We start from the raw sequence: 57,671 nt of genomic DNA on the forward strand, positions 1-57,671 counted from the left end.
TCGTTGGGTGTGGTGGGTTCGGGTGGTGTGGTGGTGCCGACGTTGCGTCGGGGTGAGGGTGGTGTGGGTCGGGTGTTGTTGTCGTTGGGTGAGGCGTTTGTTGCGGGGGTGGAGGTTGATTGGCGTCGGGTGGTGGGTGCGGGTCGGTTGGTGGATGTGCCGACGTATGCGTTCCAGGGGGAGCGGTACTGGTTGGAGGCACCCCGCAACACCGGCGACGACACGACCGCCACCGGCCACGCGCTGCTCGGTGCCGCGGTGGAGTTGCCCGGCTCCGGCGGGGTGGTACTGACCGGCAGGGTGTCCCTGACCGACCAGCCGTGGCTGCGTGACCACGCGGTCGGCGACACGGTCGTCCTGCCCGGTACGGCCTTTCTCGACATGGCACTGCGCGCCGGTGACGAGGTCGGCTGTGGCCACGTCGACGAGTTGACCCTGCACCAACCGCTCGTCCTGACCACCGGTTCCGTGCAACTGCGCGCCGTGGTCGACGCCGCTGACGACGCCGGTCGCCGGCCGGTGTCCATCTTCGCCCGGAGCGGCTCCGGCGAGACGGACTGGACGACGTGCGCCGCCGGTGTCCTCTCCGACAGTGACGACCGGGCACCGGCCGAGGGCCTGGCCGACACCTGGCCGCCGGCCGACGCGGAACCCCTCGACTGCGTCGGGCTCTACTCCGACCTGGCTACCCGGGGCTACCACTACGGCCCGGCTTTCCAGGGCGTACAGGCCGCCTGGCGGCGCGGAAACCAGGTCTTCGCGGAGGTGGCGCTCGCCGCCGAGCAGCACGCCGAGGTGACCGCCTTCGCCATCCACCCGGCGCTGCTCGACGCGGCCCTGCACGCCGGCCTGACCGACCCGGAGGCACCCGCCGCGCCGGTGGAGCTGCCCTTCGCCTGGTCCGGCGTCGCGCTGCACCGCACGGCGGCGACCACGGCCCGGGTCCAGCTCACCCGGACCGCACCCGGTGTCCTGCACCTGGTCGTCACCGACCCGACCGGCGCGGCGCTGGCCACCGTGGACACGCTCGTGATGCGGCCCATCCCCGGTGGCCTGCGGGGGCCCGCCACCGACGGCGGCCTGTACGCCATCACCTGGTCACCCTCCGGTGACCGGGAGCCCGCCGCGGCGGACCCGTCGGACGCACCCGACCGGCAGGTGCTGGATCTGACCGACCGGGGGGTCGGCACCACCACCGACGGCGACGCCGCCGAGGCCGCCCGGTTGCTGGTGCACGAGGTCCACACCGAGGTCACCCACTGGCTGACCGGGGCCGGCACCGACGGGGCACCGGGCGGGGCCCAGCCGTCGAAGCTGGTCGTGGTGACCCGTGGCGGGGTCGCGGTCGGGCCCGACGAGGACGTCGATCCGGCTGCCGCCGCCGTGTGGGGGTTGCTGCGTACCGCCCAGATCGAGCACCCGGACCGGATCGTGCTGATCGACCTGGACGACGACGAGCGCTCCCGGGCCGCCGTCACCGTCGCCGGGTGCGGCACCGAGCCACAGCTCGCCATCCGCTGCGGCGTCGAGCACCGGGCCCGGCTCACCCGGCTCGCCCCACCCGGCGACGCCCTGCGGGCCGCCGCCGGGACGCGCAACGACGGCACCGTCCTGATCACCGGTGCCTCCGGGGTGCTCGGTGGGGTCTTCGCCCGTCACTTGGCCACCCGGTATCCCACCCAGCGGCTGCTGCTCGTCGCCCGGCGCGGTGCCGCCGCACCCGGGATGGACGAGTTGACCGCCGCACTGGGCGACCTCGACGCCCGGGTGGAGGTGGCGGCCTGCGACGTGACCGACCGGACGCAGCTCGCCCGGCTGCTCGACGCGATCCCCGCCGCGTACCCGCTCACCGCCGTGGTGCACGCCGCCGGGGTGCTGGACGACGGACTGCTCACCTCCCTGCGCCCCGAGCAGCTCGACGCCGTCCTGCGGCCGAAGACCGCGGCGTGGCACCTGCACGAGTTGACCCGCGACCTCGACCTGGCCGAGTTCGTGCTCTTCTCGTCGGTGACCGCGACCCTGGGCAACGCCGGTCAGGCCAACTACACGGCGGCGAACGGCTTCCTGGACGGCCTGGCCGCCCACCGACGCGCCCACGGCCTGCCGGCCACCAGCATCGCCTGGGGCCTGTGGGCCACGGCCTCCGGCATGACCGCCCACCTGAGCCGGACCGACCTGAACCGGCTGGGCCGCGACGGGATCGGCGCGTTGGACGAGGCGGCGGGTCTGGCGCTGTTCGAGGCGGTCCGGGCGGGCCACCCGACCGGCCCGGACCCGTTGCCGGCGACCGTGGTCGCCGCCCGGCTGGACGGGGCCGCGCTCCGCGCGAAGGCCACCGCCGGGCTGCTGCCCGCCCTGTTCGGGGACCTGGTCCGGGTCGCCCCACGCCGGGTGCGGGCGACCGCCGGTGTCGACGCCGGTCAGTCCTGGGAGCGGCGGATGGCGGCGCTCCCTGCGGCCCGGCGTCGGGAGGCGGTCACCGAGCTCCTGCGCGGCGCGGTGCTCACCGTCCTCGGACACGACCCGGCCGGGACGATGGAGGCCGACCGCACCTTCAAGGACTTCGGCTTCGACTCGCTCAGCGCGGTCGAGCTGCGCAACCGGATCGGGGCCGCCACCGGGATCACCCTGCCGGTCACCCTGGTCTTCGACCACCCCACCCCGGCCGCGCTCGCCGAACACCTCGACCAGCGGGTCTCCGGCGGCACCGGTCCCGCCCCGACGCCGGTCGCCCCGACGGTCGGGCCGGCCGACGAACCCATCGCGATCGTGGCGATGGGCTGCCGCTACCCGGGTGGTGTCGAGTCCCCGGAACAGCTGTGGCGGCTCGTCGCCGACGGCGTGGACGCGGTGGGCGGGTTCCCCCGCAACCGGGGCTGGGACATGTCCGGTCTGCTCGACTCCGGCTCGGACGGGCCCGGCACCAGCCACGCCGACCAGGGTGGTTTCCTCTACGACGCCGACCGGTTCGACGCCGACTTCTTCGGCATCAACCCCCGCGAGGCCGCCGCGATGGACCCCCAGCAACGGCTGCTGCTCCAGACCGCCTGGGAGACGTTCGAACGGGCCGGCCTGCCGTCGGCCACCCTGCGCGGCAGCCGTACCGGCGTGTTCGTCGGGGTGATGTACGGCGACTACGGGGCCCGGCTCGCCACCGCTCCCGGGTCCTCCGAGGGCTACCTCTACAACGGCAGTGCCGGCAGTGTCGCCTCGGGACGCATCGCGTACACCTTCGGGTTGGAGGGTCCGGCCGTCACCGTCGACACGGCCTGCTCCTCGTCGCTGGTGTCGGTGCACCTGGCGGCGCAGGCCCTGCGTCGGGGCGAGTGCACGATGGCCCTCGCCGGTGGTGTCACCGTGATGGCCACCCCCAAGACGTTCATCGAGTTCAGCAGGCAGGGCGCGCTCTCCACCGACGGCCGGTGCCGGGCCTTCTCGTCGTCGGCGACGGGCACCGGATGGGCCGAGGGGGTCGGTCTGCTGCTGCTCGAACGGCTCTCCGACGCCGAACGCAACGGGCACGAGGTGCTCGCCGTGTTGAGCGGCTCCGCCGTCAACCAGGACGGGGCCAGCAACGGGATGACCGCGCCGAACGGGGCGGCCCAGCGTGCGGTGATCCGGCAGGCGCTCGCCTCGGCCGGGCTCACCGGCGTCGACGTCGACGCGGTGGAGGCCCACGGCACCGGCACCCGGCTCGGCGACCCGATCGAAGCCGAGGCCCTCATCGCGACGTACGGCGTCGGACGCTCCCCGCAGACGCCGCTGTGGCTCGGCTCGCTCAAGTCCAACATCGGCCACGCGCAGGCCGCCGCCGGGGTGGGTGGTGTGATCAAGATGGTGCTCGCGATGCGCCACGGCACCCTCCCGCGCACCCTGCACGTGCAGGAGCCGACGCCGCACGTGGACTGGTCGGCCGGCGCGGTCCGCCTGCTCGACGAGGCCCGGGACTGGGTCGCGGTGGCCGACCGTCCCCGCCGGGCGGGCATCTCGTCGTTCGGCATCAGTGGCACCAACGCCCACGTCATCGTCGAAGCTCCCGCGCCGGCCGGACGCCCCGGCGACGACGTTTCGGACAGCCCGTCCGCCGACGCGGGGGAGGGACCGGCCGGGGTAGCGCCGGGCACGGACGACGGCGGTGCCGGGGCGCCGGCCCTCCCGGTCCTCGTTCCCCTCTCGGCGCGTACCGCCGAGGCACTGCGCGGTCAGGCCCGCCGGTTCGCCGCCGCCCTGGCCGACCTGCCGCCCGGCTCCGACGACCGGGACGGGCGGCGGGCGCTGGTCGCGGACACGGCGTACACCCTGGGTCGGCGGGCGGTGTTCGCGCACCGCGCGGTGCTGGTCTGCCGGGACCACGACGGCCTGCTCGCCGGCCTGTCCGCGCTCGCCGACGGCGGCGTGGCCGGCGGCGTCGTCACCGGGCGCGGCACACCCGGCGGGTTGGCCCTGATGTTCACCGGGCAGGGCAGCCAGCGTCCCGGCATGGGTGCCGAGTTGTACGCCACCGAACCCGTCTTCGCAGCGGCCTTCGACGCGGTCTGCGCCCACCTCGACCCCTACCTGGACCGTCCCCTGCGCGCAGTGGTCTTCGCCGCCCCCGACTCGGCCGACGCCGCGCTGCTGGACCGGACCCGCTACACCCAGGCGGCCCTGTTCGCGGTGCAGACGGCGCTCTACCGGCTGGTCGAGCGGGCCGGCATCGTCGCGGACCGGCTGATCGGCCACTCGATCGGTGAGGTCGTCGCCGCGCACGTGGCCGGGGTGCTCACCCTGCCCGACGCGTGCCGGCTGGTGGCGGCCCGCGGCCGGCTGATGGAGTCGGCCCCCGAGGGCGGCGCGATGATCTCGATCCGGGCCGACGAGGCCACCGTGACCGCCCTGCTCGGGCCGGACGCGCACCGGTTGAGCATCGCCGGGATCAACGGCCCGGAGTCGGTGGTCGTCTCCGGCGACGCCGACGCGGCGCAGCGGGTCGCCGAGCGGTGCCGGGCCGACGGCCTCGGCATCCGGCAGCTGCGCGTCAGCCACGCCTTCCACTCCGCACACATGGACGGTGTGCTGGCGGAGTTCGTCCGCCTCGCCGGCGAGTTGACCTTCCACGAACCCGAGATCCCGATCGTCTCCAACGTCACCGGTCGCACGGCCACCACCGAGGAACTGACCTCACCCGACTACTGGGCCCGTCACCTGCGCGGCACGGTCCGGTTCCACGACGGGGTCCGCACCCTGCACGCCGACGGGGTCCGGATCTTCGTCGAGCTGGGACCGGACCCGGTGCTCGCCGCGATGGTGCAGGGCAGCATCGGCGGTGCGGAGCCGGCACCGGTGACCGTGGCCGCGTTGCGGACCGCCCAGCCGGAGCAGGACACCTTCGCGGTGGCCGTGGCGACGGTACTGGCCAACGTCGAACACCCCGACCCGGTGGCGGTGCTGGCCGCGCGCAATCCGGCCGGCCGACTGGTCGCGTTGCCCACCTACCCGTTCCAGGCCACGCGGCACTGGCTCGACGCCCCGGCCCCGGTCGGGGACACCCGCGCCGCCGGCCAGGACACGGCGGGCCACCCCCTGCTCGGTGCCGTGGTCGAGCTGGCCGACGGGGCGGGTGAGCTGCTCACCGGTCGACTCTCGGTGGCCGACCAGCCGTGGCTGGCCGACCACGCGGTCGGCGGGGTGGTCACGCTGCCCGGCGCGGCGATCGCCGACCTGGCCGTCCGGGCTGGCGACCAGGTCGGGTGCGGGCGGGTCGACGAGCTCACCTTCCGGACGCCGATCGTGCTGCCGGCGCAGGAGGCCGTCCGGCTCCAGGTCACCGTCCGGCCGGCCGACGGGTCGGGGCGTCGGGCCTTCACCGTGCACACCCAACCGCAGGACCGCTCCACGCCGTGGCGGCTCAACGCCGACGGAGTGCTCGGCACCGAGGCGGCCACGCCCGCCGGGTGGCCCGAGGGCGACGCGCCGTGGCCGCCGCACGGGGCGTCGCCGGTGGACCCGGACGCCCTGCACGCCGACCTGGTGGCCGCCGGCCTGGCGATCGGCCCGGCCTTCGCGGGCGTACGGGCGCTCTGGCGGGCCGGTGACGTCCACTACGCCGAGGTGGCCCTGCCCGACGAGGTGTCGTCCGACGCCGCCGGTTTCGGCCTGCACCCGGCGCTGCTCGATGCGGCACTGCGCGCCGTCGCGTTCGGCGTCCCACCGACCGACCGGCTGCACCTGCCGTTCACCGTCGCCGGTTTCGCCCTGCACGCCGGCGGCGCGACCACCGCCCGGGTACGGCTCGCGCCGGGCTCCGGGGCCGGCACCGTCACCGTGTCGTTGGTCGACCCCGCCGGTGCGCCGATCGCCGACATCGACGAGTTGACCCTGCGGCCGTACCAGCCGGACAGCGGGCCGACGGGTGGCCTCTACCGTCTCGACTGGCACCCCGTGGCGCTGCCGGCCGTCGACCCGAGCCCGCACCCCCGGTGGGCGGTGCTCGACGACGGTCGCGTCCTGGCCGACTCGGCGGCGGAGCTGCTCGGCCCGGCCGCCCTCTTCGTCGACATGACGGCCGTCCACGAGGCGGTGACGAACGGGGCCCCGCCGCCGTCGGTGATCGTGGTCGACGCCGTCTCCTCGATCGCCACGAGCCGGGCGATGGCCGCGCTCGCACCGCCGTTGGCCGCCGAGCGGGCCGTCGCCGACACGCTGGAGTTGTTGCAGCAGTGGCTGGCCGACGACCTGCTCGCGGACGTCGGTCTGGTGGTGCTCACCGAGCTGGCGGTCGCCGCGCGCCCGGGTGAGACGCCCGATCCGGCGATGGCCGCGGTGTGGGCGATGCTCGGTAGCGCGCAGAGCGAGCACCCGGGCCGGATCACGGTGGTCGACGTGGACGGCACGCCGGCCTCGATCACCGCCCTGCCGATGGCGCTGGCCGCCCGGGATCCCCGGCTGGCCCTGCGTGACGGCGTCGCCCTCGCTCCCCGGCTCGCCCCGCTTCCCGCCCCGGCCCGGACCGCCGGGGACCGGCCGGACCCGACGGCCACGACGGGTGACCGGCTCGACGCCGACGGCCCCGTGCTGATCACGGGTGCGACCGGCGCGGTGGGGGCCGTGCTCGCCCGGCACCTCGTCGCCCAGGGTGTCCGTCGGCTGGTGTTGACCGCCCGGCGCGGCCCGCAGGCGCCCGGCGCGGCGGAACTGCTCGCCGACCTGACCGCCGCCGGTGCCACCGCCACCGTCGTCGCCTGCGACGTCGCCGACCGGGACCGGTTGGCCGAGGTGCTCGACGCGTACCAGCCGGGTGCGGTCTTCCACGCCGCCGGTGTGCTCGACGACGGGGTGCTCACCGGGCTGACCGCGCAACGCTGTGCCGCCGTGCTGCGCCCCAAGGCCCGGGGCGCGTGGAACCTGCACGAACTCACCCGGGGTCGACGCCTCTCGGCTTTCGTGCTGTTCTCGTCGGTGGCGGCCACCGTCGGGACCGCCGGTCAGGCCAACTACGCGGCGGCCAACGGTTTCCTGGAGGCGCTGGCCGGGCAGCGTCGCGCCGAGGGACTTCCCGGCCTGGCCGTCGGCTGGGGGCTGTGGGGCACCGGCGGTATGGCCGGCGAGCTGGGCGCGGCGGACCGGGCCCGGCTGGCCCGCATCGGCATCTCCCCGATGGCCGCGGCCGATGCGCTGGGCCTGCTCGACGAGGCGCTCGCCGGGGTCGACCCGTACCTCCCGCCGGTCGTGGTGGCTGCGGCGTTCGCGCCGTCGGCACTACGCGCGGCGGCCGGGGCCGGTGGGCTGCCGGACGTCCTCACCGCACTGGCTCCCGTGGTGCCCGTGCCGGCCCGCCGGGCGGCGGCCGTGAGCTCCGTCCCCGGGAACGACCCGGGCAGTCTCACCGACAGCCTGGCCGCCCTGTCGACCCAGCAGCGTGGCGAGCTGCTGCTGGACCTGGTCCGCACGGAGATCCGCGGCGTCCTGGGTTACACCGACGCGGAGGCCGTGGACGACGAGCGCAGCCTGCGCGACATGGGTTTCGACTCGCTCACGGCGGTGGAGCTGCGCAACCGGCTGAACACCGTCACGGGACTGCGGCTGCCGACCACGCTCGTCTTCGACTTTCCGACCGCGGTGGCGCTGTCGGAGCAGATCGGCACCCGTCTGGTGCCGGAGACCGGTGAACCCGCCGGAGCGGTGCTGGCCGTGCTGGACCGGCTGGACGCTCTGCTGGCCACCCGCGACATCCCCGACGGGGAGGAGGACGACATCGGTGAGCGACTGAGGAATCTGCTGTGGAACTGGCAGGGCCGGCAGGGCGGCGACGAAGCCGCCGGGGGCGCCGACGAACTCGACACGATCGACGACGACGACCTGTTTCACACATTGGACCGGGAGCTCAGCGGTCCGCATCCGGATCGGCTCCCCTGACCGGCACGCGACCGTGTGGTCGGCACCGGCAACCGCATCATGAGGCATGGAAGGGAAATATCTTGAATAGGCTGCGCGGAAACCCGTGGGCGGTGCTGGCGACACTGTCGATCGGTTTCTTCATGACCCTGTTGGATCTCACGATCGTCAACATCGCCATCCCGGACGTGATGTCCGACCTGGGCGCCTCGTTCAACCAGGTGCTCTGGGTGATCAGCGCGTACTCGCTGGTCCTCGCCGTCCTGTTGATCACGACCGGGCGGCTCGGTGACCTCAAGGGGCCACGGCTGCTGTTCCTCACCGGCACGGCGGTCTTCACCGTGGCGAGCATCGTCTGCGGCGCGGCGCAGAGCCCCGGCCAGCTCATCGGCGCGCGGGCCGTGCAGGGCATCGGCGCGGCGATGATGGTGCCGCAGACCCTCGCGATGATCATCGGCATCTTCCCGCCGCAGCGGCGGGGGACGGCCATGGGCGTGTGGGGTGCCGTCGCCGGTGTCGCCACCATCTCCGGCCCGACCCTCGGCGGCCTGCTGGTGTCGACCTTCGGCTGGCGGTCGATCTTCTTCGTCAACGTGCCGCTGGGCATCGCCGTGCTGGTGCTGACCCCGCTGCTCATCCCCAACATGAAGCCGGACCGCAAGCACAGCTTCGACATCGTCGGCGTGCTGATCGCCACCGCGGCACTGTTCTGCGTGGTGTTCGCCCTCAACGAGGGCGAGCGCTACGACTGGAGCGTGCAGATCTGGGCGTTGCTCGCCGCCGGCGTGGTGCTGATCGGCGTCTTCATCGCCCACCAGCGCACCAAGCAGGACGACGAGCCGCTGGTGCCGTTCGCGTTGTTCCGGGACCGCAACTACACGATCATGAGCATCAACGCGGCCGTCGTCTCGATGGCGATGCTCGGGCTGGTCCTGCCGATGAACCTCTACCTCCAGCAGGTCCTGGGGATGGACGCGCTGCACGCCGGTCTCACGCTGGCGCCCTCGCCGCTGGTCGCGATCATCGTGTCCCCGTTCGCGGGGCGGCTGTCGGACCGCATCGGCGGCAAGTTCGTCCTGCTGTTCGGCCTCACCATGTACGCCATCGGCATGGTGATCCTGGTCAGCCTGGCCCAGCTGGACAGCAAGTGGTACACCTTCGTGCCCGGTCTGCTCGTCGCCGGCCTCGGCACCGGGTCGCTGCTCGCGCCGATGGCGACCGAGGCCATGCGCGGGGTCAACCCGCGCCTGGCCGGGGCGGCGTCCGGGCTGAACAACACGGTGCGGCAGCTCGGTTCGGTGCTCGGCCTGGCGATCGTCGGCGCGCTGATCCAGAGCCGGCTCGCCACCACGGTCCGGGAGGAGGCGACCGCGCAGGCCGGGCAGTTGCCGGCGGACGTGCGAGACCGGTTCGTCGACGCCGGGGTGCAGGCCGGGGCCGGTGGTCCCGGTGGCATCTTCGGTCACCTGTCGGGCGACCTGCCGGACCAGCTCCGGGCCCAGATCGCGACGGTCTTCACCAACGTGTACGACCATGCCTTCCTGTCCATGTTGAAGACCAACTTCCTCTTCCCGATCGCCATCGTCGTGGTCGCGGCGGTGCTCACCACGTTCGTCCGGCGGCGGCCCCCGGCCCCGACCCCGCCGGGTACCGCGGTGCCCGCACCCGCGCCGGCCGCTGCGGCTGCGGTGGCCTCGACCGAGGCAAGCCGTACGTAGCACGGCTGACACCCGAGACGACGTGTCCCCGGTCCGCAGTCGCGGCCGGGGACACGTCGTCTCGGGTCGGGCGGGGTTCAGAAGACCAGCACCCGGTTGTCGTACTGGAGTAGCCGGTCGGCGCAGTGCCACTCGACGGCTCTGGCCAGGACGGTCCGTTCCACGTCCGCGCCGAGCCGGACCAGGGTGGCGGTGGTGTCCCGGTGCGAGGTGCGGATCACGTCCTGCTCGATGATCGGCCCCTCGTCCAGCGCGGCGGTGACGTAGTGCGCGGTGGCGCCGATGAGCTTCACGCCGCGCTGCCGGGCCCGCTCGTACGGGCCGGCGCCGGGGAACGCCGGTAGGAACGAGTGGTGGATGTTGATCACCGGGACGCCGACCTTCTCCAGGAACCCGCCGCTGAGGATCTGCATGTAGCGGGCCAGCACGATCAGGTCGCACTGCCCGGCCAGCAGGTCGGCGAGGGTGCCCTCGGCGGCGTCCCGGGCGTCGGGCCGGACCGGGACCTCGTGGAAGGGCACACCGAATCCGGTGACGGTGTCGCGCAGGACGGGGTGGTTCGAGGCGACCAGGGTGACGTCCGCGGCCAGCTCTCCGCGCCGCCACCGCCAGAGCAGGTCGACCAGGCAGTGGTCGGCCCGCGAGGCCAGGATCGCGATCCGCTTGACCTGTCGGGCGTCGCTGAACCGCCACCGCATGCCGAACGGCTCGGCGATGGCGGTGGCGAACTGGTCGCTCAGGCCCGCCCGTCGCTCGGGTGCGATGGTGAACTCGGTACGCAGGTAGAACTGACCGCCGCTGGGTTCGCTGGTGTACTGGTCCAGCTCCACGATGCTGGCTCCCCGCAGGTGCAGGAACCTGGCCACGGCGGCGATGATCCCCGGCTGGTCGGGGCTGGACACGATGAGACGAAGGGTGTCGACCGACATCTGCTCTCCTCGACGATCTCGGGGTGCCCGGGAAGGTGACACCCCGACGCCGAGCCTGCCCTGCGGACCTAACGCGGATCCTGCGTCGTGCCGTCGTGCCGCTGTGCCGCTGTGCCGTCGTTCACCCGTCCGTCGGGCTCATCCATCGCTCGCCTCGGTGCCACCGCGGAGCCGCAGGAGCGCCTGCGGGGTGAGGCTGCGGGCGAGGGTCTCCAGGGCGGCGGTGATCTCGGCGATCCGCTGCGGGTCGTCGGTGCCGAGTGCCGTGGCGAGCGCGCCGTCGATCGAGGCGGCCCTGATCTGGACGACCCGGTCGGAGACCTGCTGTGCGGTGTGCAGCAGCAGCCGTCGCCGGTCGTGGGGGTCGGCCACCGCGTCGATGGCACCGGCCTTGCGCAGGCGTGCGGCGCAGACCGACACCTTGCTCTGCGGGAAGCCCGTCCGCTCGGCGATCTCGCTGACCGAGGTGCCCGGGTGGGCCCGGATGTCGCTCGCCACGATGAGCACCGAGCGGTGCAGTGCCGGGTGGGGGTCTACCCCCTCGGTGGGGATCGCCTCTTCGCCGATCTTCATGAGGGTGCGCCCCAGGAGGAACAACTCGATGCCGTTCACCCGTTCAGAGTACATCAGAAACGATCCATCATTCGAGATGCATCTGATACGATGCTTTTATCGGCGCGGGGCCCGCCCGTCCGTCAAGCGCATGGAGATGCACATGTCCGCAACCGACACCCTCCGGACCGGTACGCTCGCCGTCGCCGGCGCCCGCCTCTACCACGAGGTCCGGGGCAGCGGCCCGGTCCTGCTGATCGGCCAGAGCGGTGAGGGTGACGCCCGCCGGACCGCCGACCTGGTCGCACAGCTCGCCGACGCGTACACCGTGGTGACCTACGACCGGCGCGGGCTGTCCCGCAGCGCGCTCACCGACCCCGACCGGCCGGTGACCCTGGCCGACCACGCGGACGACGCCGCCCGCCTGCTGGCCGCCCTCACCGACGAGCCGGCCGCGATGCTCGGGTGCAGCCTCGGTGCCTCGATCGGGCTCCGCCTGGCCGTCCACCATCCCGGTCGGCTGCACACGCTGGTCGCCCACGAACCGGTCTCGCCCCGGCTGCTGCCCACCGGCGAGCGGACCCGCCACGAACGCGAACTGCTCGACGTCCAACGCCTCTACGCCGCCCGTGGGCTGACCGAGGCCATGCGCGAGATCGCCCGGGTGCTCGGCATCGATCCGACCTGCCAGGAGGCCGAGCCCGACCTCACCCCGCAACCGTTCACGCCGCGCCGGGTCGCCAACTTCGACACGTTCATCCGCCGGGACTTCACCGCGATCGTCGGCGACGACCTGCGCCCGGCCGACCTGCCCGGCTGCGGCACCCGGATCGTCCCGGCGGTCGGTGCCCGCACCGCACCGGAGGTCTTCGACCGCCGGTGCGCCGACCGGCTGGCCGAGCTGCTCGGGACCGCACCGGTGGTCTTCCCCGGCGGCCACAACGGCAACACCACCCACCCCCGGGGGTACGCGGCCACGCTGCGCCGGGTCCTCACCGCCGCGCAGCGCTGACCGGCGGAGCCGACCGGCCACCGGCGCGTGGCACCGGGGCGCCGACCACCCGCGGTGCGGCGTGGTACCGGGGGCGCGACCACCCGCGGTGCGGTCCCGCGTGCCGGTGGCGCATCGGCGGCCGGTGCCGGGGTGGGACGGTTCAGCCGCGACTCCACCGCTGGCTGGTCGCGCCGTTGCAGTCCCAGATCTGGGTACGGGTGCCGTTGGCCGTGCCGTTGCCCACCAGGTCCAGGCACCGGCCCGAGCCGACGGCCGTGACGGTGCCGTCGGCGTTGAAACGCCACTTCTGGTTGGCCTGGCCGTTGCAGTCCCAGATGATCACCGAGGTGCCGTTGGCGGTGCCGGCGTTGTTGACGTCCAGGCACTTGGTGCCGTAGACCCGCAGTTCCTGGCTGCCGGTCGAGGTCCACGACTGGTTGGCCTGGCCGTGGCAGTCCCAGACGATGGCGGTCGCGCCGTTGGTCTGCGTCGCGCCGTTGACGTCGAGGCACCGGCCGGCGGAGACGCTGCGTACGGCCGACGTCGTGCCCGGCGGGGGCGTCGTCGGTGGGGGAGTGGTCGGGGGTGGCGTCGTCGGCGGCGGGGTGGTGGGCGGGGGTGTGCCGCCGCCGGTGACCAGGAACATCGCCGCGCCGTGCGCCGGCACCGAGGCGCTGATCGTGCCGGTCGACGTCGAGTTGCTGTGCGCCCACAGGTCCCGCACCGCGTAGGACGACGCGCTGCCGAGGCCGAGCGCGCTGGCCGTGGTGGTGACCGTGGCCGTGCCGCCGCCCCGGTTGAGCAGCACCGTGGCCACCGCTCCGGTGGACATCGGCTTGCGCCAGACCTCCAGGTCACCGCTGTCACTGATCTTGTAGCCCTGCCGGCCGCCCCAGTCCTGGTCGACCGCGATGACGTCGGTGTTGGTCAGGATGGTCCGGGTCGCCGCCGACATGGAGCGCAGGTCGTTGCCGGCCAGCAGCGGGGCGTTCAGCAGCGCCCACAGGCTGAAGTGGGCCCGCGACTCGGTCTCGGTGGGGCCGTTGCCGACCTCCAGCATGTCCGGGTCGTTCCACGCGCCGGGCCGGGCGTACGAGTCCTTGCCGACCTGCTGGTCGAGGATGCCCATGATGGAGTTCCAGTTGCCGCCGATGTCGCCGGTGTTGCGCCAGGAGTTGCCCACCGACGCGCCCCAGGTCCAGACGCTCTCCTGGCCCCAGTTGCACAGGCTGTAGAGGATCTTCCGGCCGGTCGCCGCCAGCGCGTCCCGCATCGCCGTGTAGCGCTGCTGCCCGCTGCGACCGAGGTGGTCGCCGCAGTTGTCGTACTTGAGGTAGTCGATGCCCCAGGACGCCCAGAGGTTGGCGTCGCGCTGCTCGTAGTTGATGCTCGCCGGGTAGCCGGCGCAGGTGGTCGTCCCGGCCGAGGAGTAGATGCCGAGCTTCAGCCCCTTGCCGTGGACGTAGTCGGCGAGCGCCTTCATGCCGCTGGGGAACTTCGCCGGGTCGGCGACCAGGTCGCCGCTGGCGTTGCGCTGTCTGGTCGACCAGCAGTCGTCGATGTTGACGTACTCGTAGCCGGCCGCCGCCATGCCGCTTGAGACCAGCGTGTCGGCGGTCTGCCGGATGAGCGTCTCGTTGACGTTGCACCCGAAGGAGTTCCAGTCGTTCCAGCCCATCTGCGGGGTGCGGGCCAGGCCGTTCTCCAGCGCCTGCGCGGGCGGGGCGCCGCCGAGCACCGCCGCGCCGGTGACCACCGCCGTGCCCAGGGTCGCCGCCAGCAGTACGGGGGACAGCAGGGCGACTCGTCGTCTGAACATGCGCACGCTCCTTGCCGGGGTGCAGGCCACGATTCGTAATGCATCGACGCTCGCCAACGTAATTCGTCTGACATGTGACGTCAATACGCGCCCGTCGGCCGTACCCGGGGCCGGCCTGCGCCGCCCTCGCCGGGCCGCACCGCCCGCCGTCCGGGGCCCGGTCACCGGACGTCCGGGCTGCACACCTTCCAGTCGCCGTCCTGCCGCTCGACGTTCAGCCCCACCGTCCGGGGTGCCTGATCCGAATAGGTGACCTCGGCGGTTACCCACCGCAGGGTCGGTCCCTCGCTCAGGCGCTCGACCGTCACGTCGGTGATCCGGAACCCGGTCACCCCGTACCCGCCCGCAGGACGGTCCAGCCAGTCCGCCCGCGACTCGCGGCGTCGGTCGGCCGCACACAACATGTCGTACGCGCCGTTGTCGTCATGCCTGACCACGGCGGACAGGTAGGCGTCGGCAGCGGCGCGGATGCCGGGCTCCTCCCTCGCGTCCTTGTGGGACAGGTAGAAGCCGGCGATGGGCGTGCCACAGCAGAGCAGCACGCCGATGCCGACGATGGCGATGACGAAACCCCGGTCGGAGAGGTCCTTCTCGGCGGCCACTGCACCGACGGTACGGGCCGGCGGCAAGGTGCCCGCCGGCCCGGTCGCGACGGGTGTCCACCGTGCACCACGGCGGACACCCGTCGACAGCCCTCGTCAGGAGATCGAGGCGGGGAACCGGTCCCAGACCCGGTGCGCGGCCAGCAGGGCCTGCGCGTCGGCGAGCACGCCGGTCGGCGAGTCACCGGCCACCACGCCCACCGCGCCGGCCACCCCGGCCAGCTCCAGCACCCGCACGCCCGCGCCCCATGCGCCGATCACCTTGGCGTGCCGCCAGCACTCCTGCACCAGCAGCAGCACCCGGGGGTCGACGACGCTGGCGTCCGCCGCGCCCGCCTTGGCGTCGCGGGCCGGCAGCGCGTCCGGTGCCGGCGCGGGTGCCCCGGCCAGCAGCAGCGCGTCCAGCTCGACCGAGCGGCCGGTGGCGAAGGTCCGCTGCACCGTCAGGTCGCCCACCGTGCCGCCGTGTGCGGCGATCACCAGCGGCACCATGCCGGCGGCGGACACCTCCCGGCGTACCTGCTCGACGCCGTCGGTGTCGGCGTCCGCGTCGACCACGATGCCGACCGTGCGGCCGTCGGCCGGCCAGGTGCGGCCGAGCTGGGACAGCGCCGGGCTGGGCGCGACGTCGGCCAGCGGCACGGTCGGCTCCGGCGTCGGCAGGCCCAGACCGGTGGCCACCTGCGCGCAGAGCACCGGGTCGATGTTGGCCAGGCACTGCAACTGCCGTTCCCGGATCGCCTGGTGGTAGCACTTGCCCAACTCGAAGGTGTAGGCCCGGACGATGTGCTCCCGCTCCACCGGCGACATGCTCAGCCAGAACAGCCGGGCCTGGCTGAAGTGGTCGTCGAAGGAGGCCGGGTTGGCCCGGACCTTCGGGGCCTCGGCCACGGTCACCGGCACGTCGACGAACGCGTTCTCGGCGTCCCCGGCCGGGAACGGGTTGCCCCCGTCGAGCGAGTTCGGCCGGTACGGCGCGACCCCGGCGTGCACGGCCTGCTGGTGGAACCCGTCGCGGAGCATGTCGTTGACCGGCGCGTGCGGCCGGTTGATCGGGAGCTGCGAGAAGTTCGGCCCGCCCAGCCGGGTGAGCTGGGTGTCGACGTACGAGAAGAGCCGGCCCTGCAACAGCGGGTCGTTGGTGACGTCGATGCCCGGCACCAGGTGGCCGAGGTGGAAGGCGACCTGCTCGCTCTCGGCGAAGAAGTTCGTCGGCGTCCGGTTGAGCACCAGCTTCCCGACCGGCTGCACCGGTGCCAGCTCCTCCGGCACGATCTTGGTGGGGTCGAGCAGGTCGATGCCGGCGAAGGTCTCCTCCGGGGTGTCCGGGAACACCTGGAGGCCGAGTTCCCACTCCGGGTACGCGCCGGCCTCGATGGCGTCGTAGAGGTCACGCCGGTGGAAGTCGGGGTCCATGCCGCTGAGCAGCTGCGCCTCCTCCCAGTCCAGCGAGTGCACGCCCAGCTTCGGCTTCCAGTGGAACTTCGCCAGCACCGTCGCCCCGGCGGCGTCGACCAGCCGGAAGGTGTGCACCCCGAAGCCCTCCATGGTCCGGTACGAGCGCGGGATGCCCCGGTCGGACATGTTCCACATGGTGTGGTGCTGCGCCTCGGTGTGCAGCGAGACGAAGTCCCAGAAGGTGTCGTGCGCGCTCTGCGCCTGCGGGATCTCCCGGTCCGGGTGCGGCTTGCCGGCGTGGATGATGTCGGGGAACTTGATCGCGTCCTGGATGAAGAAGACCGGCATGTTGTTGCCGACCAGGTCGAAGGTGCCCTCGTCGGTGTAGAACTTGGTGGCGAACCCCCGGGTGTCCCGCACGGTGTCGGCCGAGCCCCGGGACCCCAGGACGGTGGAGAACCGGACGAACACCGGCGTCTCCTTACCCTTGCGCAGGAAGCCGGCCCGGGTGATCTCCTCGGCGCCGTACCCGGTGAAGACGCCGTGCGCGCCCGCGCCCCGGGCGTGCACCACCCGCTCCGGGATGCGTTCGTGGTCGAAATGGGTGATCTTCTCGCGGAGGTGGTGGTCCTGGAGCAGCGTCGGCCCGCGCGGACCGGCCTTGAGTGAGTGGTCGGTGTCGCGCAGCCGGGCCCCCTGCGCGGTGGTGAGGAACTCGCCCTGCTGGCCGTTGGCGACGGCCGGTGCGCCGGTGGCCGCGCCGGTCGGGGTACGGGTCTGCGGTGCGCCCTGTTCCTTCTTGGGTGGCAGCGGACCGTGCGGGGTGGTGGGCTCCTCGACGGTCGGCGGGGCGCTGCCCGGTGCGCCGGGCACCTCGGGGGTGATCAGGTGGGACACCTTCTCGGCTGCGGCGTCCACCACGTCCTTGACGACTTCGGTCGGCTTGCGGGATTCCATCTGGGTGGCACCTCTTTGCGGAGCGGGGAACGGGTCTTCTTCCCCTACCCGGGCATCCCACCGCAAAACACGCAGGGCCGTCCGGTACGTTTCCGCCGCCCCCGCCCCCGCCCCCGCCCGCCGGTGGCCCGGGCACCGCGCCGCCGCCCTGGGGTCAGCGCAACGCGCGGAGGGTGACGGCGGTGACCGCGCCGTACGCCAGGTGCGGGACCAGGTCGGCGACCCAGTCGGTGGCCGACCAGGTCCGCGGGTCGGTGACCCGCAACAGGGTCAGCGGGCCGTTGGAACCGATCATCGCCAGGCCGGTCAGCGCGAGGGTGGACACGCCCAGCGGCAACCGGCGACCACCGGCCGCCACGTAGCCGACGGCGGCGGCCACCGAGGTGACGTAGCCGAGCAACGGCCCGAGCCCGGACCGCCGGTTGGTGGCGGTCCGGGCGTCACCGAGGTCGACGTGGGCCAGTTCGGCCAACCGGCCGGCGCTGTCCTCGGCGGTGCTGCTGGCCGGCCGGGCCCGGACCACCATGTCGAGGTAGGTGACGGCGTTGAGGGCGGACGCGCCGGCCGCACCGGCGATCAGGGCTCTGCTGGTCGGCATCATCCCTGCCGCGTACCCGCCTGAGCGGCGGTGACACCCCGGACCACCGCCCGCCAGCCGGGAAACCGGCCGCCGCCGGTCAGGAGACCGCTGCCGTCACCAGTTCCCGGACCCGCTTCTCCACGGTAGGGCTCCAGGTACGCAACGCGTACGACACCGGCCAGAGGTCACCGTCGTCGAGGTGCGCCGCCTCCTGGAAACCCAGGGTCGAGTACCGGTAGTTGAACTTGCCGGCGTCCTGGAAGAAGACGACGATCTTGCCGTCCTCGTTCGCGTACGCGGGCATCCCGTACCAGGTCTTCGGGGACAGCTGCGGAGCCGCCGTGACCACCGTCAGGTGCACCCGCTCGGCCAGCGCCCGGTCCGCCGGGGCCATCTGGGCGATCCGGTCCAGCACCGCCTGCATCCCGTCGGCCTTCTTGGCGCCCTTCTTGCCCTCGGCACGCAACTCGGCGGCGCGTTCCTGCATCGCGGCGCGCTCCTCGGCGCTGAACCCGCCGGCATCGGCCCCGGCGGCCTCTCCGGCGGTGCCGCCGCCGGACGCGGCGGTCGAACTCTTCGTGGACACGCTGTCTCCCTCACTGGGTGGACGAGGCGCGGCGTCCTGCCGGCCACCTGGGAAAAGGCTATGGTCCGGTGCCGCCGCCCGCTTCTCGATTCCTGACCAACGGCAGGCGGCCGGATGACCCCACCGTGGGGCAGGACCGGGGCTGCGCCGGTCCACCCGGGTTGGCGGCCGGCTGGCGGACCCGTCGTCGGGGGGCGCCGGTCGTGGACACGTCGCCGTCGATGCGTCTATGGTCACCGCATCCTCCGCCCGTGCCCGTCGTCCGAGGAGCGCCATGGGTTTCCCGGTATCCCTCGACGACCTGCTCGGCGACGAGGTACGCCGCGACCCGTACCCGTACTACGCCCGGCTGCACGAGCTGGGGGAGGCCGTCGCGCTCGCCCCGACGGCCCCGTACGCCGCGGTGGCCCACGGGTACGACGCCGCCCACCGGGTGCTGCGTGATCCGGTGTTCCGGGTGCTCGACGCGGACCACCTGGACCGGGCCGGCCTGCGCTGGCGGGACCACGCGGTGATCCGGACCCTGCAGGCCAGCATGTTCAACGCCCCGCCCGACGACCACGCCCGGATACGCCAGTTGTTCGGCCAGGCGCTGACCGCCCGCCGGGTCACCGCGTTGGAACCGGCGATCCTGCGCATCGCCGACCGGCTGCTCGACGGGCTCGCCCGGGAGGGCGCGGACGGCCGACCGGTGGACTTCATGGCCGCGTTCGCGTTGCCGCTGCCCAGTGCCGTCGTCGGCGAGCTGCTGGGGGTGCCCGAGCGGGACCGGGGGTGGTTCCCGTCGCGGGTGCGGGCGTTCGACGCGGTGCTGGAGATCGGACCGCGTTCGTTCCGGGAGATCCGGGCCGCCAACGTCGCCGCCGACGAACTGACCGCCTACTTCACCGACCTGCTGGCCGTACGCCGGGCGGAGCCCCGCGACGACCTCGTCTCGGCGCTGGCGGCGATCCGGGACGGACGCCCCGACCAGCTGTCGGAGGCCGAGCTGCTGGCCAACCTGATCGTCATGTACAACGCGGGGTTCCGGACCACGGCCAACCTCTTCGGCACCGGGCTGACCCTGCTGTTGGCGCGGCCGGCGGCGTTGGCCGCGTTGCGCGCCGACCACAGCCTCGCTCCGGCCTACGTGGAGGAGATCCTGCGGTACGAGCCACCGGTGCACTTCGCCGTGCGCTACGCCGCCGAGGACACCGACGTCGCCGGAGTCGCCGTCCCCCGTGGACGGTCCGTGCTGGTGCTGACCGGTGCGGCCAACCGCGACCCCCGACGGTTCCCCGACCCGGACTCCTTCGACCCGTCCCGCCCGGACAACCGGCACCTGGCCTTCAGCGCCGGGCCGCACTACTGCGTCGGCGCGGCGCTCGGCCGGGCGGAGGGGCGGCTCGTCCTGCCCCGGCTGCTGGACCGGTTCCCGGCGCTGGCGCTCGCGGCGGAGCCCGGCGAACGGCGGCAACTCATGCTGCGGGGTCACGACCGGCTCCCGGTGCGGCTCGTCGCTGCGGACACCGATCGGTCCGCCGGCACCGTCCGGGTGGACCTTGCGAATCGGTCTTGATTGAGTAAGGTCGATTCACACGGAGCGGCTGCTCCGGTGACCAGAACGGCGACGGTCACGCCGACGTCGTACCCGGTCTCCGGCCGCGTCCCCGGCCACCTGTCACGCCTCCCGCGCCCACCGGCTGCCGGGCCCGCCGACGCCGACCTCCGGAAAGGAAACAACGGCCATGACCGACGAGATCCGCGCGTTCCTCTTCGCCGCGCTGACCGAGATGAAATACGACATCGAGGGCGCCGACGACGACACGGTGTTCGGTCCGGCCGGCCTCGACGTGGACTCGCTCGGCCTCGCCGAGCTGGCCGTCCGGGTGGAGGACCGGTTCGGGGTGGCGTTCGACGACGACGAGGCCGAGGCCCTGGCGATGATGACGGTCGGCGAGTTCTGCGGCGCGGTGTCCCGGCGCATCCAGCCCGCCTCGGCGCACTGACCGTGCCCGCCGCGCCACCCGCCCGGCCGCCCGTCGACCGGTCGGCTGACCGGGCCCGGTGCGGTCGGGCCCACGGTTGTCGTCGGTGCGGCCGGGGAGTCGCCGGGACCGGGCGGGAGGGACGCGCGTGCGTGCGGGTGTGACGGTTACCGGGATCGGGTTGGTGAGCCCCGTCGGCAGCACCGCCGCCGAGGTGTTCGACGCGGTCTGCGAGGGCCGCTCCGGCCTACGCCGACCACCCGAGGGGCACCCGGTCGACGGGGTCGTCGACGTCGCGGCGTTCAGCCCGGACATCGACCCGGCCAGTGTGCTGCCCGGCCCCGAGTCCCGGGTGGTGGACCGCTCGATCGTGATGGTCCTGCGGGCCGCCGAGGACGCGTTGGCCGACGCCGGTGTCGAGGTGGGCCGGGACGTCGACCCGTACCGCGTCGCCGTCATCGTCTCCGGCGTCGGCGGCCTGTCGACCCTGGCGAGCCAGGTGCTCGCGCGGGCCGAGCGGGGCCGGTTCGGGGTCAGCCCGTACCTGCTGCCCGGGACGCTGCCGAACATGGGCGCGGCACGGATCGCCATCCGGTTCGGCATCCGGGGCTACACCTCGTCGATCGGCACGGCGTGTGCGTCAGGTGCCCAGTCCCTCGGCGAGGCGCTGCGGATCCTGCGCGCCGACGAGGCCGACATGGTGGTCTGCGGGTCCAGCGAGGCGCCGCTCTTCCCGGCCTTCGTCGACGCGTTCGGCAACGCCCGCGCGCTCGCCCACGGCTGGTCCGACCCGACGGCCGCGAGCCGTCCGTTCGACCGTCGCCGCAACGGTCTCGTCCTCGGCGAGGGGGCCGGGGTGTTCGTCCTGGAGCGCACCGCGCACGCCGTGGCGCGCGGCGTCCCCCGGCACGCCGACCTGCTCGGGTGGGGGGCGAACAACGACGCCTACCATCCCACCACCCCGCGCCCCGACGGGTCCGGTGCCGCGCACTGCATGCGGGCGGCGCTGCGCGACGCCGGTCTGCACGCCGACGACATCGGCTACCTCAACGCCCACGGCACCAGCACCAAGGCCGGTGACGCGGCCGAGATCGCCGCCCTGCGTGACGTCTACGGCACCGCCACCCCGCCGGTGAGTTCCACCAAGGGCGTCACCGGGCACCTGCTCGGCGTCTCCGGGGTGGTCGAGGCGGCCATCGGCATCGAGGCGCTGCGCCGCGGTCTGCTGCCGCCGACGCACAACCTCGACGACCCGGACCCGGCCGACGAGGTCGACCACATCCGCAAGCAGCCCCGGGCCGTCCCGGTGACCACCGTGATGTCCAACTCGTTCGGCTTCGGCGGCCACAACGTCAGCCTGGTGTTCGGCCCCGCCGGGGGCTGACCGGCCGGGGACGCCCGAGCGGGCACCGGCCGGCCGCACCGGGCGGTTCAGCGGATCGTGAGCACCGTCGCGGTGTCGTGTACGCCGACCGTGACGTCGAAGTGCTGGTGCAGCATGTCGGTCAGGTAGTCGAGGTCCGCCACGAGGGGCACCGGCAGCATCGCCCGCTGGTCCGGGACGGCGTGGGTGGCGACCAGCTCGATCCGGTCGGCCTTGAGCAGCCCCCGGGTCAGGAAGGCCGGCAGGTCCTCGGGGAGGAGACAGCGCCACAGGTCGACGTTGACGATCAGATCGAGCGCACCGGCCTTGAACTGCTGGAGCACGGTGCCGAGCAGGTGCGCGTTGGTCGGGCCGGGCGGCGCGTCGTGGTCGAAGGTCTGCGAGTCGGGGCCCAGCTGCAGGGTGGCCACCCCGTTGCCGATGACCAGGGCCGCGCGGGTGGCCAGCTCCGCGCGCAGCGCGGCGGGCAGCACCGCCGGTCGCCCCAACCCCGCCCGCCGGTACGCGTCGATGGCCTGGCCGTAGAGCCGGATCCGGCCCAGGTGCCGTCCGAACGTGTTGATCGAATACAGCACCTCGACGTCGTAGCGCAGGTGCTTGCGCAGCAGGTACTTCATGTTGTCCATCGAGGCGAGCCCGTTGGACGTCTTGCGGAAGTGCGGCAGATGGTAGGACGTCGCCTCGACGTCCAGCTCGAACAGGTCGGGCCGGGCCCCGTGCAGGTGGAAGATCCGGTAGAAGAACTCCAGATCCTCGAACCCCCACTTGACGATCGTCTCGTCGAAGCCACCCACCCGCAGGAACGACTCCCGGTCCACCGACGCGTTGTGGGTCAGCCCGAGCACCCAGGGCGCGCTGGGGAAGTCGTGGATCCGTTGCGGGTGGGAGATGTCCTCCAGCCGGGGGTCGCCACGCTCGGCGTCGAGCAGCTCCGCCCCGATCGGCTCACCCCGGCGCAGCGCGTCCGCACCGGCCCAGTCGAGGTCGTACCGCTGACCCAGCAGCACCCCGGGCCGGCCGTCGAGGGCGTCGTGGTGGGCCCGGTGCCGGGCCAGCAGGGTCGGGTGGGCCACCGTGTCGGCGTCCAGGAACAGCAGGGTGTCGGCGTGGGCGCGGGCCGCCGCCGCGTTGCGGTTGGCACTGCGGCCCCGGTTGGCTTCGCTGCGTACGCAGTCGATCCGCAGTCGGTCGGCGTAGCTCCCCACGAGGGCGGTGAGCGGTTCGGCCGAACCGTCGTCACCGACGATGACCTCGAATTCCTGCGGCGGCAGGGTCTGCCGGGTCAGGGACGTCAACGTCGTGTCGAGCGCCGTGCCGTTGTTGTGGGCGGGGATCACCACGCTCAGCCGGGGCTGGTCCATGGTCGGCATGTGACTCCTTCGCGAAACGCCGGCCAGGCCCCGTCGCGGGCCGTCAGCGGGGGGTGCAGTGCGCGGTGATGTAGTCGGCCAGGTCGGCGACCGTGGTCATCTGGTCCTCGTCCAGATCCTCCACGTCGATCTGGATCTCCAGCTCGTCCTCGATCTCGAGCAGCAGCTCCAACGCGAGGGAGGAGCTGAGGCCCAGCTCGTCCATCAGCTGGGTCCGTTCGGTGACCGGGGCCGGCGGCCTGAGCATCCGGGTCAGCAGCGTGGTCATGCTGTCGACGACCTGCGCACGCAGCTGCGGCGCAGTGGCCGTGTCGGACTCTGTCACGGGACCCTACGCTCCACCATGGAGCCATCAGAGCAAACGTGATCGTCGGGTGTCAACGGGTGCGACGATCTTCAGCCGGGGTGCCGGCGGGACGATCCGTCCACCCGGTCGGACCGTACGACGTCGCGACGTCGAACGGCGGCTCACCGGCGAGCGCCACCGCGACCCGGTACCCGCCCGGGGTGGCGACGTCGGTGACCCGGTGCACCCCCACCGGGTCGCCGCAGCGCACCACGTCGTCGCGGTGCACCGGCAGCGCCAGCTGGGGCCAGAGCCGACCCCCGGCGGCCTTGACCACCGCCTCCTTACGGGCCCACAGCCGGGCGAACCGGTCGGCCCGGGCGGCGGCGTCGGGCCCCGAGCGGACCAGCCGCGCCTCCTCGGCGGCGAAGAACCGGTCGGCCAGCGCCACCGGGTCCAGCCCCGGCGTCGGATGCTGGATGTCCACCCCGACCGCCCGGTCGCCGGCCACGGCGATCGCGACGAGTTCGTCGGAGTAGGACAGGCTCGTCTGCGGGCCACCCCGGGGGTGGGTCAGCGTCGGTTTGCCGTGCCGGCCCCGCCGCCAGCTGAGCCGCTCGGGTGGCAGGTCCACCGCCCGGCCCACCAGGACGCGCAGCGCGCCGTGCGCCACGGTGAACCGGTCCCGGGTGGCCGCCTGGGCGAGCGTCGCCGCGCGGGACCGCTCGTCGGCGTCGAGCAGCGCCCGGTACCGGGCCAGCTCGTCCGGGGACACCCGGGCCGACACGATCCAGATCCGGACGGCGTCGGGCATGGCCGTACCCTAACGCCACCGCGGCGGCGGCGATTTGTGACGTTGACACGTGCCGATTCGCGTTGCTCTGATGGACCGATGTTCGCGCAGACCGCCGAGGCGCAGGTGCTCGTCCCGTTCGCCGGCCCGGGGGCGGGCACCGCGCCGCTGACCTGGGGTCAGCTCGCGATCATGCAGGACATGCGGGAGACCGGGTGGACGCACAACGTCAGTGGTGCGCACCCGGTGCCGGCCGGGGTCACCGTGGCGGAGGTGGCGGCGCAGCTCGGCGACCTGATGAGCCGGCACCCGGCGCTGCGGATGCGGCTGGGCACCGACGAGCACGGCGAACCCTGCCAGGTGGTGTCCGCCGCCGGGGAGGTCGCCCTCGACGTGCTGGACGTCCCGGACGACGCCGACCCGGCCGACGTGGCGAAGTTCGCCTACGAACTGGGCCACGCCCGGCTGCTGGCCCACTACGACCTCTACCGGGACTGGTCGGTGCGGATGGCGGTGGTCCGGCACCGGGGTGTCCTGGTGCACCGGGTGCTGACCCTCGACCACCTGGTGGTCGACGGCACCGCGACCGCCCTGCTGATGGCCGATCTCGGGCTGGTCGACCTGACGGCCCGGCGGGCGCCCGACCCGCGTACCGTGCAGCTGCTCGACCTCGGCCGGCGGGAGCGCACACCGCCACTGCGCCGGGTCAGCGACCGGGCGGTCCGGCACTGGGAGTCGCACCTGCGCGACATCGCGCCGTCGACCTTCGGCGCGGTCACCAACCCGGCCGGGCGACACGGCCGGCGGTTCTGGCACGGCCGGTTCAGCTCACCCGCGGCCTACCTGGCGGTGCAGGCCATCGCCCGACGGACCAGGACGGACACCTCCCGGGTGCTGCTCGCGGTGATCGCCGTGGCGGTCGGCCGGGCCACCGGGGTCAGCCCGCTAACCGCCAAACTCATCGTCGGCAACCGGTTCCGGCCGGGGTTCGCCGAGGCCATCGCCCCGCTGAGCCAGAACGGCGTGCTCACCGTGGACGCCACCGACACCACCGTGGACGAGGTGGTGGCCCGGGCCCGCAAGGCCTCCGTCGCCGCCGGGATGTACGCCTACTACGACCCGGTGCAGCTCGCCGAGGCCAGCGCCCGGCTCGACGACGAACGTGGGTACCCGGCCCGGGTCACCTGCCGGATCAACGACCGTCGGGTGGTGACCCGGCAGGCGGCGGACGACGGCGCGCGTACCGAGGAGGTGACCCCCGAGCAGATCCGGCGGAAGGCGGCCGAGACGTTCCTGGTCTGGGACGGCACCCTGGACCACCTGCCCGAACAGGCGTTCATCACCGTCGAGGACCAGCCGGAGACCATCTTCCTCCAGGTCATCTTCGACCTGGGCTGTTTCACCGAGACCCAGGCCGAGGCGCTGCTGCGCGGGGTGGAGGAGGTGGCCGTCGAGGCGGCGTTCGACCCGACGGCCCCCACCCGGATCACCGGCTGAGCGCCGGGTCGACGGTCACCCGTCGACCCGGTCCCAGGTCACCGGCAGCGTCTCCAGGCTGCGTACCACCAGGCCGGGCTTGAAGCGCAACTCGTCCTCGGGCACGGCCAGCCGCAGGCCGGGCAGCCGGCGCAGCAGCGCGCCGAGGGCCTCCTGCAACTCCATCCGGGCCAGCGCCGCGCCGAGGCAGTGGTGCGGGCCGGCCCCGAACGCCAGGTGCGGGTTGTCGACCCGGCCCAGGTCGAGGGTGTCGGCCCCGGCGAACACCGAGGCGTCCCGGTTGGCCGAGGCGATCGCCGGGAGCACCGGGGTACCCGCCGGCAGGCACACCCCGCCGAGTTCCACCTCCTCGGTGGTCACCCGGGGCAGCAGCACCCCGTTGTCCCCGAGCTGGATGAACCGGGACAGCTCCTCCACCGCGCGGGCCACCGCGACCGGGTCGTCACCGCGCAGGCCGGCGAGCTGCTCGGGGTGCCGGGCCAGTACCAGCAGGAACAGGTTGAGCTGGTTGGTGGTGGTCTCGTGGCCGCCGACGAAGATGCCGGCGGTCACCGAGACGAGTTCCCGTTCGGTGAGGTCGTCGTGTTCGTCCCAGGCGTTGATCAGGGCGCTCATCAGGTCGTCGCCGGGCTCGCGGCGACGTTCGACGATCATCTCGCCGAACGCGTCCAGGGCGGCCTGCGGGGCGGCCGGGTCGGCGTCCCAGTCACCGACGAGCGCGTCGGACCACTCGCGTACCCGGTCCTGGTCCTGCTCGGGGATGCCGAACAGCTTGCTGATCACATAGATCGGCAGCGGCGCGGACAGGTGCGGGATCAGGTCCGCCGGTGGTCCCGCCGCCACCATCGCGTCGATCATCCGGTCGATCAGCGCGGCCACCGTCGGGCGCAGCGCCTCCACCCGGCGGACGGTGAACGCGTGCGACACCGCCCGGCGCATTTTGGTGTGCCGGGGCGGGTCCATCCCGATCAGCGAGTCCTCGGCCAGCGAACCCAGCTCCCGGGTCGGACGGTCGGGCCCGGCCGCGGCGGCCCGGCTGAACCGCTGGTCGGTGAAGACCCGGCGGACGTCCGCGTGCCGGGTGGCCAGGTAGGCCGACGCCCCGTCGGGCAGCGCGACGGGCGCCACCGGGCAGGTCTCCCGCAGCCGGGTGTAGTCCGGTGACGGGTGGTAGATGGTGGGAGCCGGGGCGAGCGGGTACGGAATGGGCTCTTGCGTCATCGACGACTCCTAGGGTGGTCCGACAGGCCGGTGGGTTCAGCTGCGGGGGTGCGCGGCGAGGGCCACCAGCGCCGGCACCACCTCGGCGGGGGTGGGCATCGCGCGGACCCGGTCGCGCATCGACGCCGCGGCGTCGCGCCAGGGGCCGTCGCCGATCAGCTGGCCGACCAGGTCGCGCAGCGTGTCGTCGTCGGCCCGCTCGGGCGCCAACCAGGTCCCGGCGCCGGTGAGCGCCAACCGCTCGCCGTTGAAGTGCTGGTCGCTGACCTGCGGCAGGATCAGTTGCGGCACTCCGAGGCCGAGCGCCGTCATCGTGGTGCCCGCGCCGCCCTGCTGCACCAGCGCGGCGCAGGTCGGCAGCACCAGCCGCAGCGCCAGCGGGCCGTCGACCAGCCGGACGTTGCCCGGCATCGGGCCCAACCCGGCCTGCTGGGCCCGTTCGACAAGCACGACGACCTCGACGTCCAGCCCGGCGACCGCGCGGATGACCCGGGGGAGGCCCAGCCGGTCGCTGAGCCCGGCACCGGCCATCATGGTGCCCGCCGTGACGCAGACCCGGGGCCGCCGCGGCGGGCGGTGCAGCCAGGACGGCAGCACGGCCGGGCCGTTGTACGGCACGTACCGGACCGGTAGTCCCGGGCGGGTCATCGGCACCTGCATCGGTGGTGGCACCGGGTCGAGGGTCAGCCCGCCGGTGAGGTCCACGTCGGTGGCGGCGAGCCCGAACCGGCCGGCGAGCGGGCCGAGGACCTCCTCCGGGTCGAGCCGGAGGGTGACCGACGAGTCCGGCCCCCACAGGTGCTGCACACCGGGCACGCCGAGCGCGGCGGCGGCCACCGCGGCGGCGAGGTTGAACGGCTCCCAGACCATCAGGTCGGGCTGCCAGTCCCGGCCGAAGGTGACCAGGTCGTCGAGGAGGGCGTCGGCGAACCGGACCACGCCGCCGTCGGCGGTGATCGCCGGCTCGACCGCGTCGACCGGCTCGGCGGTGCGGGCGGCCCCGTCCAGCGCGCCCACCGCGCCGATCCGGCCCGCGAACGCCTCGGCGAAGTCGAGGTCCGCACCCAGCGGCACCGCCGCCAGGCCGGCCGCGGTGATCGCCGGCACCAGCGCGGGATGGCTGGCCACCCGCACCTCGTGACCGGCCGCCTGGAGGGCCCAGCCGAGCGGGGCGAGGCCGTAGAAATGCGACCGCCAGCCCCACGTCGACATCAGAATCCGCAAAGCCGCAGTCAAGTCCGACCCATCCGCGCGCGTCACCGGGCAGTCCTGGTGCACAGATGCTAGGCGATGGATGTCGGTACCCGGAAGATCGTCGGTCGTCCCAATGGATATTGACGACGACGCACCGATGGCCGAGTCTTACCGGTGCCCGATGTGGACCGCCGACCGACAGGTGGGTAGCTCGTCATGACCGTCGTCTCCGAGCTGCGGGACTATCCGTTCGAGCCGTTCACCGGTGACCTGCCGGCCGAGTTGCTCGACATGGTGGTGTCCGACCCGGTCAGCCGGGTGCGCCTGCCCGACGGCCGGCCGGCCTGGCTGGTGCTCGGCTACCAGGACTGCTGCACCGTCCTGGCCGATCCCCGGTTCTCCCGGCTTCCGCCGGGCGCGACCGCGACCCCCGACGGCGTCGGCCCGCGCGAGCTGAACATGGACGGTCCGGCGCACGCCGTGGTCCGCCGGGTGGCCAGCCGGGCGTTCACCGCCCGCCGCATCGACACCTTCCGCCCCCGGGTGCGTCGACTGGTGGACGCGCTGCTCGACGACCTGCTCGCCGGCCCCCGGCCCGCCGACCTGGTGGCGGCCCTGGTGGCGCCGCTGCCCGTGTACGTGGTCTGCGACGTGCTGGGGGTGCCGGTCGCCGACCGGCCCCGGTTCTACGGGTGGATCGAGGGCCTCAACTCGGTCACCGCGTACGGTTCGGCCGATGCCGCCACCGCGCAGGCCCAGCTGCGGGACTACCTGGCCGGGCAGTTGGCCGACAAACGGGTGAGCCCCGGCGACGACCTGCTCTCGGCCTGGGTGCTCGGCCGGGACGCGCACGAGCTGGTCGACGCCGAGCTGGTGGAGCTGGCGATGGGGGTGCTGCTCGGCGGGCTGGAGATCAACTCCACCAGCGCCGGGCTGCGCGCGCTGTTCCAGCACCCCGAGCAGTTGGCGAAGCTGCGGGCCGACCCGGGCAAGCTGTCCTCGGCGACCGACGAGATCCTGCGCTACACGTCGGTGAGCAGCATGTTCCGGGTCCAGGTGGTGCAGGAGGACCTGACCCTCGGCGGGGTGGCGATGCGCGCCGGGGACTGCGTGATGGCGATCCCGTGGGCGGGCAACCGCGATCCCCGGGTCTTCCCCGACCCCAACGTCTTCGACATCGACCGGGTGCCGACCGCGCCGCACCTCACCTTCGGCTTCGGGCCGCACTTCTGCCTGGGCACCGCGCTGGGCCGGATGCAGGTGGAGCTGTCGATCGGCGAGCTGCTGCGGCGGCTGCCGGGGCTGACGCCGGCGGTGCCGATCGAGCAGATCCCGTGGCGGCACGACCGGATGAACGGCGGCATCGCGTCGTTCCCGGTCACCTGGTGAGCCGCCGGGGCGGCCCGGCGGTCAGTAGTTGTCCACCGCGTTGACCCGGTCCGGCCAGTAACGCTGGCCGGGTGCGGGGACGTAGTGGTCCCACCGGGGCGCGTCACCGGTCGGGTGGTCACCGAGCACCGTGATCCGCTGACCGCGCCGCAGGCCGTCGTAGTCGTTGATCGCATAGTGCTGGGTGACCCGGTTGTCCCAGATCGCCACGTCGCCGACGCGCCAGCGGTACCGGCAGGTGAACTGCGGGCCCTCGGAGAACGCGAACAGGTACTCCAGCAGCGCGTCGCTCTCGTTGCGGCTCAGCTGCGGGATGTGCGAGGTGAACAGCCGGTTGACGTACAACGAGCGGCGGCCGGTCTCGGGGTGCACCCGGACCACCGGGTGCTCGGCCCGGCTGGTGAACTCGGTGCCGATCCGGATGACGTGGATGGCGGTCAACCCGTCGAGCAGGTCGCGCATGGGCGCGGACAACGCCTCGTACACCTTGCACTGGTTGGTCCACATGGTGTCGCCGCCGGTCTCGGGCAGCTCGACCAGGTGCAGGATGGAGGCGATCGGTGGGCTCTGGTGGAAGGTCATGTCGGTGTGCCAGACGTCGACCTTCCCACCGTGCTCGGAGTCGATGAGGACGATCTCCGGATGCCCCTCCAGCCGGGGCAGGTACGGGTGCAGCTCGACCTCGCCGAAGCGCCGACCGAAGGCGATGTGCGCCTGCGGGGTCAACCCGGTCTGCCCGGCGACGAAGACCACCTGGTGCGCCAGCAGCAGCCGGTGCAGGTGGGCGAAGCCCTCGTCGGTCAGGGTGTTCAGGTCGATGCCGTGGACCTCGGCGCCCAGGGCGCCCGCGACGAGCCGTACCTGCGGCACGAGGGAAGTGGTCATCGGTGCTTCCTCCGGTCTGGGCCCCGGGCCCGTCGGCGCATTGTTCCACGACGGTGAATGGGATCTCCACCGTCGATGTTGACGCCGTCACGCCGCCCTTGGGAACATTCGGGCCGCCGGACGACGGCCACGGCCATCGTGGACGCGTGGCGCGACAGGAGGCTGTCCGGGTGACGATCGAGACCCCGACCGATGACGACGCGGCGGCCCGGCTGGGCCGGCTGACCGACCTGGCGACCCCGTTCGCGGTCCGTACGGCGGTGACGCTGCGGGTGCCGGAGCGGATCGCGGCCGGCACCACCCGCCTCACCGAGCTGGCCGACGGGTGCGACGCCGACCCGGACGCCCTGGGCCGGTTGCTGCGCTACCTGGTCCACCGGGGCGTCTTCGTCGAGCCGGCTCCTGACGAGTTCGCGCTGACCGATGTCGGTGAGCTGCTCTGCGACCGTGACGGCGGCGGACACGGCGGCTACCTGGATCTCGACGGTCTCGGGGCCCGGATGGACCTCGCCTACACCGGGCTGCCGACGGCGATCCGTACCGGCGGGCCCGGCTACCAGGCGGTGCACGGGCGGGACTTCTGGGCCGACCTGGACGCCCACCCGTCCTACCGGGCCTATTTCGACGCGTTGATGCTCAGTCAGCAGCGGTTCACCGCACCCCAGGTGGCGGCGCTCTACCCGTGGGCGCGGGTGGGTCACGTCGTCGACGTCGCCGGGGGTGCCGGCGGGCTGCTGCGGGAGCTGCTGACGACCCACCCGCACCTGCGGGGCACCCTGGTCGACCGGGCCGAGCCGGTGGCCACGGCGGCGGGCACGTTCGCCGAGCACGGGCTGACCGGGCGGGTCGACACCGTGGTCGGGGACTTCTTCGCCGAGTTGCCGGCCGGCGCCGACGTCTACGTGGTGTCCCGGGCGTTGACCGACTGGAGCGACACGCACGCCACGGCGATCCTGCGCCGGTGCGCCGAGGCGGCCGGGAAGACCGGACGGGTACTGGTGGTGGAGGTGCTGCCGACCGACCCGTACGTGCCGCACCGGTCCCCGTACGACCTGCAGATGCTGGTGTTGGTGGGTGGCCGGGAGCGGGGCGTGGCCGACCACACGGCGTTGGCCTCGGCGGCCGGTCTGGCACCGGTCGGGACCTATCGTGGCACCGACGGACTGACCCTGTTGGAGTTCGCGGCGGACGCCTGATCCGGCGGCGGGCGAGCCGATGTCGTACCTGATTGCTCTATCGGTGTGACACACGGTGAGCAGGTCAGCGGATTTCTCTGGGCATCAACCGATTTGATGGTGAATTGGTTCGTGACATTCGTGTTTCTCCATCGCCGGGGCGGTTTTCCGATGGTTGTTCAGGGCGGGACCGGCAGGTAACGTCTCGCGTGGCGGCTGGGCCGAGCCTTTGCGAAAGGGTCGACACGCTATGACGGTTACTGGCTTTACGCGTTTTCCGCCCTTCATCGACGACCTTGCCCGCAGTGAATCCGGGCGGCTGCTGCACGCGGAGTTCGAGCGTCGGTGGCCCGAGACGACCGACCAGTTGGTGGGGATCGCCCGGTACGCCCTGTTGCCGGCGGGCAAGCTGCTGCGTCCGATGATGACGTTGCACGCCGCCGAGGCGGTGGGCGGGTCGCCGTCCCGGGTGCTGCCGGCCGCGCTGGGGATGGAGTACCTGCACGTCGCGACGCTCGTGCACGACGACATCATCGACGCCGACACGCTGCGGCGGGGTCGCCCGGCGGTGCCGGTGGCCTTCGGGATTCCCAGCGCCATCGTGGTGGGTGACCACCTCATCTTCACGGCCTTTCAGTCCATTGTGGAATCAGGGGTGACCGCACCCCCGGGGCACGTCGCCGCCGCCGTCGCGGCCCTGGCCGAGGCGGGCCGGGACCTGTGCCGGGGCCAGATGCTCGAGACGCAGCTCGTCGGTGACCTGGACGCGGGCGCCCGGTGGTACCCGGAGATGATCCGGCTCAAGACCGGCGCGCTGTTCCGCGCGGTCTGCCACGTCGGCGCGCTGCTCGGCGGCGCCGACCCGCAACTCGCCGCCGGGCTGGCCCGCTACGGCGAGCACCTCGGCATCGCCTTCCAGATCCGCGACGACCTGCTGTCCTACGTGGCCACTCCCGAACAGACCGGCAAACCGGCCACCAGCGACCTCAACAACGGCCGACCGACCCTGCCGCTGCTGCTCGCCTACGACGCGGCCACCGACACCGCCCGGGTCGAGCTGATGGCGGTGCTGCACCGGCGGGGCGCCGGCCCGGGGGACGTCGAGTGGGTCGCCGCCCTGCTCGACGAGGTCGATGCGGTGCAGGCGGCCCGGCGGCAGATGGCGGAGCACGCCGAGCAGGCCCTGGCGGAGCTGACCGCGCTCACCCCCTCCGCCAGCGCCGACGTGCTCACCGGCATCGCGCACTGGATGACGAGCGAGACGGCGTGAGCACAGCCGGTGCCGTACGCGCGCTGCGCGCCCACATCGAAACCTGGCGGCCGTACACCCTGTGGTATGTCGGGCTGGTCGGCCTCGCCGGCGCGGCCCTGGCCGACGGCCCGCACCACCCGTGGCTGCTGGTGTCGGCGTGGGCCGCCCCGACCGCCGGCTGGCTGGGCGGCCACTACCTCGGCGACTACTTCGACCGGGACCTCGACGCCGGCAGCAAGCCGCACCGGCCGATCCCGTCCGGCCGGCTGGCCGCCCGCACGGCGCTGTGGTGCGGCGGGGTCTGCTTCGCGGTCCTCGCGCTGCTGGCGGTGCTCGGCGGCTGGGGCACCACCTCGGCCGCCGCGCTCGCCGCGTTCGGCATCGTCGCCTACAGCCGCTGGTGCAAGGCGCGCGGCGTCGCCGGGAACCTGGTCCGGGGCGCACTCGGCGCGATCGCGCTGCTCTACGGGGCGCTGGCCGTCGGACTCTCCCCGGACCCCCCGTCGGCGGTTCCGGTGCTGCTCGCCGCGATGGTCGCGTTCTGGTCGCACGACACGATGTCCAACCTGGTCGGTGCGTTGCGCGACATCGACGGTGACCGGGCCGGCGGCTACCACACGCTGCCGGTACGCCGGGGTTCGCCGTTCGCGGTGCGCACCGTGCTGGCCCTCTACGCGGTGACCGTCATCGCCGCGCTCACCGCCGGGCTGCTGGCCGGGCCGGACGGCCGGACCGGCTACCTGGCCACGCTGATCGTCGTCCTGGTGCTGGGGGTCGTCGCCCTCGCCCCGCTGGTCGCGCACCGCGCCGACATGCCCGTCGTGGTGGCGCTGCGGGCGCACTCCGTCCTGGTCGTCGAGCGGGTGGTGCTGGCCTCGGCCCTGGTCGGGCTGCGGCTGGGTATCGGCCTGCAACTGCTGCTGGTGCTGCCGATGGTCGGGTTGACCTGGTGGGCCCAGCACCTGATGCGTGCCCGGCACGAACTCGGCACCGGCCGACCGGCACTGGCCCTGGCCACCCCCCGCCGAGCCGCCATGGAGGACGTGTCATGACCGCTGTGCCCACCGAGGCCCTCGACCGGGCCATCAGCGACGGCGCGGAGGCGCTGCTGCGCCGGCAGCGCCCCGACGGGGTCTTCGGCGACGACCCACCGGCCTCGGTGCTGGGCACCGCGGGTACGGTCGCCGCCCTGCACGCCGCCGACCCGCTGGGCAGCGCCGACCTGGTCGACGCCGGCACCTCGTGGCTGCGCCGGCAACAGCACGACGACGGCGGCTGGGGCGGCGTGGTGGGGGCCGACAGCGAGGTCGTCGCCACCGCCGTCGCGGTCGCCGCCCTGGCCCTGACCGCACCGGAGGCCAGCGCCGAGGCGATCACGGCCGGCCGCGCCCGGCTGGCCGCGATGGGCGGTGTCGACACGGTCACCGACCCGGCCATCTCGCTGCTCTGCCGGCAACTGCTCACCCTGGCCGGGATGACCGTCGAGGCGGGCCCGCTGCGCCGGCTGCCGTTGGAGATCGTGCTGTTCGACCGGGTCCGCCGGCAACGGCTGTCGTTCCGTACCTCGCCGTTCATCGGGCTGGCCCTGATGCAGGCCGACCTGCTGCCCACCGGCCGACTGCGCCGGGCCACCCTGCGCCGGGCCCGCCCGGCGGCCCTGCGGCTGCTGCGGGCGATCTACGACCACGAGGGCCGGACCGGCGCGCTGAGCGAGGACCCGTGGCCCGCCGCCCTGGTGCTGCTCGGCCTGGCCCGCTCCGGCGAGGCCCCGGACATCGCCACGGCCGTCGTCGGCTGGCTGCGTCGCGCGGTCCGCCCCGACGGCGCCTGGGACGCGGTGACCAACCTCGACCTGACCCGCTCCGGCTACGCGGTGACCGGGCTGGCCGCCGCCGGCTACGCCGCCGACCCCCGGTTGGCCCCGACCCGGGACTTCTTCCACGCCACCCAGAAACCGACCGCGTTCACGGTGCTCGACGTGCCGCCGGGCGGATGGAGCTACTCCAACGTGGGCGGCTGGCCGGTGACCCTGGAGTCCGCCGAGATCCTCTCGGCGCTCGCCGGCTACCCCGACGCCGACACCGACCCGGTGCTGCGCAGCGGCCTGACCTGGCTCATCGGCCGGCAGGACACCCGGGGCTCGTGGAGCCTGTGGGTGCGCGACACCAAGCTCGCCAACGACGGGCCCTGCCCCGCCATCACCAGCCAGGCCGTCCTCGCCCTGCACGACGCCGGCCACCCCGACGACCACCCGGCGGTCGCCGCCGGGGCGGCCTGGCTGCTGACCGCCGGACGCCCCGACGGCAGCTACGAGAACCTCTGGTACCGCGACCACACCTCCGGCACGGCGGTCGTGGTGACGGCGCTGTCCCGGGTCGGCCACGCCCGGCACGACGTGGTCCGCCGGGCGGCCGGCTGGCTGCGCGACACCCAGCTGCCGGACGGGTCGTGGGGGCCGGGCGACGGCACCGCCGGGTCGGTCGAGGAGACCGGCTGGGCCGTCCAGGGGCTGCTGGCCACCGGCGACCCCGGGCACGCCGACGCGGTCGACCGGGGCGTCGGCTGGCTGCTCGCCGCCGCCGGGCCCGACGGCGGCTGGCCGGCCACCCGGGTCTGCAACTACATCCGCCACCACCTGCGCTACCCCAACGCCGTGATCACCCAGGCGGTCGCGCTGCGGGCGCTCGGCGAATACCGGCGTACCGTCGCCGGGCGGGCGGGCGTCACACCCGGCGCGGTGGCCCGATGAGCGCCGACGTCGTCGTGGTCGGCGCCGGGGCCGGCGGCCTGGCCGCAGCCCGCGCGCTCGGCGCCCGCGGGCTGCGGGTGGTCGTGCTCGACCGGCAACGCACCCCCGCGTCGATCGCCAAGGGCGAGATCCTCCAACCCGAGACGGTACGCATCCTCGACGGCTGGGGCGTGCTCGACGCCCTGCGGGCCACCGGCGCGCGTCCGGTCGACCAGCTGGCCATCCGCGACCCGCAGGGCCGGGCACTGCTCGCCCTCGACTACGGCACCCTGCCGGGCAGCCACCGGCAGATCCTCTGCGCCGACTACGGCGACCTGCGCGGCGTACTCGCCGACGGGCTGCCCGGCACCGTCGAGCTCCGCTGGGGGCAGCGGGTCACCGGCCCACTGCGCGCCGCCGACGGCCGGGTCACCGGGGTCCGGGTCACCGGCGGCGACGGCGAACAGGACATCCCGGCGGCGCTGGTGGTCGCCGCCGACGGGATGTCCTCACCGCTGCGTAAAGCCGTCGGCATCGACGTCGAGCGGCGGGAGTACCCGCACGGCCTGGTCGCCTTCGACGTGCCCGGGGTGGAGGTGGCCGACGAGGTGTCGGCCTACCGCACCGACCGGGGGCTGTGCCTGGTCTACCCGCTGCCCGGCGGGCGCTGCCGGGTCTACGTCCAGGTGACGCCGGGCGAGTTCCGCGGCCACAGCGCCGCCGACCTGGCCGCCTGGTGCGACCGGCTGCTCGCCGGGGTGCCCGCCATCCGGCCGCTGGGGTCGGCGCTGCGGGCCAGCCTGCACCGGCGGCAACTCCTCTCCGTCTACCGGCTGCGCGCGGCGCAGCTGACCGTGCCCGGCCTCGCCCTCGTCGGCGAGGCCGCCCACGCGGTGCACCCGATGGCGGCGCAGGGCGTCAACAGCTCACTCGCCGACGCCGAGACCCTCGCCGCCACCCTCACCGCCGACGGGGACCGTCCGGACGCCACCGGGGTGGACCGGGCACTGCGGAACTACGACACGGCCCGCCGACCCCAGCTCGACCACATCGCCACGGTCAGCCACAACGCCGCCCGCATGATCACCAGCGTGTCGGGGCTGCCCCGGCTGCTCGGGGCGCGGATGATGCGGCGCACCGCGGCCAACCCCCGGCTGCTCGGGCTCACCGCCGGCAACCTGTCCGGCACGAACGTCCGACCGCTGTCCCTGGTCGACCGGATCTACCAGCTCGGGCTGCTCACCGACCGGCACGCCCACCCGCCCGTCCCGCCGGCCCCGCAACGAAGTGAGCGACGATGACCACTGCCACCACCGTCGGCACCCAGCCGCCGGCCGACCTGTCGATGAACGAGACGCCGTACCCGCCGCTGCCGAGCATCCGACGGATCGTCGAGGACGGGGCCGCCGCCCTCCAGCGGTACCCGGACCGCACCGCCGCCGCACTGCGGGGCACCCTGGCCGCACGGTTGGGCGTGGGACCGGAGGCGATCCTCGTCGGGCCCGGCTCGGCCGGACTGTGCCAACACCTCGTCCAGGCGCTCGGGCCGCGCCCCGAGGTGGTCCACCCGGCACTGTCCTTCGAGGGCTACCCGCTGATCATCGGCAACGTCGGGGCCCGGGGCGTGCCGGTGCCGATGGACGGCTACCGCCACGACCTGCCCGCCATGGCCGCCGCCGTGACCGACCAGACCCGGTGCGTGCTGCTGTGCAACCCCAACAACCCGACCGGGGCGGCGCTGCACCGCGACGAGATCGACGACTTCCTGGCCCGGATCCCGGCCGACGTACCGGTGATCATCGACGAGGCGTACCGGGAGTTCGTCACCGACCCGCAGGTGCCCGACGGGACGGACCTCTACCGCGCCCACGACAACGTCTGCGTCCTGCGCACCTTCTCCAAGGCGTACGGGCTGGCCGCGCTGCGCGTCGGCTACGCGGTGGTGCCACCCCGGGTGACGCCGCTGGCCGGCATGGTGGGCGCGGTGTTCTTCCCGAACAGCCTGGCCCAGGCCGCGGCGGTGGCGAGCCTCGACGAGGCGGTCACCCCCGAACTGACCCGACGCTGCGCCGAACTGGCGGCGTCGCGTACCCGGCTGATCGACGGTCTGCGTGGCCTCGGCCTCACCGTGGCCCCCAGCGAGGCGAACTTCGTCTGGCTGCCGCTGGGGGAGCGGGCGGTGCCGTTCGCCGAACGGGCCCGCGAGGCCGGCATCCTGGTGATGGCCCTGCCCGGCGCGGGGGTGCGGATCACCGTCGGCACGGACGAGGCGAACGACCGGCTGTGCGCGTTCGCCCGGACCGCCCTGGCCGCCGGGCTCTGACCGGCCGGTGCGGCGTGCCCACCGTCCGGGCCGGAGTCGTCACCGGTCGGGCCGTCCCGCGCCGGTCGGGTCGGCGTCGTCCCAGCTGACCAGGCAGAGGTAGCGCAGGTCGGGGTCGTAGTCGGCGGCCACCACCGGCCCGGACCGGTCCGGGCCGGCGAGCCGGTCCAGCAGGGTCCACCACAGGCCGGTGACCGGCTGCCCCGGCGGCGTGACGTGCACCCCCTCGACGGGATGCGCCGGCCAGGCAGTGGCGAGGTCGGCGCTCAGCACCACCCGGCCGTCGGGGTGGCCGGCCGACAGCGCGGCCAGTTCGGACCCGGCCAGCGCGGCGACCTCGTCGGCGGCCACGTCCGGGTGCTGGCGTACGACGCCCACCCGGGCCGTGATGTCCAGGACGTCACCGGTGGAGCCCGCCGGGCCGGTGGTGCCGGGTCCACCTCGTACCCCGGCGGCCACCGGCTCCTCCGCTGCGGCGGGAGCCGCGGACGGCACCGGGCCCGGTGCGGGGACCGGCCCGTTGGTGCGGTAGAGCAGGGCGACCCCCTGGTGCCGGGCCGGAGCGGGGGCGGACGTGGCGTAGGGCACGACGGTCTGTTCGACGACGATCAGCAGGACCCGTCGGCACCCGCCCGACGACGCGTACGCCCGGGCGAGCCGCAGCGCACTGAAGGCCGCCGCCGAGCCCTGGTCGCAGACGGCGAACGACAGCGGGGTCCCCGGGCAGACGTGGCTCAGGTAGGTGGCGGTGGCCCGGCCGGGCAGCATGTCGTGCCGGGAGAACGCCAGGACGAGCAGGTCCACCGGTTCGTCCGGCGTGACGAGCGCCCGGATCAACGCCTCGGCCATCTCCGCGTAGGACTGCCCCAGCGACCCGGACGCCGTGTCGAACAGGCCGGCCGGCACCTCCCGCCCGTCCTGGCGGGCCAGGTCCGTCAGGTAGCGCCGGGACTGCTCCCGGTGGGCCGGGTCGTGCAGCAGCGCGGCCGGCCCGGGGAAGGCCCGCCGGGCGGCCCGGATCAGGTGCAGGTCGGTCGGCGGGGCTGCCGGCACGGTTCTCCTTCCTCACACCGGTCGGCACGCGCCGACCGGCTTCGCACCCGTCGGCACGCGCCGACCGGTCCCTGTGGCGCGGTCAGTGGGCGAAGACCATGGCGGCGAAGGTGGCGCCGTCCCCGGCCCCGACGGCGGCGACCAGGTAGCGGTCACCGGGGTCCAGCAGCCCCCGCTCGCGCGCCGTCAGGTAGTTGGCGAACGCGTCCGCGCAGAAGACGTGACCGGTGTCCCGGACGTTGTCCAGCAGCACCCGGTCGCGGGGGAGCCCGATCAGCCGGCACAGCCGGTGCCACGTCACGACGTTGACGTTGTGCGGCAGCACCAGCCGGATGTCGTCCAGGGTGACCCCGGCCACCGCCAGGGCCCGCCCGATCACCTCCGCCAACGCCGGCCGGTACTCGCGCTGGAACTGGGCCCCGGACGCGCCACCGGCGACGTCGAACTCGCCCCGCTGCGCGCACGCGTAGCCGAGCAGCCGGTCCCGGGGCCCGTCGGCGCTGACCAGGCACGCGGACGCCCCCTCACTGAAGACCGAGGTCTCCGGGATGAACTGGGCGTCCCGGGTGAACGCCTTCTCCCCGGTGAGGACCAGCGCCAACGGGCCGTCGCCCGGCCCGTGCCGGCCGGGTGGTTCGGCGGCCAGCAGCCGGCCGGCCATCTCGATCGCGAGCAACGCGCTGGCACACGACTGCTGGGTCAGGGTGAAGGCGACCGCGTGGCCGAGCCCCAGCGCGCGGCAGACGTCGTGCAGCGGGTTGACCGGGTACGGCGTGACGACGGGAAACGCCCGCCCGTACAGGACGAACCGGACCCGGTGTTCCTGCCCACGCAGGGCGGTGAGCCCGGTCGCGGCGTGCAGTAGCAGGTCGTGCAGCGACAGGTCGGGGTCGCGGCGCACCTGGTCCAGGCCGTGGAACCGGCGGAACAACCGGACCTGCATGTCGGTCAGCTCCAGCGGGCCGGCCAGGCTCTCGATCGGGACCCGGCGCTGGGGGAGGTGGACCGCGACCGCGTCGAGGGCCGTCATGCCGACGGTGCCGACCGTGGCCGCTCGACGGCCGGTGCCCGGCGTCGGCCGGCCACCATTGTCGGCCCGTCACCAAACACAGTGGACGACGCCGCCCGGTGTCGTTGCTCGTCGACCGCCACGCGTCGAATCCCATCAGCGGCGTCCGCCGCTGTCAACGCGTGCCACAATATCGACGTGGCCCGCTTCCTGTTCGTCGTCCTGCCGGTGGCGTCCCATCTCAACGCCCCGCTCGCCATCGGTCAGGCGCTCCAGGCGGCGGGGCACGAGGTGGCCTGGTGCGGGCCCCGCAGCGACCTGCGACCGCTGATCGGCCCCGACGCGACCCTCTACCCGACCGGCAAGCGGTACTTCCGCCTCGACGGCGAGACCGGCATGGCCTCGGTGCGCAGCCTCTGGGAGGGGCACGTGTTGCCGGTCAACCGGTTCATCCGCGACGCCGCCGACCAAGCCGTCGCGCACCACCGGCCGGACGTCGTCGTCGTCGACCAGTACGCGCTGGCCGGCGCGCTGGCCGCGTACCGGTACGGGGTGCCGTGGGCCACCTTCTGCGTCGGCACCCTGGAACTCACCCCGCCGGACCTGCCCGAGTTCGACGAGTGGGTACGCGGCCAGCTCACCCGGGTCTGGGCGATGACCGACCTGCCGGTCGACGAGACGATCGACCTGCGCTTCTCGCCGTACCTGGTGCTCGGGTTGACCAGCACGGCGTTGACGGGCGCGACGCCGCTGCCGGCGCGGTGCGTGCTGACCGGCCCGGCGCTGGGCCACCGGCCCGACGCGCCGGCCTTCGACTGGGACGCCTGGGACCGGTCCCGCCGGCACGTGCTGGTCACCGTCGGGACGATGGCCGAGCACCTGGCCCGGGACTTCTTCCAGCGGATGCTGGCGGCCACGGCACCGCTCGCCGACCGGGTGCAGGTGGTGCTCACGGCCTCGACCGACCTGCTGCCCGACCCGCCCGCGCACGTGCTGGTGGCCCCCCGGGTGCCGGTGCTGGAGCTGATGCCCCACCTCGACGCGCTGGTCTCCCACGGTGGGCTGGGCACGGTGACCGAGGCGCTGGCGCACGGCGTCCCGGTGGTCGTCGCGCCGATCCGGCACGACCATCCGATGGTGGCCCGGCAGGTGACCGACGCGGGCGCCGGCATCGAGGTGTCGTTCGGGTCGGCCACCCCGGCGGAGCTCACCGCCGCGCTCACCGCCGTCCTCGACGGGCCGGGCTACCGGGCGCAGGCCCGCCGGGTCGGTGAGTCGTTCGCCGCGGCCGGGGGCGCGACGGCCGCCGCCCGGCACCTCGCCGCCCTGGCCGGTCGACCCGTCGACCATTGTCCTACGGGTACGCCCACACTAGCCTGACCTGACGCACCCGCACGGGTGTCGCCGTCCATGGTCGACACTCCCGTGGCCCGGCGTCGTCCCGCCCGAGGAGGCTCGATGATCGAGGCCACCGGCCTGCGCAAGTCCTACCGGGTCGGGCGTGGCCGCAGCGCCGGCACGGTCGAGGCGGTGCGCGGGGTCGACTTCGCGGTGGCCCGCGGCGAGATCGTCGGCTTTCTCGGCCCCAACGGTGCGGGCAAGTCCACCACCATGCGGATGCTGGCCACCCTGATCCGCCCCGACGGGGGTAGGGCGACGATCGCGGGGGTCGACCTGCTGCGGGCACCCGCCCAGGTCCGCCGGCAGATCGGCTTCGTGGCCCAGGCCAGTGGCACCTACGACGACTCGACCGCCCGCCGCGACCTGGTGCTCCAGGCCCGGCTGTACGGCTTCGGCAAGGCCGAGGCGCAGCGCCGGGCCGAGGCGGCGATCGGGGCGTTCCAGCTCGGCGACTTCGCCGACCGCCGGATCAGGACCTACTCGGGTGGGCAGCGGCGGCGGCTCGACGTGGCGCTCGGGGTGATCCACTCGCCGCAGGTCATCTTCCTCGACGAGCCGACCGCCGGGCTGGACCCGCCCAGCCGGGTGCGGATGTGGCAGGAGGTCCGGCGACTGCGGGCGGAGGGGATGACCGTCTTCCTCACCACGCACTACCTCGACGAGGCCGACACCCTGTGCGACCGGGTGTCCATCATCGACGGCGGCCTGATCGTCGCCGAGGGCACCCCGTCGGATCTCAAGCGGGAGATCTCCGGGGACGTGGTCGCGGTCGACCTCAACCGGGCCGGTGTGGTCGACGACGTCACCGACAATGACCTGCCGGTCGCCACGAAGCTGCTGACCGAGCAGCCCTACGTGCACTCGTCCGAGGTGGTCGACGGCACCCTGCGGCTCTATGTGGACAGCGCCGCCACCGCCATCCCGCAGATCATGCGCACCCTGCTGGGCCGGGGGATCGAGCCCGGGGCGATCGAGGCCCGCCGACCCAGCCTCGACGACGTCTTCCTGGCCAAGACCGGCCGCTCGCTCGAGGAGTGACCACCGGTGCGAGAGGAGCCGCAGTGAAACTGGTCCGCGACACCTGGCTGATCTTCCAGCAGGAGGTCGGCCTGATGGTGCGCAACCCGGTGATGGTGGCGTTCAGCCTGGCCCAGCCGATCACCTATCTGGTGCTGTTCGCCCCGTTCCTCAAGGTGGTGATGGTCGACCGGGGTGCCTCCTCGTACGCGGACGCGTACCGCATCTACGTGCCCGGACTGTTCGTGGCGATGGGCCTGTTCGGTGGGCTGTTCGCCGGCTACGGGCTGCTCAGTGCCCTGCGTGCCGGCATCATCGACCGGTGCCGGGTGACCCCGGTCAGCCGCACGGCGCTGCTGCTGGGCCGGGCCCTGATGCACGTCTGCCTGAACGTGGTGCAGGCGGTGATCATCACGCTCGTGGCGCTGCCGTTCGGGCTGCGGGTGCACCTGGGCAACCTGCTCATCTCCTACGCGTTGCTGTCGGTGATGGTGCTGCTGAGCACCTCGATCTCGTACGACATCGCGCTGCTGGTGCGCAACGAGAACAGCCTCGGTGTGCTGGTGAACACCGTCGGCCAGCCGATCTCGCTGCTCGCCGGGGTGCTCATCCCGCTGGTGCTGGCCCCGCTGTGGATCCAGCAGGTCGCGGTCTGGAACCCGTTCGCCTGGGCCACCAACGGCATGCGGGCGCTGTTCAACGGTCAGATCGGCCAACCCGTGGTCTGGCAGGGTGCGCTCATCATGATCGGGTTGGCGGCGGTCAGCCTGGTCTGGTCGTCGCACCTGTTCAACCGTGAGGTCTCCTGACGCCTGCGGATCGCCGCCTGCCAGGACGGATCGCGGCCCGCGACGGGCGGACTGCGGCCTGCGACGGGCGGCGCGCGGGCCGGCGTAGCCAGGATTGATGTTGGCCATTGTCTGCCGGTGGTCCGCGCTCTAGCCTGAGCGTGTCCCAGATCGGCCGTCGCGCCGAGGTGCGGTGACCGTGAGCGTGTCAGGTGAGGAGACAACTCGTTGGGTGCCGACAACTTCCGGGCGACCCTGGCGGCCGACATGGAGCTGGGGGCCGGAAACGTCCTGCTCCGGCTGGCCGAACACGGTGCCGACCCGGACCTGCCCCGGGTGACCTTCGACGTCGACGTGGACGGGATCCCCGCCTGGACGCCGCTGTCGCTGGCCACCCTGACCGAGCGGGTCGCCGCCCGCGCCGACTGGTTCCGGCGGCGCGGCATCGGCCGGCGTGACCCGGTCGCGGTCTACGTGACGTCCGCGCCCGACGTGTTCCTCAACTACCTGGCCCTCAACCGGCTCGGTGCGATCCCGGCCCTGATGAACGGCAACATGCCGATCGAGCTGGCGGCCGAGTTCATCAGGCGGCTACGCGGCGTCGGGGTCGTCATCGACGCCGACCATGCCGCGCTGCGTGAGCACGACCTCGGGGTGCCGATCCTCGGCGACGCCGCGGAGACCGGCACCGGCGACCCCGACCAGGCCCCACCGCACTACCGCCACCACCCCGAGGACCCGGTCGCCATCACCCACTCGTCGGGGACCACCCGGGTGCCGGCCGCGATCGTCCACTCGCACCACGGGCTGTTCGCCGCCATCCGGGCGGTCCGGCTCACCGAGTCCCGCCCCTACGGTGAGGTACGGGAGCTGTCCGTCCTGCCGGCCGCGCACACCGCCGGCATCATCACCGTCAACCAGGCGCTCTGCAACGGCTACCAGCTGCTCTACCTGTCGGCGCAGGGTGGCCCGTTCGCGCGCAGCGCCGAGACGATCCTCGACGCCATCGAACGCTGGCGGCCGACCGGCGTCTTCGGTTTCGCGGTGACCTGGTCGGAGCTGGCCCGTCACGACCTGACCGCCCGTGACCTGAGTTCGGTGCGCAACTGGTTCAACACCGGCGACTGCGCCCACGAGTCGCACATCCGGCGGCTGGTCGCCGTAGGCAGCCACCCGGCGTACACCCGGCAGGGCATGGTCGACGTGCCCGGTTCGAAGTTCGTCGACATGCTCGGCTCCACCGAGATGGGCCATGGCGCGTTCCGGATCAGCCACCGCCTCGGCAGTGACCGCTACGACCGTTGCGTCGGCAAGCCGTACCCGTTCGCACAGATCGCCCTGCTCGACGTGGTGACGGGCGAGGAGGTCGCCGAGGGGGAGGTGGGCCACGTCGGGCTCAAGTCGCCTACGCTGGCGATCGGGTACTGGAACGACTCGGTCAACACCTTCCGTACCCGGCTCAACGGCTACTACCTGACCGGTGACCTGATGTACCGCGACCCGGAGGGCAACTACCACCACGTCGACCGGGCCAGCGACGCGGTCGACCTGGGCGACGGCAACTGGCTCTACACGGCGCTGTCCGAGGAGCGCATCCTCAAGCACTGCCCGGACGTGCGCGACTGCACGGTCATCGCGGTCCGGGAGGACGACGACCGCATCGTCACCGAGGTGCTGCTGCTGCTCGCCGACGACGCCGATCCGGCGCTCGACCGCGCCGACCAGGTCCGCACCGCGCTCGGCCCGGTGGTCGGCGGGACGCTGCGGCGGGTGGTCACCGTGCCCGACGACGGTGTGGTGATGGGCCCGACGGGCAAGGTCCGCAAGTTCCTGATGCGCCAGCGGCTGCTGGCCGACGCCTGAGCATCCGCCACGCGTTGACGCCTGCGCACCGGTCGCTCGTCGGCCGGCTGCGCTCGGGTCCACCTGCCGGGCTGTGCTCCGGCTGGCTCCGGCGGGCTGTGCTCCGGCTGGCTCCGGCGGGCTGTGCTCCGGCTGGCTCCGGCGGGCTGTGCTCCGGCTGGCTCCGGCGGGCTGTGCTCCGGCTGGCTCCGCCGGGGTGCGCTCGGCCGGTCGGCCGGGGTGCGCTCGGCCGGTCCGCCGGGCTGTGTCGGCCGGCGCTCGGCGGCCAGCCCGGTCGCCGCCGCCTCCGCCACCTCCGCCGCCAGGTGTCCCCGATGGCCGGCTGCTCTGCTGCCTGCCGGCTTCCCACCCCGCCTGCTCTGCTGCCTGCCGGCTTCCCACCCCGGCGGCTGGCCCTTCCTGACGTCAGGATGCGCTGACAGCGTTATGCCGCAGCGTCATATTCATGACGCTGCGGCATAACGCTGTCCACGACAACCACTGCCAGGCCGGCGGCTCCGGCAGCTCGGGCCGCAGCCGTCGACCGTCGGTAGACCCGCCGGACCGGCGATCGACTCCCCGTCTGGTCAGCGATCGCCACGTGGGCAGGTCGGCCAGCGCCCGCCTCACCGCCCGGCCAGCGCCCGCCGCCTGGGCAGGTCGGCCAGCGCCCGCCTCCCCGCCTGGTCATCGATTGCCATGTGGGCGAGTCGGCCAGCGATCGCCATCCCGGCGGGCTGGACGACCGGTGCCGGGCCCGCACTCCCGGCCGGGCGCGACGGGGACGCGGAAGGACGGACCCGGTGGTCGTCCCGTCGGGTCGTTCGGTGGGCGGGGCCTACGGGCCCCGCCCACCGACGTCACCGCAGTCGGGACTCGATCGCCTCGATGATGCGGGGGCGCAGTTCGGCGGCCCGGATCACCGCGTCGACCGAGCCGACCTCCACCGCCCGCTGGATGTTGTGCACCCGGTCGAACTCGGCCGCCACCTCGCCGAGCTTCTCCGCGCGGACCGCCGAGCGGGTCTCGTCGAGTTCCGCGGTCAGCGCCGCCCGCTCGGTGCCGGTGGCCGCCGCGACCCGCGACTCCAGGTCGCGCACCCGCAGGTCGGCAGCGGTACGGGCATTGACGTCGCCGGAGAACACCACCGCCGCCGCCGGGGCGCCGCCGAGCACCGAGGCGAACGAGCCCTCCAGTGCCAGCACCGTCATGTTCGGGTTCAGCGCCTTGGAGAAGACCACGAACGCCCCGCCGTGATAGCGGGAGATCACGCAGAACACGATCGGCCCACGGAAGTTGACGATCGCCCGGCCGATCTCGGCCCCGTACTCCAGTTGCAGTTTGCGCATCGACTCGGGTGAGCCGTCGAAGCCCGACAGGTTCGCCAGCACCACCAGCGGCCGGTTGCCGCTGGCCGCGTTGATCGCCCGCGCGGCCTTCTTGGACGAGCGCGGGAACAGGGTGCCGGCGGTGTAGGTGTCCGGGCCGTCGGTGGGCGGGAAGCCCCGGCGGGGCACCGACCGCGACTCGATGCCGAGCAGGCAGACCGGGATGCCGCCGAGGTGGACGTCCTGCACCACCGCGGTCTCCGCGTCGGCCATGCCCGCCCACCGCTCCAGCACCGGGTGGTCCTGGTCGGACAGCGCCCGCATCACCGTACGGATGTCGAACGGCTTCTTGCGGTCCGGGTTCGCCGTGGCGGAGAAGATCTCGCCGACGGTGGTGAAGTCGCTGCCCGCCACGGTGTGCGGGAAGGCGGAGACGTCCCGGTCGGCCGGGTCGGCGGTGGTCGCCCGACGCGGGGTGTCCTCCCCGGGCGCGACGTACGTGTGGTCGTAGTACGACATCAGCACGTCCCGGGCGGCCGTCAGGTTGGGCGCCCAGTACTGCGCCTGCCCGTTGGGGCCCATCACCCGGTCGTAGCCGCCGATGCCGAAGTTGTCCTCGGCGGAGACCCCACCGGAGAAGTCCAGCGACTGCTTGCCGGTGAGCACCATCGCGGCCTCCGGCGTCATCACCAGGATGCCCCGGGTGTGCATGAGCATCGTCGCCTCGGCGTTCCAGTACGGCTGGGCGCCCACGTTGATCCCCGCGACCACGATGTTGATCTCGCCGCCGTCCTGGGTGAACTCGACGATCCGCTTGAGCGCCGCCGCCACCCAGTCCATGTTCTCGGTGCCCGACGTCATCGAGATCCGGGCACCGGCCGACAGGGCGTACCACTCCAGCGGCACCTGGAGCCGCTCCGCCAGATCCAGGGCGGCGATCACCCGCCGACACTCGGCCTCGGAGAGCGCGCCGAGCGACTTGGTCGGGTCGCCCAGCAGCACCACCCGGGTGACGCCCTGCGGGTGCCTCGGGGTCGGCGTGGTGACCACCCCCGCGACGATCGCCGCCGTGTTGCGCCCCCGGGGCCGGTCCACCGGCACCAGCGCGTGGTCGTCGTCGAGGTCGTGCTCGACGAACTGGCCGAGCATCCCGGTCAACTCGTACGGGTAGACCGTGTTGCGGCTGCTGGCCCGCAGGACCTTCAGCCGGTAGTCGTCGAGCGGCTCGACCGGGTCGGTCGGCGGCTCACCCATGCTCAGCTCGGCCCCACCGGTGGCGTCGAACGAGATCCGTACCGCGATCTTGGTCAGCTCACCGGTGCGGCGGTCGCGCTGGCGCGCGATGAACAGGATCTCCTCCAGCCCCGCGCCGACAGTCGTCGGGCGGACCCGCCCGGCGATCATCTCCATCTCCTCACGGGTCAGGTCGCTCGGCGGCCAGACGTAGATGACGATCCGGTTGGTGTTGAAGCGGGTCTTGGACGGGCGGCGGGTCTGCGCCCGACGGATCGAGTCCAGGCAGGTGGCGACGATGTCCTCGGCCGTGGGCAGGGCGACCAGCCGACCGTCGTGCTCGCGCAGCGCCGTCAGGTCACGCACCTGGGCGAACGCGACGAGCCGCTCGTCGGACGGGTTCTCCCGGGCGACGGCCTGGAAGAGGTAGACCTCCTCGTCCGACGACGGCAGCCGGGTCAGGTCGAACTTGCGCAGCCGCTCCAACTGCATCCGCTGCGCGATGTACGGGTGCAGGCCCCGGATCAGCCGCTCCTCGCTCATCCCCGTGCTCGACGGGCGGAACGTGAAGTGGTGGTGCATCACCGCGCCGCCACGCCCGGCGACGGTGGTGGTGAGCCGACGGACCTGGGCCGGCAGCGGGTGCGCGTTGACGACCTCCAGCAGCGCGGCGGCCATCGCGTCGAAGTCCTCCGGCTGGTTCTCCCAGCCGAGGTAGATGTCGGCGTCGACGGCGGAGCCGTCCCCGGCCAGCTCGGCGAGCCCACGCAGCGCGTCGCCCAACGCGTCGAAGCGTACGGCGGCGGAGAGCAGGCTGGAGTCGGCCCGCTCGGCCACCACGAACGTGCAGTCGGCGACCTGGCGGGTGCGGACGTCGGCGAGACCCTTGTTGCCGTAGTACCGCCGGGTCAGCACCTCCAGCATCACCGCGTTGTCGAGGTGGTCCCGGACGAGCCGCTGGCCGAGCACCCGGACCAGGGGTTCGGTGCTGCGGACCATCTCCGCGACCCGCTCGGCGCGGTCCGCCGCGTCCGGGTGCGCGTCCAGGTGACGCAGGTGGCGGCGGACCGAGGCGTACAGCCGGGCGCGGTTGCGCAGCAGCAGCGGCTGGGCGAACCAGGCGAACACCACACCGCGCGCCAGGTCGGCGACGACCGGGAAACGCACCTGCGTCGCCGCCACCAGCCGCTCCAACGCGAGACCGGCGGGCTCACGCAGCACCGCGTCCGGCGGGGGCTCGCGTAGCCAGGAGCGCAGCAGCGTCGCGACGACCGTGGCGTCGGCGGAGGCCCGCTGCTGGGCCAGGAAGATGCGGAACACGGCGGCTTCGAGGGCGGGGGAGCGGTCCAGCTCGGTGACGCCGTAGTGGCCGAGGGCCTTGGCCAGCTTGGCCTGGAAGGGCGCCGGCAGACCGGCCCGCTCGACGTCGAGGCTCTGCAGGTAGGTGTGGAAGTACTCGCGGGCGCTGGGGACGTGGTTGTCCCCGCTGACGTCCTCACCGGTCAGCCGGTTACGGGTCAGCTCGGCGAGGTCGGCGAAGACGTCGACGAGGTCGATCTCCTCGGCCAGCGGGCGGTGGCCGTCCTCGATGGCGGCCCGCCGCGCGGCGAGGTACTCGTCGAGCACCCGGCCGTCGTCGTGCGGGTCCACGTCGAAGCCCAGCAGCAGACCACGGAGGTCCTCCTGGCCGCGCCGGGACCGCTCGACCGCCGGGGCCTGGTCGGGCGCGACGGGCAGGTCCAGGGCGACCGGAGCGGCGGTGGGGGCGTCCGGGGTGTCGTCGGAGTCGTCGGCGAGGGGCTCCAGCCGCAGCAGCGCCGCTCCGGCCTCCACCTGGCTGCCGACGGAGACACCGCACTCCTTGAGCCGGGCCCGGAACGGTGCCCGCAGCACCGTCTCCATCTTCATCGCCTCCAGCACCAGCACCGGTGCGCCCGCCTCGACCTCGGCACCCACCTCCACCGGCGTCGCGACGACCAGCGCCGGCATCGGGGAGCGGACCACGCCGCCCTCGTCGCGGCCGACCCGGTGGGTCACGCCGTCCACCTCGACCAGGTGGATCGCGCCGTGGGTGCCGGTGAGTAGCCGGTACCGGGCACCGTTGACGGCGATCTGCCCGGTGTGCCGGTCGAACCGGTCCAGCTCGACGTCGGCGGTGTGCACGTCGCCACCGGCCTCGATGCCGACCCGGAACCGGTGCGCGCCGACCCGGGCCACCCGCATCCGGTAGCCCACGCCGCGCAGTTTGAGGTCCAACGGCCGGCCGCTGGCGTGCTGCACCTGGGGCCGCCCGCCGAACGCCGTCGACAGCAGCCGCTGCTGCTCGGCGCGTTCCTGCTCCTCGTACGCCTCGATCGCGGCGGCGGCGAGCGCGACGGCGGAGTGCCGGTGCGAGACGAGCCGGCCCTCGGCGCGTACCCGGTCGATCCAGCCGGTGTCGGCGCTGGCGTCGATCACCTCGGGCTGGTCGAGCAGGTCGAGCACGAAGCTCTTGTTGGTCGCGCCGCCCTCGATGATCACGGTGGTGTTGGCCATCGCCCGCCGCAGCCGGCCGAGCGCCTCGTCGCGGTCCCGCCCGTAGGCGATGATCTTCGCGATCATCGAGTCGAAGTCGGCCGGGATGGTGTCGCCCTCGCTGACCCCGGTGTCCACCCGGATGCCGGGCCCGGCGGGCAGGTCCAGCCGGGCGATCCGGCCGGGGGCGGGCGCGAAGTCGCGGTCCGGGTCCTCGGCGTTGAGCCGGGCCTCGATGGCGTGCCCGCGCTCCAGCGGCGGCACCCCGTCGAGCCGGCCGCCCGCCGCGACGTGCAGCTGCGCCTTGACCAGGTCGAAACCGGTGGTCAGTTCGGTGATCGGGTGCTCCACCTGGAGCCGGGTGTTGACCTCCAGGAAGGCGAACAACCGGTCACCCGGGTGGTAGAGGAACTCGACGGTCGCCGCTCCCCGGTAGCCGACCGCGACGGCCAGCCGTTCGGCTGACGTCTTGAGCTCGACGGCCTGCTCCGGGCTGAGCACCGGGGAGGCGGACTCCTCGATGACCTTCTGGTTGCGCCGCTGCACCGAGCAGTCGCGTACGCCGAGCGCCCAGGCGGTGCCCTGACCGTCCGCGATCACCTGGACCTCGACGTGCCGGGCACCGGTGACCAGGCGCTCCAGGAAGACGATGCCGCTGCCGAAGGCGCGGGCCGCCTCCTGGCTGGTGCGCTGGTAGGCGTCGGCCAGCTCGGCGTCGCTGGTGACGACGCGGATGCCCCGCCCGCCACCACCGGCGGTCGCCTTGAGCATCAGCGGGTAGCCGATCTCGGCGGCGGCGGTGATCGCCGCCTCCAGGGTCTCCACCGCGCCCCGGCTCCACGGCGCGACCGGCACGCCGACCTCCTCGGCGATCAGCTTCGCGCCGATCTTGTCGCCGAGCTTGCGCATCGCGTCCGGGCTCGGCCCGACGAAGGTCACCCCGATCTTTTCGCACAGCTCCGCGAAGGCCGGGTCCTCGGCGACGAAACCCCACCCGACCCAGGCGGCGTCGGCCCCGGTCTCGACCAGGGCGTGCTCCAGCTTCTTGAGGTCGAGGTACGGCCGGGCGGAGGCGGGACCGAGGTCGTAGGCGACGTCGGCCTCGCGGACGAATGTCGCGGTGCGGTCGACGTCGGTATAGAGGGCCACGGTTTCGATCCGCGTGTCGGTCTGCGCGGCCAGCTCTCGGACCGCGTGAATGAGGCGCATCGCGGCCTCACCCCGGTTGACGATGGCGACACGGCTGAACACCCGACCGACTCCTCCGGTAGATCCACGAGTACGCGCCGCAAGGCATCGACCCCCGACAGCGATCACCCTTCCGGCTGCCGGCCGGTAGCGCCATGTCGTAATCACCGAACCCTGAGCGGTGACCGTTGTAGGAACCCCACAAAAGTTTTTGGTCCTCCCCGCCCGCACCGGTGGTGGCGCGGCACCCGCCGCAGGTCGCGGGGGTCAGGCGTCGGCAGTCGCCGTCGCGGCCACCTCGCGGCGGCGGATCACCGCGATCAGCGCCGTGCCGACGGTCAACAACGCCCCGGCCACGACCAGCGCCACCGCCCCGTTCACCCGCAACGTCAGCACCGCGGAGACGAACGCGCCCAGCCCCATCGTGGTGATCGCCCCGAACCGGCGCAGCCAGGCCGTGCCCGGACCGCCGGCGGCCCGGCTGTCGGTGGAGAGGTTCACCATGGTCATGGTCACCACGACCGTGGAGAGGTCCCGGATACCGATGTGCTTGACCGCTGCGGCCTGCGCGCCGAGCACCAGGGCGAGCAGCCCGGTGACGGCCAGCATCACCCCGTGCGTCGGTGGGCCGGTGGCGAGCCAGAGCCCGGCCAGGGCGAGGGTCAGCACACTGCCGCCGACCAGGATGGCCAGCCCGGCGGCGGGCAGCGCCGCCGGCCCCGACGAGCGCCGGGTCAACCGGGCGGCGAGCACCGCGCCGAGCATGAACGCCAGCAGTGCCACCAGGTTGTTGAGCACCGGCAGGCCGGACACCCCGGCCAGCCCGAAACCGATGAAGAGCACGTTGCCCGTCATGTTGCCGGTGAAGACCCGGTCCAGCGCGAGGTAGCTCACGCCGTCGACCGCCCCGGTCGCCGCGGTCAACACCAGCAGCGGCAGCTCGTAGCTTTTCGTCATGGGCCCTTCCGATGATCGTTTCCGGCCGGAGTCTACCCATGACCTGCGGGAACGTCCCGGGCGACCGGGACGGCGGTCCCTGGTGGCCGGGACCTGGCGGCCCGTTGACTGGGCCCATGACCAACGTTCCGGACCACTTCCCCGCCCACGTCAAGGGTTCCTACGTCAACTGTCAGGAGTACGCCCGCGAGGCGCGGCTCACCCCACCGCCGGACCACATCCCCGCCCACGTCAAGAACTCCTACCCGACCTGCCAGGAGGCGGTCCGCCCGCCCCGGCTCACCCTCGTCCCGGCGGCCGGGGCATGACCACGCTCGTCCCGCCCCGACTCGACCCCGCCTGGCGGGAGTGGCTCGTCGAGAACCTCGCCATGGGCGCGTCGGTGCCGCAGGTGCGGGCCGCCGCCGTCGCCGGGTCCGCCGACCCCGAAGCCGTCGATGCCGAGCTGCGGGACCTGGCCGACCACCCGTACCTCGCGGTGTGCCGCCGGCTCGCGTTGCGCTACGACTGGTTGGAGTCGGTGCTCGACACGTACCGGACGCTGCGCGACAGCGACGGCGGTCGGACCCTGGAACGGCGTGCGGACCTCGACCCCGCCGAGTTCTTCTCCCGCTACTACTTCGGCAACCGGCCGGTCGTGCTCGACGGCCTGATGGCCGACTGGCCCGCCCTCGGCTGGACGCTTCCCGGCCTGGCGGCGGCCTGCGGCGACGCCGTGGTCGAGGTGATGACCGGGCGGGAGGCCAACCCCGACCACGCCTGGCAGTACGACCGGCACCGCACCAGCATGCCGTTCCGCGACTACCTGGCGCTGCTCGGCTCGGGCCGGCGCACCAACGACTACTACATGGTGCCGCGCAACGAGAACTGGTCCGGGGCGTTGCGTCCGCTCGCCGCCGACATCCGGGCGCCGGAGGGGATCGTGGACCCGTCCGGGCTCGGGCACCTGCTGCTCGGGCCGGCCGGCACGGTGACCCCGCTGCACGTGGACAACAGTTCGGTGCTGCTCGGCCAGGTGCTCGGCCGCAAGCACGTCCGGCTGGTCCCGTCGTACGAGCGGCACCTGGTCTATCCGCGCGGCGGAACGTTCAGCGCGGTCGACGCGGCGGACCCGGACCTCACCCGGCATCCCCGGTTCGCCGAGGCGACGGTGCTCGACGTGGTGCTGGAACCTGGGCAGCTGTTGTTCGTGCCGGTGGGCTGGTGGCACTGGGTGCAGGCGCTGGAGGTCAGCGCCACCGTCAGCTTCCACCACTTCCGGGTCCCGGGGCAGAACCACAAGATGGCCACCCCGCCGGCAGCCGGTGTCGACCGGTGACGCCGGGGCGGCCCCGCTCGACCGGAGCGGGGCCGCCCGCTGCCGCCGGTGACCGCCTGAGCGTCGGCCACCCCTGCCACCCCTTGCTCGCATGCATTATCGTCGATCGGACTGTGGGGTGATCCGGCGTGCCGGATCTTCGATTGTGAAGGTGGCCGTTTTGCGTTATGCCGATGGACCGGGCGTGACCTACGAGGTCTACGTCGAGGCGATTCCGTCCCGGGTCTGGGAACTGGTGACCGACATCCACCTGCCGGCCCGGCTGAGCCCGGAGTTGCAGCGGGTGGAGTGGCTCGACGGCACCAACGGCCTGGCCAAGGGGGCCAGCTTCCTCGGTTACAACAGCCATCCACGCATCGGTGAGTGGCGGACCGCGTCGTACGTCACCGAGCTGGACCAGGAGCGGGTCTTCGGGTGGGTCGTCACGGACGTGGACGGCGCGTTCGCCGGCCCGGACGGCGCCGGCCGGGCCGACGTGTCGTCCCCGGCGGCCACCTGGCGTTTCGAGCTGGAACCGGAGGGTGCCGGCACCCGGCTGCGGCAGACCGCCCAGGTCGGTCCGGGCCGGTCCGGCCTCAGCCTGGTGATCGACCAGGCCCCCGAGCACGAGGAGCAGATCGTCGAGTCCCGCCTCGGCCAACTCCGCTCCCACATCGAGTCCGTCCTCGACGGCATCAAGGCCCTGGCCGAAAACCGAACCCCCTAGCCCCCCTCCCTCCCCCTCCCCCCGGGGCCTCCGGCCCCCCGGAGCCTCCCGCCCCGCCCGGAGCGTCCCGGTGATCAAGAGGAATGCGTCAGGAACCGCTCGTCGGGTGACGTTTTCCTCTTGATCACCGGGAGTTGGCGGGGTGCTGCGACGTGGCGGGCGTGGTGGGGGAGGGGGCGGGATTAGGGTGGTGGCGTGGATCAAGAGGATCGGATCGCGCTGTTTCTCGACTACGAGAACCTGGCGCTGGGCGCGCGGGACCACCATGGCGGGCGGGCCTTCGACTTCCGCCCGATCGCCGACGCCCTGGCGGAGCGGGGTCGGGTGGTGGTGCGGCGGGCGTACGCCGACTGGTCGTACTTCGACGAGGACCGCCGGATGCTCACCCGCTCGCACGTCGAGCTGATCGAGATCCCCCAGCGGATGGGTGCGTCCCGCAAGAACGCCGCCGACATCAAGATGGCGGTCGACGCGGTGGAGCTGGCCTTCGAGCGCGGCTACATCTCCACCTTCGTGATCTGCACGGGGGACAGTGACTTCACCCCGCTGGTGCACAAACTGCGCGAACTCAACAAGCGGGTCATCGGGGTCGGGGTGGAGAAGTCCACCTCGGCGCTGCTCCCGCCGGCCTGCGACGAGTTCCTCTACTACGACCGGCTGGAGGGCGTCGACGTCCTGCCCGTCCGGGCCCGGCGGGGTCGGCCGGCCCGCGCGGCGGAGCCGCAGCAGGTCGAGGCGGTGGAGCAGGAGCAGGCCGAGGCGGATCGTCCACCGGCCGCCGAGGAGCCGGTACGCGACGCGGACGCGCTCGCCGTGCTGGTCGCGCAGACCGTGGCCGGCCTCCAGGGCAGCTCCGACGGCGAGGTGACCGCCTCCCGGCTCAAGCGCACCCTGCTGCGCAAGGACCCGACCTTCAGCGAGTCCGACTACGGGTTCCGCACCTTCGGCGAGCTGCTGCGTCACCTCGCCGGGCACAACGTCGTCGAGTTGGCGGAAGGGCCGGCCAAGGGGGATCCCGAGGTGTCCCTGCCCGAGCACGGCGACCAGGAGTTGGCCTTCGCGCTGCTGCGCGGCGTGGTGGCGGAGCTGGCCGGGTCCGGCGGCCCGGTGGCGTTGTCCGGACTCAAGAACCAGCTCCGCCGGGCCCGCCCCGAGTTCAGTGAGAAGAAGCTCGGCTACCGCAGCTTCCTCCAGTTCTGCAAGGCCGCCGCCACCGCGAACGAGGTCGCCCTGGCCTGGAGCGCGGAGGCCGACGACTACCTGCTCACCCCCCGGCAGGGGTGACCGGGCCGGCTCCGTGAGGGACCTCGACGAATTCGTGACTCACGTCCTGAGGCCGATTTGCTATACGGTCGAAAAATGATGGTCGAGGAGCACTGGTGGAACGGTGACCCGAGCCCGCGCGGGCGGCGGGACGTGTACATCCGTACCGACGGGGAGGCCTGGGAGGTCCAGGCGCAGATCGGCGGGGCGTCGGGTCGCTCCCGCGTGCAGCAGTGCCCGAGCCGGGCGGCGGCGGTAATCCTCGCCGACGCCTGGCGCGGCAGCAACCCCTCCTGGCGCGGGCTGCATCACTGATCGGCCGGGCCGGTCGGCGGGCGGTCCGCACCGCGTCCCGCCCGCATCCGGCCCCCGGTGGAGTTTCCCGGGCCCGGTCGAAAGTCATCCGCGCCCGGCTGAGGGCCCCTTCGGGTCGGCCCCCCGACGTTCCCACCGCGCGGAAACGCTGATTACTGAGAGTGAAATTCTCGTTACGAAGGTGCCCTGAGCTGCCCGTGGTCACCCGAGTTAATTGGCAACATTCTTGACAGAAGCGCGGCATATCGACATCCTTCGTAGAGAGCGCTCTCCCCCGGTGCGCGCAACCCACCCGCCCCCGATGTCGTCCCCGAGGAGCCTCCCGTGCTCGCAACCCGACCCCTCACCCGCGCGGCGGTCGCCCTGGTCACCCTTGCCGCCGCCCTCGTCCTGCCGGCCCAGGCCGAGCCCGCCTCGGCCGCCATCGGCGGCATCAGCTGGCAGGACGAGTTCAACGCCGCCGCCGGCACCCCCGTCGACCAGAACAGATGGCGCTTCGACATCGGCGGCGGTGGCTGGGGCAACAACGAGCGGCAGTACTACACCAACAGCACCAGCAACGCCGTCCACGACGGACAGGGCAACCTGGTGATCACCGCCCGCAAGGAGAACCCGGCCAACTACCAGTGCCACTATGGCCGGTGCGAGTACACCTCGGCCCGGCTGCTCACCGCCGCCACCTTCAACCAGGCGTACGGCCGGTTCGAGGCCCGCATCAAGATCCCGCGCGGGCAGGGCATCTGGCCGGCGTTCTGGATGCTCGGCAACGACATGGGCAGCGCCGGCTGGCCCGCCGCCGGTGAGATCGACATCATGGAGAACATCGGCCGGGAGCCGAACACCGTCTACGGCACCGTGCACGGCCCCGGCTACTCCGGCGGAGGTGGCATCACCGGCAGCCGTACCATCGGCCAGCCCCTCGCCGACACCTTCCACACCTACCGGGTGGACTGGGAGCCGAACCTCATCGTCTGGTACCTCGACGGCGTCGAGTACCACCGCGTCGACCCGTCCCGGCTCGGCGGCAACCGCTGGGTCTACGACCACCCGTTCTTCATGATCCTCAACGTGGCGGTGGGCGGCAACTGGCCCGGCTACCCCGACGGCTCCACCCAGTTCCCCCAGCAGATGCTCGTGGACTACGTGCGGGTCTCCAGCTACGTCCCCGGCGGCGGCAACCCGCAGCCCGGCACCACCCGGCTGCGGGGCGCGCAGAGCGGCCGGTGCGTCGACATCCCGAGCGCCAACCCGGTCGACGGCGCGAAACTCCAGATCTGGGACTGCAACACCACCGCCGCGCAGGCCTGGACCTTCGCCACCGACGGCACCGTACGCGCGATGGGCAAGTGCATGGACCCCGCCTGGGCCGGCACCGCCAACGGCACCGAGGTCAACCTGGTCACCTGCAACGGCAACCCGGCCCAACGGTTCACCCTCAACGGCGCCGGGGACCTGGTCAACCTCAGCGCCAACCGGTGCGTCGACGTCCGCGACCAGAACCCCAACAACGGCGGCAAACTGCACCTGTGGGACTGCCTCGGCGTGAGCAGCCAGAAATGGTCCCGCTTCTGACCGGCGGCTACCGCAGGTGGTCCCGTCCGAAAGGCGTCGCCTGGTGACCGAGCGGACGGGAATTCCTCACGGCGTGCCCACCGGGGGTCCGGCACGCCGCCCACTGCGGCGGGTACTTGTCCCGCATGGGGTGGCCACCGCGGGAGCGGGCACGGCCTGAGATGACGGATGGCCCCCTCAGCGCACGCTGGGGGG

41 protein-coding genes are annotated in these 57,671 nt (G+C 73.3%); 24 read left to right on the top strand and 17 right to left on the bottom strand.

Going from position 1 to position 57,671, the window contains the following annotated elements:
- Positions 1-33 precede the first annotated feature (33 nt).
- Together JQN83_RS22255 and JQN83_RS22260 are read left to right on the top strand one after the other, a co-directional pair.
- Entirely contained in the window at positions 34-8,394 is an 8,361-nt protein-coding gene (locus JQN83_RS22255; RefSeq protein WP_208569091.1) for a type I polyketide synthase, read from the top strand.
- Positions 8,395-8,456: 62 nt separating this feature from the next.
- A complete protein-coding gene (locus tag JQN83_RS22260; RefSeq protein ID WP_208569092.1) occupies positions 8,457-10,091 on the top strand; it encodes a DHA2 family efflux MFS transporter permease subunit in 1,635 nt (544 codons plus the stop codon).
- Between the two features lie 77 nt (positions 10,092-10,168).
- Here the strand turns inward: JQN83_RS22260 and purU are convergent, their stop codons facing one another.
- Positions 10,169-11,020, bottom strand: coding sequence for a formyltetrahydrofolate deformylase (gene purU / locus JQN83_RS22265; RefSeq protein WP_208569093.1), 852 nt, complete (start codon positions 11,018-11,020; stop codon positions 10,169-10,171).
- A gap of 138 nt (positions 11,021-11,158) precedes the next feature.
- Positions 11,159-11,647, bottom strand: a complete 489-nt coding sequence (locus tag JQN83_RS22270; protein WP_208569094.1) for a MarR family transcriptional regulator — start codon at positions 11,645-11,647, stop codon at positions 11,159-11,161.
- An 88-nt stretch (positions 11,648-11,735) separates the two neighbouring features.
- On the opposite strand from JQN83_RS22270, the gene JQN83_RS22275 reads away from it, so the two are divergent.
- On the top strand, positions 11,736-12,584 hold the full coding sequence (locus JQN83_RS22275) for an alpha/beta fold hydrolase (protein ID WP_208569095.1): 849 nt from the start codon (positions 11,736-11,738) through the stop codon (positions 12,582-12,584).
- Positions 12,585-12,726: 142 nt separating this feature from the next.
- Here the strand turns inward: JQN83_RS22275 and JQN83_RS22280 are convergent, their stop codons facing one another.
- The 5 genes from JQN83_RS22280 to JQN83_RS22300 all read right to left on the bottom strand — a co-directional run bounded on the left by JQN83_RS22280 (position 12,727) and on the right by JQN83_RS22300 (position 18,508).
- Positions 12,727-14,385 carry a lectin gene (locus JQN83_RS22280; protein WP_208569096.1) on the bottom strand — a complete coding sequence of 553 codons (1,659 nt, stop codon included), beginning with the start codon at positions 14,383-14,385 and terminating at the stop codon, positions 12,727-12,729.
- A 161-nt stretch (positions 14,386-14,546) separates the two neighbouring features.
- Positions 14,547-14,987, bottom strand: coding sequence for an Rv0361 family membrane protein (locus JQN83_RS22285; protein ID WP_208569097.1), 441 nt, complete (start codon positions 14,985-14,987; stop codon positions 14,547-14,549).
- A 96-nt stretch (positions 14,988-15,083) separates the two neighbouring features.
- Entirely contained in the window at positions 15,084-17,342 is a 2,259-nt protein-coding gene (locus tag JQN83_RS22290) for a catalase (RefSeq protein WP_208569098.1), read from the bottom strand.
- 154 nt (positions 17,343-17,496) lie between these two features.
- A complete protein-coding gene (locus JQN83_RS22295; RefSeq protein WP_208569099.1) occupies positions 17,497-17,940 on the bottom strand; it encodes a hypothetical protein in 444 nt (147 codons plus the stop codon).
- Positions 17,941-18,019: 79 nt separating this feature from the next.
- Positions 18,020-18,508 (bottom strand): iron chaperone, encoded by a 489-nt coding sequence (locus tag JQN83_RS22300; protein WP_307799565.1) that lies wholly within the window; start codon positions 18,506-18,508, stop codon positions 18,020-18,022.
- Positions 18,509-18,782: 274 nt separating this feature from the next.
- Between JQN83_RS22300 and JQN83_RS22305 the strand changes: the two genes are divergently transcribed.
- The 3 genes from JQN83_RS22305 to JQN83_RS22315 all read left to right on the top strand — a co-directional run bounded on the left by JQN83_RS22305 (position 18,783) and on the right by JQN83_RS22315 (position 21,859).
- Positions 18,783-20,066 carry a cytochrome P450 gene (locus tag JQN83_RS22305; RefSeq protein ID WP_208569100.1) on the top strand — a complete coding sequence of 428 codons (1,284 nt, stop codon included), beginning with the start codon at positions 18,783-18,785 and terminating at the stop codon, positions 20,064-20,066.
- Between the two features lie 169 nt (positions 20,067-20,235).
- Positions 20,236-20,496, top strand: a complete 261-nt coding sequence (locus JQN83_RS22310; protein WP_208569101.1) for an acyl carrier protein — start codon at positions 20,236-20,238, stop codon at positions 20,494-20,496.
- Between the two features lie 139 nt (positions 20,497-20,635).
- Positions 20,636-21,859, top strand: coding sequence for a beta-ketoacyl-[acyl-carrier-protein] synthase family protein (locus tag JQN83_RS22315; RefSeq protein ID WP_208569102.1), 1,224 nt, complete (start codon positions 20,636-20,638; stop codon positions 21,857-21,859).
- 47 nt (positions 21,860-21,906) lie between these two features.
- Here JQN83_RS22315 and JQN83_RS22320 read toward each other — a convergent pair whose 3' ends face one another.
- From JQN83_RS22320 to JQN83_RS22330, 3 genes are read right to left on the bottom strand one after another with little or no spacing between them, the layout of a single operon-like run.
- The gene (locus JQN83_RS22320) at positions 21,907-23,229 is read right to left on the bottom strand and encodes a glycosyltransferase (protein WP_244252988.1); all 1,323 of its coding nucleotides are present in this window, start codon (positions 23,227-23,229) and stop codon (positions 21,907-21,909) included.
- 43 nt (positions 23,230-23,272) lie between these two features.
- Entirely contained in the window at positions 23,273-23,554 is a 282-nt protein-coding gene (locus tag JQN83_RS22325; protein WP_307799566.1) for a phosphopantetheine-binding protein, read from the bottom strand.
- A gap of 52 nt (positions 23,555-23,606) precedes the next feature.
- Positions 23,607-24,329, bottom strand: coding sequence for a 4'-phosphopantetheinyl transferase family protein (locus JQN83_RS22330; protein ID WP_208569103.1), 723 nt, complete (start codon positions 24,327-24,329; stop codon positions 23,607-23,609).
- A gap of 78 nt (positions 24,330-24,407) precedes the next feature.
- On the opposite strand from JQN83_RS22330, the gene JQN83_RS22335 reads away from it, so the two are divergent.
- Complete coding sequence (locus tag JQN83_RS22335; protein ID WP_208569104.1) at positions 24,408-25,805, top strand: condensation domain-containing protein; 1,398 nt, start codon at positions 24,408-24,410, stop codon at positions 25,803-25,805.
- A 15-nt stretch (positions 25,806-25,820) separates the two neighbouring features.
- On the opposite strand, the gene JQN83_RS22340 is transcribed toward JQN83_RS22335, so the two are convergent.
- Positions 25,821-27,026: a cytochrome P450 gene (locus JQN83_RS22340; RefSeq protein WP_208569105.1), complete on the bottom strand. Its 1,206-nt coding sequence runs from the start codon at positions 27,024-27,026 to the stop codon at positions 25,821-25,823.
- Positions 27,027-27,062: 36 nt separating this feature from the next.
- The gene (locus JQN83_RS22345; RefSeq protein WP_208569106.1) at positions 27,063-28,238 is read right to left on the bottom strand and encodes a nucleotide disphospho-sugar-binding domain-containing protein; all 1,176 of its coding nucleotides are present in this window, start codon (positions 28,236-28,238) and stop codon (positions 27,063-27,065) included.
- 198 nt (positions 28,239-28,436) lie between these two features.
- On the opposite strand from JQN83_RS22345, the gene JQN83_RS22350 reads away from it, so the two are divergent.
- Complete coding sequence (locus JQN83_RS22350) at positions 28,437-29,609, top strand: cytochrome P450 (protein WP_208569107.1); 1,173 nt, start codon at positions 28,437-28,439, stop codon at positions 29,607-29,609.
- Between the two features lie 21 nt (positions 29,610-29,630).
- Here JQN83_RS22350 and JQN83_RS22355 read toward each other — a convergent pair whose 3' ends face one another.
- Positions 29,631-30,494: a TauD/TfdA dioxygenase family protein gene (locus JQN83_RS22355; RefSeq protein WP_208569108.1), complete on the bottom strand. Its 864-nt coding sequence runs from the start codon at positions 30,492-30,494 to the stop codon at positions 29,631-29,633.
- A gap of 170 nt (positions 30,495-30,664) precedes the next feature.
- Between JQN83_RS22355 and JQN83_RS22360 the strand changes: the two genes are divergently transcribed.
- The 6 genes from JQN83_RS22360 to JQN83_RS22385 all read left to right on the top strand — a co-directional run bounded on the left by JQN83_RS22360 (position 30,665) and on the right by JQN83_RS22385 (position 37,972).
- Positions 30,665-31,690, top strand: coding sequence for a methyltransferase (locus tag JQN83_RS22360; protein WP_208569109.1), 1,026 nt, complete (start codon positions 30,665-30,667; stop codon positions 31,688-31,690).
- Positions 31,691-31,919: 229 nt separating this feature from the next.
- Positions 31,920-32,939: a polyprenyl synthetase family protein gene (locus JQN83_RS22365; protein ID WP_208569110.1), complete on the top strand. Its 1,020-nt coding sequence runs from the start codon at positions 31,920-31,922 to the stop codon at positions 32,937-32,939.
- Positions 32,936-33,973 (top strand): UbiA prenyltransferase family protein, encoded by a 1,038-nt coding sequence (locus tag JQN83_RS22370; RefSeq protein ID WP_208569111.1) that lies wholly within the window; start codon positions 32,936-32,938, stop codon positions 33,971-33,973. Before JQN83_RS22365 ends, JQN83_RS22370 begins: the two co-directional genes overlap by 4 nt.
- Positions 33,970-35,670 (top strand): prenyltransferase/squalene oxidase repeat-containing protein, encoded by a 1,701-nt coding sequence (locus JQN83_RS22375; protein WP_208569112.1) that lies wholly within the window; start codon positions 33,970-33,972, stop codon positions 35,668-35,670. Before JQN83_RS22370 ends, JQN83_RS22375 begins: the two co-directional genes overlap by 4 nt.
- Positions 35,667-36,950, top strand: a complete 1,284-nt coding sequence (locus JQN83_RS22380; protein ID WP_208569113.1) for an FAD-dependent oxidoreductase — start codon at positions 35,667-35,669, stop codon at positions 36,948-36,950. The genes JQN83_RS22375 and JQN83_RS22380 overlap by 4 nt, the downstream gene beginning before the upstream one ends.
- Positions 36,947-37,972 carry an aminotransferase class I/II-fold pyridoxal phosphate-dependent enzyme gene (locus tag JQN83_RS22385; RefSeq protein ID WP_244252989.1) on the top strand — a complete coding sequence of 342 codons (1,026 nt, stop codon included), beginning with the start codon at positions 36,947-36,949 and terminating at the stop codon, positions 37,970-37,972. Before JQN83_RS22380 ends, JQN83_RS22385 begins: the two co-directional genes overlap by 4 nt.
- Positions 37,973-38,011: 39 nt before the next feature.
- Here JQN83_RS22385 and JQN83_RS22390 read toward each other — a convergent pair whose 3' ends face one another.
- Positions 38,012-39,025: a beta-ketoacyl-[acyl-carrier-protein] synthase family protein gene (locus JQN83_RS22390; protein WP_244252990.1), complete on the bottom strand. Its 1,014-nt coding sequence runs from the start codon at positions 39,023-39,025 to the stop codon at positions 38,012-38,014.
- Positions 39,026-39,107: 82 nt separating this feature from the next.
- The gene (locus JQN83_RS22395; protein WP_208569114.1) at positions 39,108-40,055 is read right to left on the bottom strand and encodes a 3-oxoacyl-[acyl-carrier-protein] synthase III C-terminal domain-containing protein; all 948 of its coding nucleotides are present in this window, start codon (positions 40,053-40,055) and stop codon (positions 39,108-39,110) included.
- Between the two features lie 177 nt (positions 40,056-40,232).
- Here JQN83_RS22395 and JQN83_RS22400 point away from each other — a divergent pair, with 177 nt between their 5' ends.
- The 4 genes from JQN83_RS22400 (at position 40,233) to JQN83_RS22415 (ending at position 45,103) form a co-directional block, all read left to right on the top strand.
- Positions 40,233-41,414: a glycosyltransferase gene (locus JQN83_RS22400; RefSeq protein ID WP_208569115.1), complete on the top strand. Its 1,182-nt coding sequence runs from the start codon at positions 40,233-40,235 to the stop codon at positions 41,412-41,414.
- Between the two features lie 78 nt (positions 41,415-41,492).
- Complete coding sequence (locus JQN83_RS22405; protein ID WP_208569116.1) at positions 41,493-42,473, top strand: ATP-binding cassette domain-containing protein; 981 nt, start codon at positions 41,493-41,495, stop codon at positions 42,471-42,473.
- A gap of 23 nt (positions 42,474-42,496) precedes the next feature.
- Complete coding sequence (locus tag JQN83_RS22410; RefSeq protein ID WP_208569117.1) at positions 42,497-43,261, top strand: ABC transporter permease; 765 nt, start codon at positions 42,497-42,499, stop codon at positions 43,259-43,261.
- Between the two features lie 207 nt (positions 43,262-43,468).
- A complete protein-coding gene (locus JQN83_RS22415) occupies positions 43,469-45,103 on the top strand; it encodes a class I adenylate-forming enzyme family protein (RefSeq protein ID WP_372444104.1) in 1,635 nt (544 codons plus the stop codon).
- 839 nt (positions 45,104-45,942) lie between these two features.
- On the opposite strand, the gene JQN83_RS22420 is transcribed toward JQN83_RS22415, so the two are convergent.
- On the bottom strand, positions 45,943-51,408 hold the full coding sequence (locus JQN83_RS22420) for an ATP-binding protein (protein ID WP_208569118.1): 5,466 nt from the start codon (positions 51,406-51,408) through the stop codon (positions 45,943-45,945).
- Between the two features lie 204 nt (positions 51,409-51,612).
- Positions 51,613-52,302, bottom strand: a complete 690-nt coding sequence (locus JQN83_RS22425; RefSeq protein ID WP_208569119.1) for a YoaK family protein — start codon at positions 52,300-52,302, stop codon at positions 51,613-51,615.
- 116 nt (positions 52,303-52,418) lie between these two features.
- Here JQN83_RS22425 and JQN83_RS22430 point away from each other — a divergent pair, with 116 nt between their 5' ends.
- The 6 genes from JQN83_RS22430 to JQN83_RS22455 all read left to right on the top strand — a co-directional run bounded on the left by JQN83_RS22430 (position 52,419) and on the right by JQN83_RS22455 (position 57,476).
- Complete coding sequence (locus JQN83_RS22430; RefSeq protein WP_208569120.1) at positions 52,419-52,610, top strand: hypothetical protein; 192 nt, start codon at positions 52,419-52,421, stop codon at positions 52,608-52,610.
- A complete protein-coding gene (locus JQN83_RS22435; protein ID WP_208569121.1) occupies positions 52,607-53,620 on the top strand; it encodes a cupin-like domain-containing protein in 1,014 nt (337 codons plus the stop codon). The genes JQN83_RS22430 and JQN83_RS22435 overlap by 4 nt, the downstream gene beginning before the upstream one ends.
- Before the next feature lie 184 nt (positions 53,621-53,804).
- Positions 53,805-54,326, top strand: coding sequence for an SRPBCC family protein (locus tag JQN83_RS22440; RefSeq protein WP_208569122.1), 522 nt, complete (start codon positions 53,805-53,807; stop codon positions 54,324-54,326).
- 195 nt (positions 54,327-54,521) lie between these two features.
- A complete protein-coding gene (locus JQN83_RS22445; RefSeq protein WP_208569123.1) occupies positions 54,522-55,610 on the top strand; it encodes an NYN domain-containing protein in 1,089 nt (362 codons plus the stop codon).
- Positions 55,611-55,685: 75 nt separating this feature from the next.
- A complete protein-coding gene (locus JQN83_RS22450; RefSeq protein ID WP_091251726.1) occupies positions 55,686-55,904 on the top strand; it encodes a hypothetical protein in 219 nt (72 codons plus the stop codon).
- A 324-nt stretch (positions 55,905-56,228) separates the two neighbouring features.
- Entirely contained in the window at positions 56,229-57,476 is a 1,248-nt protein-coding gene (locus tag JQN83_RS22455; protein ID WP_307799570.1) for a glycoside hydrolase family 16 protein, read from the top strand.
- The last annotated feature ends 195 nt before the right edge of the window (positions 57,477-57,671 follow it).

The sequence above is a fragment of the Micromonospora antibiotica genome (genome assembly GCF_017599305.1).
Taxonomy (GTDB): Bacteria; Actinomycetota; Actinomycetes; order Mycobacteriales; family Micromonosporaceae; genus Micromonospora; species Micromonospora antibiotica.

Excerpts from the sequence above, each read along its gene's own strand:
- JQN83_RS22450 (WP_091251726.1), top strand. The coding sequence starts at position 55,686 with ATGATGGTCGAGGAGCACTGGTGGAACGGTGACCCGAGCCCGCGCGGG.
- JQN83_RS22340 (WP_208569105.1), bottom strand. The coding sequence starts at position 27,026 with ATGACGCAAGAGCCCATTCCGTACCCGCTCGCCCCGGCTCCCACCATC.
- JQN83_RS22365 (WP_208569110.1), top strand. The coding sequence starts at position 31,920 with ATGACGGTTACTGGCTTTACGCGTTTTCCGCCCTTCATCGACGACCTT.
- JQN83_RS22270 (WP_208569094.1), bottom strand. The coding sequence starts at position 11,647 with ATGTACTCTGAACGGGTGAACGGCATCGAGTTGTTCCTCCTGGGGCGC.
- JQN83_RS22320 (WP_244252988.1), bottom strand. The coding sequence starts at position 23,229 with ATGCCGACCATGGACCAGCCCCGGCTGAGCGTGGTGATCCCCGCCCAC.
- JQN83_RS22345 (WP_208569106.1), bottom strand. The coding sequence starts at position 28,238 with ATGTCGACGTGGGGCTGGCGGTCGCATTTCTACGGCCTCGCCCCGCTC.
- JQN83_RS22375 (WP_208569112.1), top strand. The coding sequence starts at position 33,970 with ATGACCGCTGTGCCCACCGAGGCCCTCGACCGGGCCATCAGCGACGGC.
- JQN83_RS22335 (WP_208569104.1), top strand. The coding sequence starts at position 24,408 with ATGTTCGCGCAGACCGCCGAGGCGCAGGTGCTCGTCCCGTTCGCCGGC.
- JQN83_RS22425 (WP_208569119.1), bottom strand. The coding sequence starts at position 52,302 with ATGACGAAAAGCTACGAGCTGCCGCTGCTGGTGTTGACCGCGGCGACC.
- JQN83_RS22405 (WP_208569116.1), top strand. The coding sequence starts at position 41,493 with ATGATCGAGGCCACCGGCCTGCGCAAGTCCTACCGGGTCGGGCGTGGC.
- JQN83_RS22435 (WP_208569121.1), top strand. The coding sequence starts at position 52,607 with ATGACCACGCTCGTCCCGCCCCGACTCGACCCCGCCTGGCGGGAGTGG.
- JQN83_RS22310 (WP_208569101.1), top strand. The coding sequence starts at position 20,236 with ATGACCGACGAGATCCGCGCGTTCCTCTTCGCCGCGCTGACCGAGATG.
- JQN83_RS22355 (WP_208569108.1), bottom strand. The coding sequence starts at position 30,494 with ATGACCACTTCCCTCGTGCCGCAGGTACGGCTCGTCGCGGGCGCCCTG.
- JQN83_RS22280 (WP_208569096.1), bottom strand. The coding sequence starts at position 14,385 with ATGTTCAGACGACGAGTCGCCCTGCTGTCCCCCGTACTGCTGGCGGCG.
- JQN83_RS22350 (WP_208569107.1), top strand. The coding sequence starts at position 28,437 with ATGACCGTCGTCTCCGAGCTGCGGGACTATCCGTTCGAGCCGTTCACC.
- JQN83_RS22275 (WP_208569095.1), top strand. The coding sequence starts at position 11,736 with ATGTCCGCAACCGACACCCTCCGGACCGGTACGCTCGCCGTCGCCGGC.
- JQN83_RS22395 (WP_208569114.1), bottom strand. The coding sequence starts at position 40,055 with ATGACGGCCCTCGACGCGGTCGCGGTCCACCTCCCCCAGCGCCGGGTC.
- JQN83_RS22295 (WP_208569099.1), bottom strand. The coding sequence starts at position 17,940 with ATGCCGACCAGCAGAGCCCTGATCGCCGGTGCGGCCGGCGCGTCCGCC.
- JQN83_RS22290 (WP_208569098.1), bottom strand. The coding sequence starts at position 17,342 with ATGGAATCCCGCAAGCCGACCGAAGTCGTCAAGGACGTGGTGGACGCC.
- purU (WP_208569093.1), bottom strand. The coding sequence starts at position 11,020 with ATGTCGGTCGACACCCTTCGTCTCATCGTGTCCAGCCCCGACCAGCCG.
- JQN83_RS22305 (WP_208569100.1), top strand. The coding sequence starts at position 18,783 with ATGGGTTTCCCGGTATCCCTCGACGACCTGCTCGGCGACGAGGTACGC.
- JQN83_RS22330 (WP_208569103.1), bottom strand. The coding sequence starts at position 24,329 with ATGCCCGACGCCGTCCGGATCTGGATCGTGTCGGCCCGGGTGTCCCCG.
- JQN83_RS22380 (WP_208569113.1), top strand. The coding sequence starts at position 35,667 with ATGAGCGCCGACGTCGTCGTGGTCGGCGCCGGGGCCGGCGGCCTGGCC.
- JQN83_RS22430 (WP_208569120.1), top strand. The coding sequence starts at position 52,419 with ATGACCAACGTTCCGGACCACTTCCCCGCCCACGTCAAGGGTTCCTAC.
- JQN83_RS22385 (WP_244252989.1), top strand. The coding sequence starts at position 36,947 with ATGACCACTGCCACCACCGTCGGCACCCAGCCGCCGGCCGACCTGTCG.